Source organism: Desulfitibacter sp. BRH_c19 (assembly GCA_001515945.1).
Lineage (GTDB): Bacteria > Bacillota > DSM-16504 > Desulfitibacterales > Desulfitibacteraceae > Desulfitibacter.
In genome coordinates this window covers 1-57,671 of sequence record LOER01000030.1, presented here as the reverse complement: position 1 = coordinate 57,671, position 57,671 = coordinate 1, and the positions used below count along the sequence as shown (strand labels likewise).

54 protein-coding genes, 2 pseudogenes and 1 CRISPR repeat array (1 of these 57 running past the window's edge) are annotated in these 57,671 nt (G+C 35.0%); of the genes and pseudogenes, 44 read left to right on the top strand and 12 right to left on the bottom strand.

The annotated features are described in order from the left end of the window. Positions 1-842: direct repeats of the CRISPR family, unit length 36 nt; unit sequence CTACAGAAGAAGTTCCAATAAAACAAGGATTGAAAC; it reaches 3,063 nt to the left of the window's first position. A 677-nt stretch (positions 843-1,519) separates the two neighbouring features. The 7 genes from APF76_01425 to APF76_01395 all read left to right on the top strand — a co-directional run bounded on the left by APF76_01425 (position 1,520) and on the right by APF76_01395 (position 7,621). Then, the gene (locus tag APF76_01425; protein ID KUO50869.1) at positions 1,520-2,173 is read left to right on the top strand and encodes a branched-chain amino acid ABC transporter permease; all 654 of its coding nucleotides are present in this window, start codon (positions 1,520-1,522) and stop codon (positions 2,171-2,173) included. Next, the gene (locus APF76_01420; GenBank protein ID KUO50867.1) at positions 2,166-2,483 is read left to right on the top strand and encodes a branched-chain amino acid transport; all 318 of its coding nucleotides are present in this window, start codon (positions 2,166-2,168) and stop codon (positions 2,481-2,483) included. The genes APF76_01425 and APF76_01420 overlap by 8 nt, the downstream gene beginning before the upstream one ends. A 100-nt stretch (positions 2,484-2,583) precedes the next feature. Beyond that, the gene (locus APF76_01415; protein KUO50866.1) at positions 2,584-3,015 is read left to right on the top strand and encodes a hypothetical protein; all 432 of its coding nucleotides are present in this window, start codon (positions 2,584-2,586) and stop codon (positions 3,013-3,015) included. Between the two features lie 217 nt (positions 3,016-3,232). Next, positions 3,233-3,694, top strand: a complete 462-nt coding sequence (locus tag APF76_01410) for a thioredoxin peroxidase (GenBank protein ID KUO50865.1) — start codon at positions 3,233-3,235, stop codon at positions 3,692-3,694. Between the two features lie 469 nt (positions 3,695-4,163). Next, on the top strand, positions 4,164-5,501 hold the full coding sequence (locus tag APF76_01405) for an ATP synthase subunit J (GenBank protein KUO50864.1): 1,338 nt from the start codon (positions 4,164-4,166) through the stop codon (positions 5,499-5,501). 10 nt (positions 5,502-5,511) lie between these two features. Continuing rightward, positions 5,512-6,156, top strand: a complete 645-nt coding sequence (locus tag APF76_01400; GenBank protein KUO50863.1) for a potassium uptake system protein — start codon at positions 5,512-5,514, stop codon at positions 6,154-6,156. Positions 6,157-6,175: 19 nt separating this feature from the next. Then, positions 6,176-7,621 (top strand): potassium transporter, encoded by a 1,446-nt coding sequence (locus APF76_01395; protein KUO50862.1) that lies wholly within the window; start codon positions 6,176-6,178, stop codon positions 7,619-7,621. 126 nt (positions 7,622-7,747) lie between these two features. Here the strand turns inward: APF76_01395 and APF76_01390 are convergent, their stop codons facing one another. The 3 genes from APF76_01390 to APF76_01380 are packed head-to-tail and all read right to left on the bottom strand — an operon-like array spanning position 7,748 to position 10,100. Then, on the bottom strand, positions 7,748-8,836 hold the full coding sequence (locus tag APF76_01390; GenBank protein ID KUO50861.1) for a hypothetical protein: 1,089 nt from the start codon (positions 8,834-8,836) through the stop codon (positions 7,748-7,750). Between the two features lie 5 nt (positions 8,837-8,841). Then, a complete protein-coding gene (locus APF76_01385; GenBank protein ID KUO50860.1) occupies positions 8,842-9,726 on the bottom strand; it encodes a hypothetical protein in 885 nt (294 codons plus the stop codon). After that, positions 9,726-10,100, bottom strand: coding sequence for a GntR family transcriptional regulator (locus APF76_01380; GenBank protein KUO50859.1), 375 nt, complete (start codon positions 10,098-10,100; stop codon positions 9,726-9,728). The genes APF76_01385 and APF76_01380 overlap by 1 nt, the downstream gene beginning before the upstream one ends. Before the next feature lie 385 nt (positions 10,101-10,485). On the opposite strand from APF76_01380, the gene APF76_01375 reads away from it, so the two are divergent. Further along, positions 10,486-12,006, top strand: coding sequence for a hypothetical protein (locus APF76_01375; GenBank protein ID KUO50858.1), 1,521 nt, complete (start codon positions 10,486-10,488; stop codon positions 12,004-12,006). 17 nt (positions 12,007-12,023) lie between these two features. Here APF76_01375 and APF76_01370 read toward each other — a convergent pair whose 3' ends face one another. Then, complete coding sequence (locus tag APF76_01370; protein ID KUO50857.1) at positions 12,024-12,743, bottom strand: phosphate propanoyltransferase; 720 nt, start codon at positions 12,741-12,743, stop codon at positions 12,024-12,026. Positions 12,744-13,014: 271 nt separating this feature from the next. On the opposite strand from APF76_01370, the gene APF76_01365 reads away from it, so the two are divergent. The 9 genes and pseudogenes from APF76_01365 (at position 13,015) to APF76_01325 (ending at position 18,168) form a co-directional block, all read left to right on the top strand. Beyond that, a complete protein-coding gene (locus APF76_01365; GenBank protein ID KUO50856.1) occupies positions 13,015-13,533 on the top strand; it encodes an NAD(P)H nitroreductase in 519 nt (172 codons plus the stop codon). A 75-nt stretch (positions 13,534-13,608) separates the two neighbouring features. Then, positions 13,609-14,010 carry an ArsC family transcriptional regulator gene (locus APF76_01360; GenBank protein ID KUO50855.1) on the top strand — a complete coding sequence of 134 codons (402 nt, stop codon included), beginning with the start codon at positions 13,609-13,611 and terminating at the stop codon, positions 14,008-14,010. 104 nt (positions 14,011-14,114) lie between these two features. Beyond that, positions 14,115-14,402, top strand: coding sequence for a hypothetical protein (locus APF76_01355; protein ID KUO50854.1), 288 nt, complete (start codon positions 14,115-14,117; stop codon positions 14,400-14,402). A 28-nt stretch (positions 14,403-14,430) separates the two neighbouring features. Beyond that, on the top strand, positions 14,431-15,501 hold the full coding sequence (locus APF76_01350; protein ID KUO50853.1) for an arsenic transporter: 1,071 nt from the start codon (positions 14,431-14,433) through the stop codon (positions 15,499-15,501). A 24-nt stretch (positions 15,502-15,525) separates the two neighbouring features. Next, entirely contained in the window at positions 15,526-15,903 is a 378-nt protein-coding gene (locus tag APF76_01345) for an ArsR family transcriptional regulator (GenBank protein ID KUO50852.1), read from the top strand. Between the two features lie 116 nt (positions 15,904-16,019). After that, a pseudogene (locus APF76_01340) lies at positions 16,020-16,151 on the top strand. Positions 16,152-16,216: 65 nt separating this feature from the next. Continuing rightward, on the top strand, positions 16,217-16,783 hold the full coding sequence (locus APF76_01335) for an RNA polymerase subunit sigma (GenBank protein ID KUO50851.1): 567 nt from the start codon (positions 16,217-16,219) through the stop codon (positions 16,781-16,783). A gap of 79 nt (positions 16,784-16,862) precedes the next feature. Next, entirely contained in the window at positions 16,863-17,297 is a 435-nt protein-coding gene (locus APF76_01330; GenBank protein KUO50850.1) for a hypothetical protein, read from the top strand. Positions 17,298-17,562: 265 nt separating this feature from the next. Beyond that, positions 17,563-18,168 (top strand): hypothetical protein, encoded by a 606-nt coding sequence (locus tag APF76_01325; protein KUO50849.1) that lies wholly within the window; start codon positions 17,563-17,565, stop codon positions 18,166-18,168. Between the two features lie 234 nt (positions 18,169-18,402). On the opposite strand, the gene APF76_01320 is transcribed toward APF76_01325, so the two are convergent. Beyond that, positions 18,403-18,894, bottom strand: a complete 492-nt coding sequence (locus tag APF76_01320) for a GCN5 family acetyltransferase (protein KUO50868.1) — start codon at positions 18,892-18,894, stop codon at positions 18,403-18,405. Positions 18,895-19,043: 149 nt separating this feature from the next. Here APF76_01320 and APF76_01315 point away from each other — a divergent pair, with 149 nt between their 5' ends. The 4 genes from APF76_01315 (at position 19,044) to APF76_01300 (ending at position 23,801) form a co-directional block, all read left to right on the top strand. After that, positions 19,044-19,946, top strand: coding sequence for a hypothetical protein (locus APF76_01315; protein KUO50848.1), 903 nt, complete (start codon positions 19,044-19,046; stop codon positions 19,944-19,946). Positions 19,947-20,062: 116 nt separating this feature from the next. Then, positions 20,063-21,952: a hypothetical protein gene (locus APF76_01310; GenBank protein ID KUO50847.1), complete on the top strand. Its 1,890-nt coding sequence runs from the start codon at positions 20,063-20,065 to the stop codon at positions 21,950-21,952. A 221-nt stretch (positions 21,953-22,173) separates the two neighbouring features. Then, on the top strand, positions 22,174-22,518 hold the full coding sequence (locus tag APF76_01305; protein ID KUO50846.1) for a DNA-binding protein: 345 nt from the start codon (positions 22,174-22,176) through the stop codon (positions 22,516-22,518). Beyond that, positions 22,509-23,801, top strand: a complete 1,293-nt coding sequence (locus APF76_01300; protein ID KUO50845.1) for a cell division protein — start codon at positions 22,509-22,511, stop codon at positions 23,799-23,801. The genes APF76_01305 and APF76_01300 overlap by 10 nt, the downstream gene beginning before the upstream one ends. A 156-nt stretch (positions 23,802-23,957) precedes the next feature. Here APF76_01300 and APF76_01295 read toward each other — a convergent pair whose 3' ends face one another. Further along, positions 23,958-26,321 carry a hypothetical protein gene (locus APF76_01295; protein ID KUO50844.1) on the bottom strand — a complete coding sequence of 788 codons (2,364 nt, stop codon included), beginning with the start codon at positions 26,319-26,321 and terminating at the stop codon, positions 23,958-23,960. 186 nt (positions 26,322-26,507) lie between these two features. On the opposite strand from APF76_01295, the gene APF76_01290 reads away from it, so the two are divergent. Beyond that, positions 26,508-27,677, top strand: coding sequence for a hypothetical protein (locus APF76_01290; GenBank protein ID KUO50843.1), 1,170 nt, complete (start codon positions 26,508-26,510; stop codon positions 27,675-27,677). Between the two features lie 31 nt (positions 27,678-27,708). Here the strand turns inward: APF76_01290 and APF76_01285 are convergent, their stop codons facing one another. Next, on the bottom strand, positions 27,709-28,323 hold the full coding sequence (locus APF76_01285) for a hypothetical protein (protein ID KUO50842.1): 615 nt from the start codon (positions 28,321-28,323) through the stop codon (positions 27,709-27,711). Positions 28,324-28,535: 212 nt separating this feature from the next. On the opposite strand from APF76_01285, the gene APF76_01280 reads away from it, so the two are divergent. From APF76_01280 to APF76_01220, 13 genes are all read left to right on the top strand, one after another. After that, positions 28,536-29,267 carry a hypothetical protein gene (locus APF76_01280; protein KUO50841.1) on the top strand — a complete coding sequence of 244 codons (732 nt, stop codon included), beginning with the start codon at positions 28,536-28,538 and terminating at the stop codon, positions 29,265-29,267. Between the two features lie 155 nt (positions 29,268-29,422). Then, complete coding sequence (locus APF76_01275; protein ID KUO50840.1) at positions 29,423-30,346, top strand: hypothetical protein; 924 nt, start codon at positions 29,423-29,425, stop codon at positions 30,344-30,346. Further along, the gene (locus APF76_01270) at positions 30,339-31,139 is read left to right on the top strand and encodes a hypothetical protein (protein ID KUO50839.1); all 801 of its coding nucleotides are present in this window, start codon (positions 30,339-30,341) and stop codon (positions 31,137-31,139) included. Before APF76_01275 ends, APF76_01270 begins: the two co-directional genes overlap by 8 nt. A 91-nt stretch (positions 31,140-31,230) precedes the next feature. Beyond that, positions 31,231-31,920, top strand: coding sequence for a hypothetical protein (locus APF76_01265; GenBank protein ID KUO50838.1), 690 nt, complete (start codon positions 31,231-31,233; stop codon positions 31,918-31,920). Further along, complete coding sequence (locus APF76_01260) at positions 31,913-33,355, top strand: hypothetical protein (protein ID KUO50837.1); 1,443 nt, start codon at positions 31,913-31,915, stop codon at positions 33,353-33,355. The genes APF76_01265 and APF76_01260 overlap by 8 nt, the downstream gene beginning before the upstream one ends. A 58-nt stretch (positions 33,356-33,413) precedes the next feature. Further along, positions 33,414-34,046 (top strand): sugar ABC transporter substrate-binding protein, encoded by a 633-nt coding sequence (locus APF76_01255; protein ID KUO50836.1) that lies wholly within the window; start codon positions 33,414-33,416, stop codon positions 34,044-34,046. A gap of 16 nt (positions 34,047-34,062) precedes the next feature. Continuing rightward, on the top strand, positions 34,063-34,926 hold the full coding sequence (locus APF76_01250; protein KUO50835.1) for a bifunctional 5,10-methylene-tetrahydrofolate dehydrogenase/5,10-methylene-tetrahydrofolate cyclohydrolase: 864 nt from the start codon (positions 34,063-34,065) through the stop codon (positions 34,924-34,926). A gap of 86 nt (positions 34,927-35,012) precedes the next feature. After that, entirely contained in the window at positions 35,013-36,071 is a 1,059-nt protein-coding gene (locus tag APF76_01245) for a hypothetical protein (protein ID KUO50834.1), read from the top strand. A gap of 86 nt (positions 36,072-36,157) precedes the next feature. Beyond that, complete coding sequence (locus APF76_01240; protein KUO50833.1) at positions 36,158-37,588, top strand: multidrug MFS transporter; 1,431 nt, start codon at positions 36,158-36,160, stop codon at positions 37,586-37,588. Between the two features lie 319 nt (positions 37,589-37,907). After that, positions 37,908-38,750, top strand: coding sequence for a tungsten ABC transporter substrate-binding protein (locus APF76_01235; protein ID KUO50832.1), 843 nt, complete (start codon positions 37,908-37,910; stop codon positions 38,748-38,750). Between the two features lie 25 nt (positions 38,751-38,775). After that, the gene (locus APF76_01230; protein ID KUO50831.1) at positions 38,776-39,471 is read left to right on the top strand and encodes a tungstate transporter permease; all 696 of its coding nucleotides are present in this window, start codon (positions 38,776-38,778) and stop codon (positions 39,469-39,471) included. Continuing rightward, complete coding sequence (locus tag APF76_01225) at positions 39,471-40,550, top strand: hypothetical protein (protein ID KUO50830.1); 1,080 nt, start codon at positions 39,471-39,473, stop codon at positions 40,548-40,550. Before APF76_01230 ends, APF76_01225 begins: the two co-directional genes overlap by 1 nt. A gap of 303 nt (positions 40,551-40,853) precedes the next feature. Further along, entirely contained in the window at positions 40,854-42,008 is a 1,155-nt protein-coding gene (locus tag APF76_01220; protein ID KUO50829.1) for a hypothetical protein, read from the top strand. Positions 42,009-42,069: 61 nt separating this feature from the next. On the opposite strand, the gene APF76_01215 is transcribed toward APF76_01220, so the two are convergent. After that, the gene (locus APF76_01215; GenBank protein KUO50828.1) at positions 42,070-43,137 is read right to left on the bottom strand and encodes a hypothetical protein; all 1,068 of its coding nucleotides are present in this window, start codon (positions 43,135-43,137) and stop codon (positions 42,070-42,072) included. Positions 43,138-43,327: 190 nt separating this feature from the next. On the opposite strand from APF76_01215, the gene APF76_01210 reads away from it, so the two are divergent. Together APF76_01210 and garR are read left to right on the top strand one after the other, a co-directional pair. Beyond that, positions 43,328-44,113: a hydroxypyruvate isomerase gene (locus tag APF76_01210; protein KUO50827.1), complete on the top strand. Its 786-nt coding sequence runs from the start codon at positions 43,328-43,330 to the stop codon at positions 44,111-44,113. 41 nt (positions 44,114-44,154) lie between these two features. Then, positions 44,155-45,042 carry a 2-hydroxy-3-oxopropionate reductase gene (gene garR / locus APF76_01205; GenBank protein ID KUO50826.1) on the top strand — a complete coding sequence of 296 codons (888 nt, stop codon included), beginning with the start codon at positions 44,155-44,157 and terminating at the stop codon, positions 45,040-45,042. A gap of 46 nt (positions 45,043-45,088) precedes the next feature. Here the strand turns inward: garR and APF76_01200 are convergent, their stop codons facing one another. Together APF76_01200 and APF76_01195 are read right to left on the bottom strand one after the other, a co-directional pair. Then, positions 45,089-46,243 (bottom strand): hypothetical protein, encoded by a 1,155-nt coding sequence (locus tag APF76_01200; GenBank protein ID KUO50825.1) that lies wholly within the window; start codon positions 46,241-46,243, stop codon positions 45,089-45,091. Positions 46,244-46,456: 213 nt separating this feature from the next. Further along, the gene (locus APF76_01195; protein ID KUO50824.1) at positions 46,457-47,218 is read right to left on the bottom strand and encodes a hypothetical protein; all 762 of its coding nucleotides are present in this window, start codon (positions 47,216-47,218) and stop codon (positions 46,457-46,459) included. Positions 47,219-47,389: 171 nt separating this feature from the next. Here APF76_01195 and APF76_01190 point away from each other — a divergent pair, with 171 nt between their 5' ends. Both APF76_01190 and APF76_01185 read left to right on the top strand, forming a co-directional pair. Next, positions 47,390-48,520, top strand: a complete 1,131-nt coding sequence (locus tag APF76_01190; GenBank protein ID KUO50823.1) for a hypothetical protein — start codon at positions 47,390-47,392, stop codon at positions 48,518-48,520. 93 nt (positions 48,521-48,613) lie between these two features. After that, complete coding sequence (locus APF76_01185; GenBank protein KUO50822.1) at positions 48,614-49,291, top strand: hypothetical protein; 678 nt, start codon at positions 48,614-48,616, stop codon at positions 49,289-49,291. A 97-nt stretch (positions 49,292-49,388) separates the two neighbouring features. On the opposite strand, the gene APF76_01180 is transcribed toward APF76_01185, so the two are convergent. Both APF76_01180 and APF76_01175 read right to left on the bottom strand, forming a co-directional pair. Continuing rightward, the gene (locus tag APF76_01180; GenBank protein ID KUO50821.1) at positions 49,389-50,336 is read right to left on the bottom strand and encodes a pyruvate formate lyase-activating protein; all 948 of its coding nucleotides are present in this window, start codon (positions 50,334-50,336) and stop codon (positions 49,389-49,391) included. 82 nt (positions 50,337-50,418) lie between these two features. Then, on the bottom strand, positions 50,419-52,896 hold the full coding sequence (locus APF76_01175) for a glycyl radical enzyme (GenBank protein ID KUO50820.1): 2,478 nt from the start codon (positions 52,894-52,896) through the stop codon (positions 50,419-50,421). A gap of 280 nt (positions 52,897-53,176) precedes the next feature. Here APF76_01175 and APF76_01170 point away from each other — a divergent pair, with 280 nt between their 5' ends. The 5 genes and pseudogenes from APF76_01170 (at position 53,177) to APF76_01150 (ending at position 57,671) form a co-directional block, all read left to right on the top strand. After that, positions 53,177-54,136, top strand: a complete 960-nt coding sequence (locus tag APF76_01170; GenBank protein KUO50819.1) for an amidohydrolase — start codon at positions 53,177-53,179, stop codon at positions 54,134-54,136. After that, on the top strand, positions 54,129-54,410 hold the full coding sequence (locus APF76_01165; GenBank protein ID KUO50818.1) for an ethanolamine utilization protein EutM: 282 nt from the start codon (positions 54,129-54,131) through the stop codon (positions 54,408-54,410). Before APF76_01170 ends, APF76_01165 begins: the two co-directional genes overlap by 8 nt. A gap of 34 nt (positions 54,411-54,444) precedes the next feature. Further along, positions 54,445-54,732, top strand: coding sequence for an ethanolamine utilization protein EutM (locus tag APF76_01160; protein KUO50817.1), 288 nt, complete (start codon positions 54,445-54,447; stop codon positions 54,730-54,732). Positions 54,733-55,239: 507 nt separating this feature from the next. After that, entirely contained in the window at positions 55,240-56,859 is a 1,620-nt protein-coding gene (locus APF76_01155; GenBank protein ID KUO50816.1) for a choline/carnitine/betaine transporter, read from the top strand. Between the two features lie 237 nt (positions 56,860-57,096). Continuing rightward, positions 57,097-57,671, top strand: a pseudogene (locus tag APF76_01150).

Here is a 57,671-nt window from a genome sequence, read left to right as displayed (position 1 = left end):
TAGGCTACAGAAGAAGTTCCAATAAAACAAGGATTGAAACAATAAGGTAGCCGAGGCCATAGCTAGGGGGGTTATGGCTACAGAAGAAGTTCCAATAAAACAAGGATTGAAACAAATTGCTTGCTTTTGATCTAGTAATTCATAAAATTCGCTACAGAAGAAGTTCCAATAAAACAAGGATTGAAACTGTACGTATTAAAGATTGCAAACTATTTTGATGTTGCTACAGAAGAAGTTCCAATAAAACAAGGATTGAAACTAAACAAATGGAACATTGAAATCTTTGAGTCCTCTGGCTACAGAAGAAGTTCCAATAAAACAAGGATTGAAACATTTTCAAAGAACAATCTATAAAATAATAGGGGCGGGCTACAGAAGAAGTTCCAATAAAACAAGGATTGAAACAATAAGGTAGCCGAGGCCATAGCTAGGGGGGTTATGGCTACAGAAGAAGTTCCAATAAAACAAGGATTGAAACTCCAAGGTATATCTGCTTCTTCCCAGGTTAAATTTGCTACAGAAGAAGTTCCAATAAAACAAGGATTGAAACTGACCTAAGAGATAAACGCTCAGAGGCTGGCAAGAAAGCTACAGAAGAAGTTCCAATAAAACAAGGATTGAAACTTCGCAACTCTCAGAGTGATAAAAAAGGCTAACCTAGCTACAGAAGAAGTTCCAATAAAACAAGGATTGAAACATTAAAGAGCTAGGTAGTACCAGTTTAAAGGGTATTGCTACAGAAGAAGTTCCAATAAAACAAGGATTGAAACTTTCTCTGGCATTTGGTAGACACTAACGCTGAGCAGCTACAGAAGAAGTTCCAATAAAACAAGGATTGAAACACTACAAGTCTATCAATCTTTGCTTGTGAGTACTATCCGAGAAGAGAATGTGCTAAGTTTGGGTAAATGTTACACTTCCTTCCATCCTCCCTGACTGGTGTAATTCCGAGCAATATTCCATGCTAGGTTGTAGGTAGGACAATGTACGATTAGCTTCCTCGTGTTCGTTTTAATCAATGTTCATTTGCTGAGCTTGATTTGTTTGGCCACAACGTCTACATGCTGATTTTTTTATTAATACAGATTTGCCTCAGGTTGGTGCCAATATGTTTTCCCCACATCTCCCTCTTTCCAAGATTTTTTCTATGTTCATTTTTTCCTACTTCGATTTAAAAATCTGACTACACCTTTTGGATAGTATAGTGTACAAAAGTTAATTTAAATATGCTAATGTGATGATTTTTATATTATAATAAACTATAAATTATACTCCATATTATGCTTATTTTACATTCCACAGATTAACTTTTTAGGGTTTCTATCAGAACATGTTATCGGTATGGTTTATATTGTTTAGGCTATTGATGTTTTGCGACATAGACAGATTTTTTAGCGTCGAGTGGAATTTTTCTAAATTCACTTTCGGGCCTCAGAAAATAGCGGTGGTTAGTTATCAAATGAAATAAGGGGTTGTTTTTAAGGTGGATGAAAATATAGAAACTATAAAAACTGGATTTATGGAAGCTTTGCCACTAGCAATCGCTATTGCGACATATGGTTTATCCTATGGCGTACTCGCGAATCAAGCCAATTTTAGCTTAGTGGGTGTAGTGGCAATGTCTTTGTTGGTGTTTTCCGGGTCTGTACAAATGGTAGCCGTCGCAATGTTGACTACGGGGGCAAGTGTGGCAAGTGTTCTTTTTACCTCTGTTTTATTAAATTTACGTAATTTGTTATACGGAGCTGCCCTTGCCGAAGGTCTTGCTCCTGCTAAAAAGTGGAGATGGTTGTTATCTTTTGGTGTGTCAGATGAGCCTTTTGTTTTGGGCAGTTCAAGGTTTAAAAAACATGGACCAGATCCTCTTTATTTTGGAATAGTTATTGGTACTTTCTATATTGCTTGGGCTTGTTCTTCGTTCATTGGAGCCCTAATTGGAAACCAAGTTGATCCGCAAAAATGGGGTTTAGACCTAGCATTTCCAATTACTTTTGTAGCCCTTCTTATCCCTAGTCTTAAAGGAAAACCAATAATTGCAACCGCGTTCGCTGGTGCGATGATAGCAATCTCGCTCGAATATTTAATGCCTGGTAATGAATTTACGATCATTATTACTGGTGTTTTAGCACCGCTTGTAGGTCTTTATTTAAAGAGGGGGGCTCAAGATGCTTAATCATTGGATTCTAATAGGATTACTTTCCGTTACTACTTATATATCACGCATCATCGGTGTCGAAGTAATGGCAGGACGAGAGATGAGCCCTACCTTGCGCTTATATTTTAATTACGTGCCAATTGGAATAATAGCGGCACTTATTATCAAACAAATCTTAGTTCCAACGGATGGACAACTAGTTATTTCAATTCCAGTTCTTATAGGCTGCCTTGCCACAGCAATAGTAATTAAGAAAGTAAAAATCTTTCTTCCTTCTGTTGTGATTGGAGCAATTATTGGATTGTTAGCTCGTTATCTTTTGAACTGAATTTCTGAGCTGATCTGCAGTATCTATAAGAAACTTTATTGATTAGATTAACGTCTATATAACCATAAATCAATGCTCCATATGTTAGGGAGAGGACAACTTGAATAAACGAAAGAAAAAATTATTTTTTTATATCCTAGTAATTTCGATGCTATACTTACTTTATTTAACAAGTCAGTGGCATATATTACCTTATAATATAAAACAAATAGATATATACAAGGCAACAAGTTTTGAAATTGATAATATTAATGATAATAATTTAGTAGTGTCTTTAAAAGGTAAATCAATAAAAACTGTAACATCATCAATTAACGCAGCAGGTAAAATGCAAGGGCAAATGGATGTAAGATTTCCTGATTATATTGTCAATGTTGTGTACAAGAATGGAACTGTAAAGACCTCATATCTCTGGTTAGACGATAGTGATGGGAAGGGTATGTGGATGAATAGTACTGATACTGGAACAGGATATAGTATCAGTAATACACAAAAGTTACAAAAAATTATTTTACAAACAAAGTATATGTAACTCAGTTGAAATGAATAGAGACAGCGTTCACTAAAGTGATGCTATTTTAAATACTTGTAATGAATCCTCAAAATGGAGGATTTTTTTATTTGGATGGTAATATAACTGTTATTATTAATTTCTGACTTTAAGTATATAGGCTAACAGATATACTTATAATATTAGAATAAATAGGGATCTAAATAAATTCAAAAAGAAGAAATGAGGGAGGACTTCTGTGAATCCAATTGCAGTAGGAGTTGACGCACCGGACTTTACTGTAAAAGATAATAAAAAGCAAAACATTACTTTGTCTGCATTTAAAGGGAAAAAAATACTTCTTTCCTGGCATCCTCTGGCATGGACGGCAGTTTGTACTGATCAAATGAGAGCCTTAGAAAATAATTGGCAAAATTTCCAAAATCTTAACACCGTTCCCCTGGGATTTAGTGTAGATTCCCAACCATGTAAGGAAGTATGGGCAACAGTACTTCTGATTAAAAATGTTAGTCTTCCTGCTGATTTTTGGCCCCACGGCAAAGTAGCCAGGGACTATGGGATATTTAACGAGACTAAAGGAGTATCTGAACGGGCTAATATCATCATAGATGAAAATGGAAAGGTGAAATGGGTCAAAGTTTATCCATCGGGACAGCTACCAAATATCAATGAAGTCCTACAAGTTTTATCTAGTGGTTGATCACAGATCCCTTGCACTTATGACATCAAGTGTTGTGCGTCTTTTTCCTTCTTGAGTCAAAAGGGACAGTTCTTTTTGACTCATTTTATTTTTTTTATATAACCAGTACTGCATATTCTCTGTAAACTGCTAAGTTAGTAAACAGACGTTGCTCCTATATGGGGCGTGGGCTGAATTCTACATGCTATGGTATAATGCAAGTTGAGAAATGAGTATTGACATACCAGATAATCTGCCGGTTGTACCATTTATTGCAGTTAAAGAGCAGTTAGCAGCACTTGAATTTATGGAAAAGGGTATATGTAACGCTAATCCATTACGATGATGGAGCAAGAAATCTTGGTGTAGAAAAGGATATTGAAAGATTTACATAAAGAAAGTTCTTCAATAGATAAAAAGTAAACATTTCCATTTTAAAGGTAATATGATAATCTAGGAATAATACTTTTATCAAGGATATGCTGTAGATATGAAAACCACTCATTTAGGTTCAAATTATATACAATTTAATCCAGCGAAAGTTTTAGCACTAAGCTTTATTGGTATAATTATTATAGGGTCGGTTTTATTAGCCTTACCCATTTCCACAAAGGATTTAGCTGGCATCCCTTATATAGATGCATTATTCACAGCTACTTCTGCAATATGTGTAACAGGTCTTGTTGTTGTAGATACTGCAGATGCATTTTCTATATTTGGACAGGTTGTTATTATGGTTTTAATACAAATAGGCGGACTTGGATTAATGACATTTGCAATACTTGTTGCCATGGTACTCGGCTTGAGAATATCCTTTACACAAAGGTTAATTTTACAGGAGACATTTAGCCGCAATTCAGTTCAAGGTGTTGTAAATCTGTTAAAGCATGTGTTAGTCATAACATTCATAATGGAATTACTTGGAACATTACTGCTGGCTTTTCATTGGTATCCTGAGATGGGACAAAAGGCTTTCTATTATGGCTTGTTTCATACTATATCAGCATTCAATAATGCTGGTTTTGATTTATTTGGAAATAGCTTGGCAGGGTTTAAAACTGATTTCATGACAAACAGTATAATAATGGTCCTGTTTATTTTTGGAGGATTAGGATTTTTTGTTATATCAGATTTATATACTCAACGATCTTTAAAAAAGATATCGTACCATAGTAAGTTAGCAATTATATTTTCTGGTGTTCTAATAATTACTGGTTTTTTAATTATTTTTCTATTAGAATATAATAACCCTGATACTTTAGGTGCTCTTAGTATAGGCGAAAAGGTGATGGTAGCATTATTCACCTCAACCACAACTAGAACAGCAGGCTTTAGTACCCTTGATATTGCAGCTTTAAATCAGGCTAGTCTACTATTAATTCTATTATTAATGTTTATTGGTGCATCTCCTGGTTCAACTGGTGGTGGTGTAAAAACAACTACTTTTGGTGTAATAGTGTCATCAACCTTGGCCGGTATCTCTAACAAAAAACAATCAATACTGTTTCATAGAGCCATCTCTAATGAAATTATTGTTAAGTCGCAAACAATAATTTTTCTATCAGTCTTTCTGATATTTCTTGCTACTTTCATCATGAGTATTTATGAATCAAATCCATTTATGGAAATCTTATTTGAAGTAGTATCCGCCTTTGGTACTGTAGGACTGTCGACGGGGCTTACACCCGAATTGTCGCTTCAGGGAAAATTGGTTATTATTTTTACAATGTATACTGGAAGAATTGGACCGTTAGCTCTGTTTTATGTTTTGAGCAGAAACTCTAAGGAACTGGTGAAATATCCTACTGGTAATATAATGATAGGTTAGGGGGGTAAACATGGGAAGTTTTGCAGTTATAGGATTGGGTAGATTCGGAGAGAGTGTTGCAAAAACACTAGTTTCTCTTGGACATGAGGTTCTTGGGATAGATATAGCTGAGGAAAAAGTTCAGGAATTGTCTGAACATTTAACACAAGTAGTAATTGCTGATACAAGGCATGAAGATGTACTGAAAAAATTAGGTATAAGAAACTTTGATGGAGTTGTAATTGCGATTGGACAGAACATAGAAGCAAATATACTAACTACTATTATTGTAAGTCAACTGGGCACCAAAAATATTATTGCTAAAGCTCAATCTGATATTCATGGAGAGGTACTTAAAAGAGTGGGTGCAAATAAGGTTGTCTTCCCTGAAAAGGACATGGGGCAAAAAGTAGCACATAGTATAGTATCTGGAAATATACTGGACTTTATAGAGCTTTCTTCCAAGCATTCCATAGCTGAGTGTACTGCTCCAATTAACTTTATTGGAAAAAGCCTTGGAGCTTTAGATTTAAGGGCAAAACATGGCATAAGTGTTCTGGCCATCAAGAAAGGTGACAAAATAATTGTGTCTCCCGGGGCCGGTAACTTAATAGAAGAGAATGACTTGCTAGTTATTCTAGGTTGTAATGAAGATATTGATGTATATATTGGATAAACATTAGGAGTTGAATTAAATGAGATGGAAAGTAGTTTTAGCTTCATTGTCTAGGCTCTTGATAGTTGTTGGCCTGTCAATGACAATTCCACTAATCTGGTCGATATATTTTAATGATGGAGCATGGATGTCCATTATATATTCAATGGTTATTACCATTGGAAGCGGACTTATTGTATATGTTTTATTCCCACTAGAGGATATACGTTTACGATACATAGAAGGCTATTTAATTGTAACATGCGGGTGGTTAGCAGTAGTGCTATTTGGAACGTTACCCTATCTACTTTCAGGAACCATGAATTTCACTAATGCAATTTTTGAAACAATGTCTGGCTTTACAACTACTGGAGCTAGTATTCTAACTGACATTGAATCTATGCCCGAAGGGATACTTATGTGGCGTTCTTTAACTCAGTGGTTGGGTGGCATGGGAATAATAGTCTTGTTTGTTGCTTTGGTAGCCCACTTTGGACAAGGTGCAAACAAAATTTTTGTTGCTGAGGCTCCGGGACCTGTGGTGGAAAAGCTAACACCGAGGATAAGTGATACTGCCAAGAACCTTTGGAAGTTTTATATGATTTTTACGTTAATACAAATAATACTATTAGTACTAGCAGGGATGACCTTTTTTGATTCAATGGCCCACACATTTACTACCATTGCTACTGGTGGTTTTTCTACCAAAAATGCTAGTATTGGGTTTTATTTAGATAATGCACTAATCCAGCTTATAATTACTGTGTTTATGTTTTTAGGAGGTGCAAACTTTGCTCTATATTATCTAGTATGGAAAAATAAAACTCTCAAGATTTTCGTGAGGAATGAGGAATTCAGGCTATATTGTAAGATTGTAATTATAGCCACATTGCTTGTAACTATTAGTCTGTATCTAGCAAGGCCTGGGGAGCATGGGATACTCCCAATTACAGCCTTGTTTCAGGTCGTATCTATTTTAACTACAACGGGATTCGCAACAGTAAATTATGATACCTGGCCAAACTTTGCCAGAAATGTAATGTTTATTCTGTTATTCATTGGAGGTAGTCTAGGGTCAACCGGAGGCGGGATAAAAATAGGTCGTTTTCTAATATTGATCAAGTATACAATATCAGAGCTAGTACGTTCTATTCATCCCAGGTTGGTGAGAAGTATAAAAATAAATGGGGTCTCAGTTGACGATAAAATCGTAATTAATACTTTTATTTTCTTTTTTGTATATCTTAGTATCGTAGGCATTAGTACCATAATAATGTCGAGCTTCGATTTGGATATTGAAAGTGCCAGCACCTCTGTATTAGCCTGTATAGGGGTAATTGGACCAGGATTTGGATTTGTTGGTCCAGCCACGAATTATGCTGAGATACCTATTCTAGGTAAATACTTTCTTACATTTCTGATGCTAGTGGGTCGTCTGGAAATATTTACAGTACTAGTTTTATTCTATCCTAGGAACTGGTCTTAATATTATGAAGTATATCCACCACTACTGATATCTTTAATAGTCAAAAACCAGGCTTCGATTACCTGAGATGGACCAAGTAGCCTGTAATAATAGGCTACTTGGTTATATTTTTTAGAGTGAATTCATTTAGTCACGTACATAAGCGAGTAGTGAATAATTGCTATTAGTGGCATCATCAAAGGTGAGGGAGTAGCTCCACATACCTGGGGTTAATGGAATGGTAACTAGGTCGTTGGTCGTGCCAGATGCTGCATACACAATCTCCCCAGAGGGGGATGTTAATGTAAATGTTAGGTCACCTTCGCTGACTTGAGATCGCCACAGCAAAACCAAATCCTGATTTCCCTTACTTATAATATTTTTCTCCTTTTCTCCATCTTCAAAATAAGCAAAGCGTCCATGGTCATTAACTCTAATGATATCTGAAGCATTAGTTAGCCTATTAATGCCAGTATAAAAAGCCAATGACAAAATGGTCAGGCAGCAGACCAAGAATACAAAACCTTTAAAATGCAGAATAGGTCGAGAATGGTGTATTTCTGCTTTTGATAATATCTTGATGCTTAAGAATGTTGAGGTAACAATAATTGTCATCATTAGAATATTAATAAAAGTGTATGATCCACCCCATATATAAAAGTGGTAGATTTCATTTATCAATAAGATTGGAACAGAAATAACTAGAGAAATGAATCCCAAACCCCATAATACACCCCATCGATAGAAAACAGCACTTATTAAAAAAGTAATACTAGAAATCATTAAGAGTAAAAACAGGTTCAAAACGGTGATTGGAACTAAACTACCCCAGGAAGTTATAATTGTTCCCATGTAAACTTGGGGCAGCTCTTTACTTATAATTCCTGTGATGCCAATTAGAAAAGAAAATATGATTGAAAGAAATATGACATATAAAATATTATTTGCTGTAGCTGTATATACAATGTCTTTTCTTCTACTACCAAAGGTCAACAAATATGGAAAAGAGCTTATACCCATAGCAGGAATAGCAATGAGCATTCCTAATAAAAAACCAACTATTGGCGGTAATATAGAAATAATGGAGACAAACTCAATGGAGCCGTTTACAAAAATAGAGACCCCGAGTTGGATCGTTAGGTTAACAAATAGTATAGTAAAGAAAAAAAGGAAAAGGATACGTTGGGTTTTCCAATACACCCAGAAATGAGATTTATATAAGTTAGTATTTATCATTGGGGTTACCTCCCTGAATTAGCTGTTAGATGAACGAACAGCTGTTGTAAAGTGAGACTACGCAACTCAAGACCAGCATGAGTCCATGCTGTTTTTTCTTGCTCTGAAATCTTATCAAATAGAGCATATGATGCTCTGTGGCCAAATAACTCTCTATGAATAACCCGTTTATTTCCCAACCTTGATTCCAGTTCATCTTTATCACCGAATACTATTAGAGATGATTCCTCTAAGGTTTCCATAGGTTCGTGTAATACAATTTTACCTTGATGTAGTATAATCACATCTTCAAAGAGGTTGCTCGCTTCATCTATTAGATGAGTTGAAAAGACAATTGTCCTAGGATGACGGCCGAAATCCTCAGCAAGAACATCATAAAATTCCTGCCTAGCTGAAGCATCTAAACCACTATAAGGCTCATCAAGCAAGGTGATAGGTGCGCGACTTGCCAGACTAATGATTATAGAAACCATGGACAGCATACCTGTAGATAGATTTCTATAAGGTTTTTTTATGTCTAAAGAAAAAAGCTCTGTAAGCTGCTTTGCAAGTTTCTCGTCCCAGTTAGGAAAAAACATTGCTGCAGATTTTAGAAAATCCTTAACCTTAAAGGTTTTAATATACTTGTTATTGTTTAGAAATAGGCCGATATAGCATATTTGACTTAAAGCATTGTTGTTTTCATATAAACTTTCTCCCCTTATACTTATAGAACCATTTGAAGGAAGTAACTGAGCAGCTAGTAGGTGCAACAGGGTTGTTTTGCCAGCACCATTACGCCCCAAAAGACCATAAATCTTATTTCCGTCAAAGGATAAATTAATATTTGCTAAAGCAGTTGTTGTACCAAATTTTTTTGTTAAATTATTTACCTCTATTGCTGATTTCATTATAACTTACTCCTTTCGTAATTTTCGATCATCAATATTACATCATCAGGCGAGATACTCAACTTTTTTGCCTCCAGTAAAGTTTTTATAACGTAGTCATTAAAAAATGATTCTCTTCGTTTTTGCCGTATGCTTTGCACAGCACCTTCGGCAACAAACATTCCAAGCCCTCTACGCTTAAATAGTATTCCTTCATCAACCAAAAGATTGATTCCTTTACCAGCTGTTGCTGGGTTGATGTGGTATATTTTTGCAATCTGATTTGTAGAGTAAGCCTGATCACCCTCTGCAAGTCTACCTGTCAGGATATCATCTTCAATACCTTCTGCTATCTGCAAATATATCGGTTTTGGATTTTCATTTGATAAGAGCACTTTCTCACCCCTGACGTCATTGGTTAGTTACTTATGTAATTAACTATACAACAGATTAAGTTATAAAGCAAGACCTATTATTGAAGTAAGATCTTAATTCAGGGGGAGATTATACTCCCCCTGAATTTTAGAGCTACGAATGAATGACTTAGTTGGCGTTGTACTCCCACTTACGCCAGTATAAGTTAATTCTTGGAATGGAATTTTACTTATACCAGTGCAACGCTAGAAGATGGGAGACTTACGCCAAGTTAGTCAGTTAAAAATATATTAAGCACTCGCTGATTTTACAGTTGGCAACAAGTGGTGCACTAATACAGGAATATGAGTACTAAATGTCGAAAGGTTTTTCGTTGAAAAAGTCTTTAAAACAAAGGTGAGATTCATGAAAAGAAGTCGTGGCCTACTAATAGCAAGTATACTAATGGTAGTTTTCATTATTCTGGTATCTGTTTTTTATGGTAATTACCGGAATACTATAAAAATAATTGAATCTGAATATGATTCAAAACACACTTTAGTTGAAGAAAGTATTTATAATACTATTAAACATGCGGACATGGTTGGTCAAATTATAGATGACGCATTAAATGAGCAAATGAAGGGTTATTCCTTGATAATGCTGGATAAATACAACCAAGACACAGACATATTAAACTGGGATTTAAAAGAATTAAAAAACCAGTTTAATGGTTTTGAAATATACATTATTAATCAGGACCTGACAGTAGTTAAGACAACTTTTGAGGTAGACCTTGGACTTGATTTTAAAGAGTTTCCTAGTTTTAGTAGATTACTTGATAATCGCTTGCAGGGTAATTCTTTTATAGCAGATGGACTAGATATATCTACAAATACTGGGGAATTAATGAAGTATAGCTACATGCCCACTCCTGATCATAAATACCTTTTACAGTTGAGCGTAAATATAAATAGAAGGTTTCCTGTAATGAATGATGTTGATATTTTTTCTGTCGCAAATGGTTTGCAGAATCAGTATCCATCTGTAGAGGAAGTATCTATCTTCAAAATGAATGTTTCTGGGAATGGTATCTTAAAAATATCAAAAAACAAGCCATTTTATAGTACTGTTAGAGATGAGCAGAAAGAGATCCTTATTCAAAAAGCATTGGATTCTAGAGAAATTCAGAAGAATACTCTTTCAAGTGAAGGTTCAGAAATAAAATATACTGAAAAATATATACCTTATATTAATCATCAGCAGGATGGAAAATCTAGTTGGTGGAATTCTCATGTAATTGAAATTAAATACAATGGTGGCATAATGCTTAACTATATTAGCAAGGAGAGGAACTTCTTTTTGCGAAGTATATGGGCAATTTCAATAGTTTATTTTGTACTTGCCTTTACTGTATTATATTTGATTTATAAGTTGGAATATATGGCTTATTACGATCATCTCACAAACTTACCAAACAGAAAGCTATTTGAAGAGTATATTAAGCAAAAGGTATTGGATACAAAAAGAAGCAAGACAAAATTAGTGGTTCTATATCTTGATCTTAATAACTTTAAAAAAATAAATGATCAACATGGTCACAATGTTGGGGATAAATTACTTCAAGAAGTTGCTCGTGGTCTCAAAAACAATTTAAGAGAATCGGATATCATTTCAAGGTTAGGCGGAGATGAATTTACTATTTTGTTATCAGGTATACAAACCTCAGATGATGCTTTAAGAGTTGTCCAAAAAGTTAGTGATTTTTTTAGTGGTCCAATATATGTAGATGGGCATGAACTTAATATAAAATCAAGCATTGGAGTTAGTATTTACCCAGATGACAGTAGCAAACCTGAAATACTAATGCAAAAAGCTGACCTAGCAATGTATCAGGCTAAGAATCAGGGTCTTGATTACATGGTTTATACCAACGAGATTGAATAGAAGGGCTAAAGAAAAAATTAGCCCTTTAACCCCTTAAGCATTTCCTCCATCAATGATATCCTTTGCTTTTCATCTTCAATGATTGTTGCGACAGATTGCTCTAGTACTCTTAATTGGCGTTCGTCAAAGGCGTTAATTATTTGTTCAAGCCTTAGCTTTTTATCATTTACATGGAAAAGGGTTACTTCATCACCAGTTTTTATGTCTGCGGTATTAGCTTCATCTGTGTCCAGGTGAATTTCTGTATGGGTATTTTCAGGAGCTATTCTAACCACAACAAAGTCAAAAACCAAGCTGCGTTTACCTTGAACAACAACCATTGCATAGTCTTTATGCTTAAACCCAAACTCCTCAGCATCTCTCTCGGTCATATGTATATGCCTTTGAGCTACTATTAATCCATCTTTTAATATCACACTTCCGTTAGGACCTATTAAGGTTGCACTTCCAGAACCTTCTAAATCCCCCGACAATCTGGTGGGTGGGTTTAACCCAAGTTTAATGGCATCTGTTTTCGACAGCTCTACCTGGGTATGCTCCCTAGGAGGGCCAATGATTGCTATATTTTCCACCTTTCCCTTTGGGCCCTCCACCGTTATGCGTTCTTTACAAATATACTGGGTAGCAATGGACAAGTAGCGCACAGGAGTCAATTCGTACCCTACGCCAAATAAGAGCTCCATATCCTCTATTGATAAATGTATGTGTCTGGCTGAAACACCAACTGTAATTTTCATCGTTACCTCCTTGATTTCTCTACTTTAATATATTTTAACCTATCCGTAGCGATAGTAAATACTGGATTATTAGTATTCGATAATATTATGGTTTATATCTATAGTTAAAGGCGTAATCTTTTATTCTAGGAATAAAAATGAAGGTATTAGATAGCAAAAAACGAAATAAAAATTATTGTTAAAAAAATAATGGACAGGGGGATGATAACTATAGTTGCACAATTTCGAGTATAAGTCAAATATTTATAATACTGAGAAAGGAATGGTATAAATGCTTGAATTATTAAAAACACGAAGAAGCATAAGAAAATATCAAAAGAGAGAGGTTGAAAGAGAAAAGCTTGATATCATATTAAAAAGTGCTCTATTATCCCCATCTTCTAGAGGAAGGAAACCTTGGGAGTTTATTGTGGTAAGTAACCCCGAGGTCTTAGGCAAATTATCTCAATGCAGAGAGCATAGTTCTCGTTTCTTAGCAGGGGCTCCCCTGGGGATAGTTGTTGTAGCTGATCCTACAGAATGTGATGTTTGGATTGAGGATACTTCCATTGCGGCCATTATCATTCAGCTTACCTCCCACTCAATTGGCCTTGGTTCTTGTTGGATACAGGTTAGAGAAAGAATGCATTCTGAAATTAAAAAAGCCGAAGATTTTATCAAGGAGGTTTTAGAAATACCAGAAAAATACAGCGTGGAGTGTATTATTGGCATTGGCTATATTGGGGAAGATAAAGAATCCCACTATATGGATACTTTACCAAGTCATAAAATTCATTATGATAAATATTAAGATCTTGTATTTATAGGGAAATTGAATATCAAATATTGTTGATCAGACCAACAATACTACTAAAGAGGTGAGTTAATTATGAAAAAAGTAGCTTTTGTGTGTATTCACAATTCTTGTCGTTCTCAAATGGCTGAAGGATGGGGCAAGAAGTTGGGAGAAGGATTGATAGAAGCATATTCTGCTGGTACTGAAAACTATCCTGAAGTAAAGCCTCTTGCTGTGGAGGTTATGGAAGAAGCCGGAGTTGATATGAGTGGACATTATCCCAAACTATTAGCTGACATTCCAAAAAAAATTGATGTTCTAATAACGATGGGCTGTAACGTTGAATGTCCGTATATACCTTGTAGGTACAGAGAAGACTGGGGTTTAACTGACCCTTCTGGTGGCCCAATTGAAGATTATAGAAACACTCGAGATATTATTGAGGAAAAGGTTAAGTATTTATTAGAACGAATAGAAAAAGATATTTTATAGTCCTAATAATCATAGATTTCTTGGTTGACAAAAGGCGTATAGCATAATATCATACTATATATGAGTATAAACGAATATATACATGTTCACTTAAGGTGGTAAAGATGAAAATTTCTATTGAGCCTGCAGCAATGGAGTATATTAAGAAAAATGGAGGTGCTGTTTATTTAGCGTATCGTACTGCCGGGGGTGGATGCTGCGGTGGCAAGGGTATTTTAATTCCGGATATTTTTTTAGGAATTCCCAAGGGAGAGCCAAGCCATTATGAAATTAAATGTATCTTTGATATATCAGTATATTACAGTAATGACATAAAAGCTTTAAAAGAACTAAGAATTAATTTGGAATCATTTTTAGGGCTTAAGAAATTATCAATAATAGGAATTGAATAAAAAATATGGTATAGGGAGGATAAAGACTATGAGTACTGAATCAGCGGCAGAAAAAGCTAGGGATTTAGGGTTTTTTGAAAGGTATTTAACAGTCTGGGTCTTGCTGTGCATGGGCATAGGAATAGGTTTAGGTGCTCTATTTCCAGAAGCAGCTGAAGTTATTAATAGCTTAGCAATAGAACAGGTTAACATACCAATTGCAATACTTTTATTTTTTATGATGTACCCAATTATGGTACAAATTGATTTTAGACAGGTTGTAGAGGCTGGGAAAACTCCTAAACCTGTCGCATTAACTTTAATAGTTAACTGGGCAATCAAACCATTTACGATGGTGTTTTTTGCGTGGCTATTCATGAGGGTTATCTTTGCACCATTTATTCCTGAAAATATGGCCGATGAATATATGGCAGGGATGATTTTGCTTGGTATTGCACCATGTACTGCAATGGTTCTAGTTTGGAGTTACTTAGCTCGGGCTAATATGGGGCATACCCTTGTTATGGTGGCAGTAAATTCATTAGCAATGTTATTTCTATTTGCTCCCCTTGGAAGCTTCTTATTAGGTATAAGTGATATTGTAATTCCATTTGCGACGTTAGCATTATCTATCCTATTTTATGTAGGTATTGCGTTAGTAGCAGGATATTTTACAAGGACTCAATTAATAAAATCTAGAGGTATAGAATGGTATGAAAGTGTATTTCTAAAATATACTGGAAAGATATCTATGACAGCTTTACTTCTTACATTGGTCACCTTATTTATGTTGCAAGGTTCTGTAATATTGAGCCAACCCCTAGTTATATTAATGATTGCTGTCCCACTTACAATTCAAACCTTCTTTATATTTTTTATAACCTACGGAGCAGCTAAAGCATTAAAGCTAACCTATGAAGATGCAGCACCATCCGCAATGATTGGTGCCAGCAATCACTTTGAAGTAGCTATTGCAACAGCAGCAACTCTCTTTGGAATTGCATCTGGTGCATCCTTGGCGACAGTTGTAGGTGTATTGATTGAGGTCCCTGTTATGCTTATCCTAGTTAGAATTTGCTTAAGGACAAAGCATTGGTTCCCAAGAAAATGGGCAAAGTAAAAAGGTAAGTGGAGGTGGATTATCTTGGAACTGGTACAAATAATAAAGGCATTAGCTGATGAAACAAGGCTAAGAATATTAAATCTATTAAATCAAGAGAAACTATGTGTATGTGAGATAGAGTACCTTCTAGAAATAAATCAATCAAATGCCTCAAGACATTTGAATAAACTATGGATGTTAAAGCTCATAACCAATGAAAAAAAAGCCCAATGGGTGTATTACAAGATAAATCAAGACATATTAAAAAAACATGCTTTTATTAAGGAAATATTAGGCAAGGACTTTAATAAAGAAGTGCAATTCATAAAAGACAATGAAAAGCTTAAAGACTACAAAAAAAGTGGCTTAAACTGTGAAAGCATTAAAGAAATGATGTGTTCAAAGAGTGCTACTCAATAAAATGAAACTTCATAAATATATATATAACATAACAGATAATAAAAAATAAAAAAATGACTCTAATTGACCCTTTCATGAGTAGAAATTACTTGTTTAAAATGGAGGAATTAAAGATAATGAAACTAGAATTTTTTGAACCACCAATGTGCTGTTCCACAGGTATTTGTGGTCCTAGTGTAGATGAGACTCTTGTAAAATTAAAAGAGAATATAGATTATTTAAAGAAGAAATATAACGGGCTTGGGATATCTAATGAATAGATTTAGCGGTTTTGGTGCATACCTAAATAATAATATTTCAGAAGGTGATATATATGTGCCCAGAAGAATTATGGAACACTTATAGTTCAAAGCTTAAGGCCTATATAATGAGACATATTTCAGATAATTATGAAGCAGAAGATATACTTCAGGAAGTAGGCATTCGCGTACAAAAAAATGCAAGTAAAATTAAGAATATAACGAATATCGAAGCCTGGTTATATCGAATAACAAAAAATCTTATAATAGACCATTTTAGGGGAGCAAATAAGTACTCATTGATTGAGAATGTTGATGAAGTATTTATCCCAGTTGCCTTAGAACACGAGAATTACAATAAAGAAACTGCAGATTGCTTGCTAAAGCTTGTTGAATATTTACCTGCAATATATAAAGAAGCAATAATAGAATGCGACTATAAGGGTAAGAAGCAAAGCATATTAGGTCAAAAATGGGGTTTAAGCAATTCGGGAAGTAAAGCTAGAGTTCAGCGAGCCCGAAAGAATTTAAAAGCTGTGCTTCTTAGTTGCTGTGAAGTAAAATCAGACAATGCAGGAAATATAATAGAGTTTCATAATAAAGACAATGTCAAAACTGAATTTTCATGTATAAAATGTTAAAAAAGTGAGTCCTTTTGCTAAAGCCTCCGTCTTACTATATAGAAACACTTTTAAATAATATAAATATGGGGGTATGAAAATGAAAACACTTAAAATTGAATGGAAGCACCTTGATATGGAAGGGGAGACTTGCAACCGTTGTTATGATACGGGTGAAAATCTTAATCAGGAAGTAAAAAGATTAAACAGATCCTTGCAACCACAGGGTATTGAGGTAGAATGGTTCGAGACCAAACTTGATGATACCCTAATTACTCAATCAAATACTATCCTCTTGAATGGAGTTCCCATAGAAGATATTTTGGATATAGAGGTATCAGAAAATTACTGTGATTCCTGTACAACTCTGCTTGGAAGTGAAACCTACTGTCGAACAGTAAAGTATGATGGTAATGAATATGAAGATATCCCTGCAAAGGCTATCCGTGAGGCGGTACTTAAGGTATTAAATTTAGAAGAAGTAAAGGCACCAGTAGAAAATTCTGGTTGCGGGTGTAACAAGGGTTGTTGTTAATGCAAAATAAATAGGGTAATGATTAAATTGGGCAGGTAGAGTATACCTGCCTATTTTTTTTATCATAGCAACATTATCAGGTGTGCTATTTTCAGTTTTGAATTCCTAACGACCTATCAGAATAGATATTTACTTTTTTAGCTCCAGAGGCATATACATATTTATTAAGAAATAATTCTAATTAGACAAATATAAGAAAATCCAGGTAAGGATGATTGCTAGACAAACATAGAATTTTGAAACATTGATATATGGGGGTAAATACGTGTTCATAAAAAATGAAATAGAACTACAATCTATAATAAAAGATGGCAGGTCAATTGAAGTTGAGTTAAAAACTAAGGTGCCTCCTATTGAAGAGTTAGCGCGAACTGTTGCTGCCTTTGCTAATACACAAGGTGGTGTTATATTATTTGGAGTGGGTGAAAATGGGCACATATATGACACTCCCAATGGTAGTGTAGGAAAAGTTGTTGAAGGAGCGAAAAGGCTCTTATCACCTGTTCCTCCCCTAGAACTTACTGAGATATATTATGATGGTAAAAGGATATCTGAACTCTTTGTTAAACCAACTGTCCAAGGTCCTGTCTTAATAAAAGGAGCAGCATTAAAGCGTGTTGGTTCACAAATTCAGCCAGCTGATAAGGAAAGAATAATATCATTGCTTTCACTAAAAGGTTTACCCCAAGAAGAATTGATGACAATACTTGAAACATTGGCTGAAGCAGTTTCTAAACAAACCATTGAGATTGAAAGACTGCGTAAGCAACAAGAACTTGAGAACAAATGGACAGCGAGATTAGGTGCATGGATCTGGAGTGGCATAATAGGGGCAATCATTGGATATATCTTTGGATTATTTTTCATATAATGTAAATTTAACTAAACAGCTACAAATATGGAGAATGAAGGAAAATGTAGAATATTGACTACTTTAAACCAGCACTTATGTTACTGTTAGCCTTGGTGTAACAAGCATTATCTCTAATAAAAACTCCTTGCCAAAAGACTTAATTCTGGCGGCAGATAAAGCCTTATATTTCGCAAAATCTGCAGGAAAAAACCAGGTAAAGCTGTATGGTACTGAAATATAAATTCCTGTTTTTTATTCTAGTTCAAGGTACATTTCATACCATACAGAACCCCCGTGTTGAGATATGGATATTCCCTTATCTATAAACCCAAATTGCTCATAATATTTTCTTAATGGTTCCTTGCAGGTAAGCAAAATAGTATTTCTACGATCCTTTCTTGCTACTTCGATAAAATGCTTCATTAATTCTTTAGCGTAACCTTTCCTTTGATATTTGGGATGTACATCCAGGCCAAAGATAACTAATTTTTTACCGGTAGGCATATGAAGATCCATGGTCTTGAAAAAGTCATCCTCTACATGGTTGCTATTGGTTAATCCCCCATTAATAAACCCTATGACTTCATTATCTAATTCAGCTACAAAAAAGCCTTTTGGAAAAATTGCAATTCTTTTTTTTAATACGCTCCTTGGTGCTGCTTCTGTAGCTGGAAAACAAGTGGCTTCTATATGGGCAATTGAATCCAGATCCTCTGGCAAAGCATTTCTTATTTTTAGGTTAATCAATTTAAGCACCCCCCCTCTAAAACCATTATAATATAAAATAGATTATGATCAGCTAAGACCCTACTGCAAGCAATGTGAAATACATTGCGTTATGATATAATTATTTTGCTATAATTTCAGTATTTTTGTAAGGAGGTAGATTGCTAATGACAATTGATGTGAAGCTTGCCTCGATACGAAAATTAAAGTTTATGGATAATATTGATCTATTTAAGTGCCCAGTATGTGGACAGGAAATGAAGTTTCATAATTATAACACATTAACCTGTATAGACAACCATTCCTTTGATTTGGCAAAAAAAGGATATGTAAACCTGTTATTAAATTCTGTTAAAACGGAATATGGCAAGCAGATGTTTGAATCAAGAAAAGTGGTATCTGATAAGGGATTCTTTGATACCATGATTGATAGGGTAAGTAATATGCTTGCGGAAGAAATATCTAAAATGCTTTTTACCGATGTCAAGATCTTAGATGCTGGATGCGGAGAAGGAACTCATTTGGCGCAAGTCTTAAAAAACCTTAAGAAGCGAACCTGTGTTAATTTACAAGGTATTGGTCTTGATATTTCCAAAGAAGGGATACAGATTGCTGCTAAGAACTATCATGAAATTATCTGGTGTGTTGCAGATTTAGCTAGAATTCCTGTTAGGGATAGACAATTTAACATTGTTCTAAATATTCTTTCTCCTGCTAATTATAAAGAGTTTAATAGGATTTTGCGTGATGATGGTATACTCGTTAAAGTAGTACCTGGAAGCAGTTATCTTAAAGAATTACGAAACATTTTTTACGAGGATGATAAAAAAGCATATTCAAATGAGGAAGTCATAAACCACCTTGCTAATAACTTTAACATTTTAGACATTCATGATGTATCATATGAGTTTGAAATTAACAAAGAAGAGGAACTAGAAAGTATTATTAAAATGACCCCGTTATCATGGGGGGTCACAAAGGAAAGGATTTTAAAAGCCTTCAATGAAATAAATAAAATAACTGTAGATTTGCAAATTGTTTTTGGTTCCAGAGTTGCCACTAAACCTTAAGGCACTTACCTGCTCAACAGTTTGATTTGTGTCATATGGAACTTATTTGTATATCTATGATATAATAATATGGCTTAATGTTGTATTTTAATAAGACATCGAGGAGGGGGGAGACGATGCTAAATCAATTATTTTCCTGGAGAAATATGTACAGGGATATAGGATTGTTTTCTATAGGCATATTCATTAAGCTTTTAATAATACACAATTTAATGGGCATTAGTGATGGTTTTTGGTTAATTAATGCTAAAAACTTCTTGGCAGTAATTGCAATCTATTGTTTAGCAAGTTTAGCTAGTAATAGAATGCGTATGTTTTTAGCAATAAATATGATTTTATCTTCTATAATTTGCATTGATATTATATATTATAATTATTTCTTTACATTAGCACCTGCACATAGTGTATTTCAGGTAGGGCAGTTGGGAACTGTGTCTGCAAGTATTTTTTCCCAACTACGACTACAGTATTTATTGTTTTTTACAGATACTATCTTATTGTGGAGATATTACAAAAGCTACAGTAAGGAAAAAGGTAAAGAGGTAATTATTCCTAATCAAAAGGCAAAACTAATAATTGTATTGGTATTTTTCATATTGACCCTCTCAACACTAGGATTGAATTACAAAACAGCTAAGGATACTGAAGGTAACTACACCCCACATAATTTAGGGGTTATAAATTATCATTTATATGATATTGTAAACCTATTTACCAAAAGTACTTTAGATAATGATAATGCAGAGGCACTAGCTGAAGTAATTACAAGTGATAGTGTACCTAAAACAGGATTTAGAATAGCAGAAGATAAAAACGTTATAGTAATTCAAGCAGAATCGGTGCAGAGCTTTGTGATTAATCGAGAAATCGACGGGCAAATGATAACGCCTGTGTTAAATGAGCTTATTAAGAATGATAGTACGTATTTTAGCCGATTTTATGAGCAGGCAGGTTGGGGCAACACCTCTGATGCTGAATTTGTATCACATAATGGATTTTATCCATCCACCAAAAACTTTAGCTATAAATTGTATGAGGAAAATGATTTTATCACATTACCAATGTTATTAAAAGAAAGGGACTATAGCACTATAGCTTTTCATGGTAATGTGCCAGATTTTTGGAATCGGAGCACTATATATCCATCACAAGGCTTAGATAAGTTCATTAGTTTGGAAGACTTTGAACAAGATGAATTGATCGGTATTGGTTTAAGCGATGGATCACTTTTTAGACAATCTATTCACTATTTACAAGAGCTTACAAATCCATTCTATGCATTTTATATAACTTTAACTTCTCACCATCCATTTACTATGGAAGAGCAATATAAAGGTTTAAATATAAGTGGACCCTATAAAGATACAGTATTAGAGGACTATTTACAGACAATACATTATTTAGACAAAGAAATAGGTAATTTCATTGAAATGTTAAAAGAGGAAGGCCTGTATGAAGATTCAATTATTGTTATCTATGGGGACCATCAAGGATTAGACATGCGAAATGAAGAAATTAATGATCTTTTGTCTTCTTTCTTAGGAAAAAGCTATCAAGAAGATGAAATGTTTCGTGTACCATTAATTATCCATATGGAGAATAGTACTCTGCCAAAAGAGATAAGTACTGCTGGCGGGCAAATTGACTTTACCCCAACCATAGGGAATTTGTTGGGAGTAAAGATAGAACCGGATAAAATATTAGGTAAAGATTTATTAAATATAGAGCAGGGCTTTGTAGCAAAGCAGGTACATGTAGCGAGAGGTTCTTTTATTGATGATGAAAAAATATTTATTATGTCCAATGATGGTATTTTTGAAAATAGCATAGCATGGAATATACAAACGCGCGAAGCTGTTGACATAGAAGAATGTAGAGCAGGATATGAAAGAGCTTTAGCAGAGGTTAACTTATCAGAGTATATCTTGGAAAATAATTTAATATCTATGGTAAAAGAAAAAGGTTTAGAATATATTATTGATAATCGTAACCAGAATAAAGAGTAACCTTTATACCTCAGTCAGAACAGCTTTGATAGACTTTTAGGCTGTTCTGATTTTAGTTAGCCAACAATTACTTCAAAGACTTCCTAATAAGGAGGTTTTTTTATACAAAAGGTATTGTAAAAAGGTTAAATATGAATTAAAATGGATACATAGATTATCTATGCATAGGGTAACAATATATAGATTAACAATGCATATATTAAACTTGAGGGGGTTATAAGGTGAAAGTCAGCAAGGAAATGTTAAAAGGAAGCACCGTAATATTAGTGCTAAGCTTATTAGAGCAAGAAGCTATGTACGGGTATCAGATGACAAAGGAAATTGAAAAGAAATCTAGTGGAGTATTTACCTTTAAAGAAGGAACTCTTTATCCTATTTTACACTCACTAGAAGCAGATGGTATCATTGAGTCTTATTGGTCAGGAAGTGAAGGCAGTCGTCAAAGGAAATATTATCAGATTACTAGTACAGGAAAAAAGCATCTTAAAGAAAAACAGAAGGAATGGGTAACTTTTCGTTCAGCAGTTGATAAGGTTATAACTGGGGAGGCTTATGTATTATGCTAAAGGATAATGAAAAGGTTCAATCATATCTCAATAGTGTATGCTCAGAAATAAGGCTCCGTGAGGCGCATGAGGAAATAAGACTAGAGCTTTTATGCCATATTCAAGAAGTAGTTGAAGAGTATATTTCTCAAGGCTTGTCTAAAGATGATGCAGTTAACAAGGCAATTGCTGTTATGGGGGATTCATCTATTGTAGGACAACAACTAGATGAGGTACATAAGCCTAAGCCAGAATGGAGTGTTCTAATATTGAGCAGCTTGTTTGTATCCTTAGGGTTAATGGTAATGTATTTTATGGATAGGCAGGGGTTATCTGGTTTTTCCCTATTTGAAAGGACTTTAAGCTACACTATACTTGGAACAGTTATAGTAGTGGGTATTTATTTCTTCGACTATAGAAAGCTAGAGAACTATTCTAAGCATATTTATATAGGTGCTACTCTACTGTTACTCTTCACATTTTTTACAAATCCACTAATTAACGGCAATCGTTGGTTTATTATAGGAGGAATAAGTCTAGACGTCGTAAGTATAATGCCAGTAATATTTGTAATAGCTTTAGCAGGGCTTTTAAATAATAGGAATTGGCGAGACTACAAGAAGTTCATACACGGAATATTATTATGTGCAATACCATTGGTTTTGATAGTGTTTAATGGATCATCATTAGTTTCTGCAGCCATTTATTCCTTAGCATGCATTGTACTCTTAATTGTTTCTGGAGTTGGATATAGGGTCACTATATTCCTGTTTAGCGCTATGATAGCTATAATTGCCTTGCCCATCATAAACAATCCATATATGTTTCAAAGACTGTTTGCATTTATCAACCCTCATGCAGATCCACATGGAAGTGGTTATTTGAATATACAGTTGAGCAATTTAATTGATTCTGCGGGTTTTTATGGACAGGGATTCACATTAGAGCCGAGAATTATACCTGAGCTGCATACAGATTTTATTTTTGCTTATATGACTTTCACTTTTGGTTGGATTGTTGCGATAGTAATTGTAGCTATGATTGTAGCGTTTCTAGTAAGAATCGCTCGTATAGCAACTATTGTTAAATATAGTTATGCTAAGCTATTAGTAAGTGGATTTATTGCAATCTTTTCTATGCAGTTTTTATGGTATATATCCATGAATCTAGGACTTGCTCCAATAACTGACGTCAGTCTACCTTTAATAAGCTATGGGGGCTCACAGTTAATCATTAATGCATTAGCAGTTGGTGCAATTCTTAGCATATATAGAAGAAGAAACTTATCCAAAGTCCCTAATTAACTATTTTGAACCCTTGTGAAATTACAGGGGTCTTTCTTAATTCCTCACATCTACATGGCAATCCCAACAGAATAGTATTCTCCAAAGAAGAGAATCTATAAATAAATAACCCTTTATCCATTTCTAGGATAAAGGGTTTGAGATGATGTACGGCACCTATTCTGTTGGTGTTTCTACTTTGCTGTCAGGGTTCATCTGTTCAAGCTCATCTATAGGATAGGTAGTGTCTCTAATGGGAGCTACTTCTGGAATTTCCAGAGTGTTTTTATGATCTATTTTATCTAACCCATGGGCCTTCCATAATTTGTTTGAGAGAGTGTATAAAGTATCGCCTATATAGAGAATTCTGGCAATATTCTTGTTGCTGTCATACCAATATCGACCTGCTTTTAGATAATCGTCATTAGATAAATGAGTAACTTTACCCTTAAGCTTAAATCCTGTTTCAGTATCAATGTGGTACACATAGGCTCCCTGGAAAGCAAACTCTCCATATGGCGGTACCTCTTTATAGCTAGTATCTTTGCTTTGGGTTACTTCCATAACCGTGACAGGAAAGGCAAGGAGGTTTTTGTCTCTAGAGAAAAGCAATGCCTTATGGTTTCTAAGAAGTTCTGATTCAGTTCCCCTGTCTCCAATCATTTCTACAAACTTTTCTTTAGGATTATTAACATCAGTTACATCAAATATTGCCATTTTCATACCCAGATAATAGGCCATATTGTCTACTTCTACGGCGTCTTTGCCAAAACCAATTATGTGGTTTTCATCGTAGGGATGCAAGTAGTCACTATAGCCAGGGATTTTTAAGGCACCTAATATTGATGGTTTCTCAGGATCCTTTAAATCTATCACAAATAACGGGTCAACAGTTTTAAAGGTAACCATATAACCCCTGTCACCCATGAAACGAACGGAATAGATGGTTTCTCCTGGAGCTATATCTTCAACTTGGCCTACTACATTTAGAGCATCATCCAATATATATATGTTATTTTTTGAGGTCTGCTCATCTGTACGCCATATATCCCCTACTGTTGTAGCCATACGGAAGTAACCATTATGCTCATCCATGGAAAACTGATTCAAAAGGGAACCTGGTACCTTACCTTTTCCATTATAATCAACACTACCTTGATTTAATGCAAAGTTATAAACCAGAGTGCTTCTGTTATCTATTCGAGTTTTATTATCGAAGCCATACTGAGTGACTGCCACATAGAGGTTACGTAGTGATGCGTAAATGTTTTGCCCCGAGCCTAAGAAAGTTGAAACTTCAGCCTGCTTATTAGGTTGATCTAGATCAAGGCCCGCAACTAACAAATAATTGGGCTCAACTGAACCGGGAAAATAGCGGATATTTTCATAATCAATATCTATATATTCATCATTTTTAGCTGTATCTCTATACATTGGCTTTTCAAGCTCTTGACCCTGTTCAAGTATATAATAGTTAATATGTTTATTAGCAACTAAATAAAGAGCTGTGCCAATTTTTCTAGAAGATACGTACTGCCCATCTAATTCAACCTCTCTAACAAGCTTAATGTCTTTTTTATCTGAAATATTATAAATCATGGCCTTTACAGTATTTCGGTAACCATGGCCTGGCATAATATCTGGTGCGATTCTTTTCTCCATGGTGGCCCTGGGCATTGGATAATAATGGTCAGACGCCCCGATAACCACCAAAAATCTTTCATCAAGGTACAGTTCCATTGGGGTAAAGGGCTGACTAGTCAAGTCTATAGTATGTACAAGCTTCATGTCCTGCGCAGGAAAGGCTTTAGCAATGACAATACGCTGATTGTTTACCTGGTAAATATATTCTCCGTCAGTTTTTACCATATCTCCTTCATCCACACCTTGAACCTGGACGTTAGTTGCAGAGTAGTCAGCATTATCCATAGCTGATTCAGCACCATCTGCTGTTTTCATTGCTTGTGCTTCCTCCATTGGAGCAGATCCAGTCAATGCTATGCGAAGTCCAGAGTATATCCCATTGTTTACCTCTACCTGCTTTAGAAGCTCCTCTAGCATTTCTTTAGACCCTAGTACAGGGAGGTCACTTATTTGCATGTTAATGTAGACAGAGGAGCTTTCCTTTTGCCACTTCACATCTGCTCCAAAGGCTTCACCTATGAACCTTAAGGGGACAAGGGTACTGCTTCCAACAATTTGGGATGCCACATCAAGGTTAATAGCTTTACCATTTTTACTAGCAGATTTTGTACCAATGTGCAGAGTTACTATATCATCACCTCTAGTTGCTGTAACTACTTGTTGCTTTTCATCCCATACTACAACTGCATCCATTGACTCAAAGATTTCTCTTAGTGGAACAAGGGTTCTCTCGTCAATAATTTCTGGTGAATTCTTGAAGGCTAACTGCTTACCATCTAAGTAAACATTAATTTCTTCTCCCGAAGCCTTTCCAGTACCTGTAAAAACAGTTGGTATCAAGAAAAAGGCTAAGATGAATGATAGAATGGCAATAAAGCAAATATTCTTATTTTTCATAAGTAACACCCCGATTTTTTATTTTTTTACCAAAGTTAGTTACTTCATTAGACGACCATTAGTTGGTGATTGTTCCAGCGTAATTTATAACAAAATTTTTGATAAGAATTGGATTGAAGGGTGCTTCTATTTGGTATAATAGGGGATATAAATTAATCTGGAAAATTTACCCTAGGGGGATTCAAAATGAGGTCCGGAATTATTGCGCTAATAATTAGCATATTGATGCTATTTTATATATTTTTGAATTATTATATAGGACTAAGGGGATGGCAGTTTTTAGGCAGGCATATAAATTTTATAAGTGGTAAATTCTATTGGTCTATCTTTTGGATAATAGCAATGTCATATTTTGTAGGTAGACTAGGTGATTCCTTTTTGCCTGTCCATAGTTCGAAGGTATTAAAAATCATTGGCTCCTATTGGTTGGCTGCCATGTTTTATTTTCTAATAGTGTTCTTAATTATTGATGTGCTACGTATTTTGAGTGGGTGGCTAAAGATTTCTATTCAGATGCCTTATTTAGGTAGCTTACCCCCGATAGTTGGTGGGATCATTATTCTGTTTCTAGTATCTGGTATAGTGTTATATGGTTCTTGGAATGCTCGTAATCCACGGATTGTAAAGTATGATATTACAATATCCAAAGAAGCTGGGAGGTATAATAGTTTAAGTGCTGTATTAATCTCAGACATTCATTTAGGAACTATAGTTGACAATAGCAGGTTGCAAAAGATGATTAAAATGGTAAATGAGTTGGAGCCTGACCTTATACTGCTGCCAGGAGATATTATAGATGAGGATGTGGAAGTTTTTGTGGAGCAACAGATGGTTGAGACGTTTTGCAGACTCAATTCTAGTCTTGGTACATATGCCGTATTAGGCAACCATGAGTATATTGGCGGTAATGCTGAGGATGCCGTTCGCTATATTCAAGAGGCTGGCATAGTTGTGCTTAGGGATAGCTACATTGAGTTAGATGGAAGTTTATACATCGTAGGCAGAGACGACAGAGCAGGTGCAAGATTTACAGGTCAGGGGCGTAAGGATCTTTCCGATATTTTAGAAGGAATAGATAAATCAAAGCCCATAATACTTCTAGACCACCAGCCTTTTAATCTAGAGGAAGCAAGGGAAGCAGGAGTAGATCTACAGGTGTCAGGACATACCCATCGAGGCCAATTATTTCCTAACCATCTTATAACACGAAAGCTTTTTGAAAATGATTGGGGATATTTGAAAAAGGACGACCTGCAAGTAATAGTATCAAGTGGGTATGGTACCTGGGGGCCTCCCATTAGAGTAGGAAATAAACCTGAGCTTGTTCATATAGAGATTACGTTTAAACAAAATTAAACCCATTTATTTTTGGCTGAATGAGTTCACTTTAGTTGGTTTTATTTGTTCTTAACTTATGTTGATATGATGCAAAAATGTATCCAATTACAAGACCTGAAAAATGACCTACAAAACTAATTTGGGGAACTAGAACCGTAAATACCATATTCATTAATACTAAGGGCAAAATTAAGCTGTTTGTCTGTCGACCCTGTTTTCGGGCCATTAGATCAAAATACAGTATAAACCCTAGTAGAGCAAAAATAGCTCCAGAAGCCCCAACTGAGAGGGTATTGGTAAATAATCCAGAAGAGACTGAAACCAATAGACCCGAGAGAAAGTAAAACAGTACAAAGGTTCTTTGTCCCAGTAATTGTTCTAGATATCCCCCAGCATGGAGAAGAATAACCATATTAAAGATAACATGCATTATTCCACTATGAATAAACATAGATGTCAAAAGGCGCCAGTATTCACCTGTTGCTAAAATATATGCAATTGGAGGCATACCTCCAAATATTATTAACTGGTTTTCAAATCTTAAAATAAAGCTTAAGACAAATATAGTTAGATTAATCCCAATGATAATCAATGTTACAGGTGCATTCTTTTTTAAATGATCTATAGAAACATTCCCACCAAAAACACCTGGATAGTATCCCACCTTAAAAAACACCCCTTCTTAAATGCTATATTTGGCAATAATATATTATGGATTTAATTTTATCAAACAATTCCTTTTTTATATAGTTTAAATAGGAATTTTATTTATTTACTTTAAAAAGCCTATCTTTAGGGAAAGATATATAACAAGAAGAGAGATGTAAATTACCAACTATTTAAGAAGAAAGATATTTCCATAAGGAAGTGCTTAATATGTTTTTTTGGGAAGGACAAGAAATTTTATCACTATTGCAATGGATACTAAGGGCAGGAGTTATCTCCTTGTGGTTACTTTTAATTGTAAAGGTCATGGGTCAGAGGTTAATAGGTAGATTAAACTTATTTGATTTTATAATAGCTATTACAATAGGTAGTGTTGCTGCAGGTCCGTTGAGTGATTCCCAAAGCGGTTTAATTGGTCCAATTCTAACAATGACTTTTCTTGGAGTATTCCATGTCTTAACAGCATATTTAGCGCTAAAGAATTCTAAAATTCGTCGTGTGGTTCAAGATGAACCAATTGTTCTTATCCAGAATGGTCGTTTGATTAGAGAAAAGATGTATAAAGCTCGATTCAACTTAGATGATGTTTTGTTTGCCCTTCGAGAGAAGAATATGCATAATCTTCATGATGTAGAATTTGCTATATTAGAATCAAATGGTCAATTAAGTGTTATTCCTAAATCTCAGATTAGACCTTTACAACCTAGAGATCTTGGTATTCCTACAAGCTATGAAGGAATGGCTACTGTCCTCATTGAAGATGGAAATATAATTCAAGATAACCTAAAAAGAAAAAATTTAGATGAAAATTGGTTAATTGCTGAATTAGAAAAACAAGACATACATAACCCTAATGATGTTATGGTAGCAATGCTAGATACACTTGGGAGACTGTACGTGAGCAAAAAAAATGAGGAATACATAGATAGTAGTTCACTATAAGGATGGCGTAATTCTATAAGGTACATATAAATTTGGTGTCCATATAACATGGATGCCTTTTATTATTTAATAATTTCTTAATATATTACTAAGTGTCATTTAATGTTTTCAGGCGAAAATGATATTAGTAATTAAGTTCTTAGGAGGAAAATAGAATGAAACAAAAATTTGTGCTTGAGGTCTCTAACCTTTGCAAGTCCTTTAGTGGAAAAAGGGTAATTGATGATCTTAGTTTTAAAGTAGAAACAGGGGATATTTATGGTTTTCTGGGACCTAATGGAGCTGGAAAAACAACCACTATTAGAATGATACTTAGCTTGATACATTTGGATAGGGGATATGTAAAAATTAATGGATATGACATTAAAAAGGATTTTAAGAATGCATACAAGAGTATAGGAGCGGTTGTAGAAACACCTAGGTTTTATGATTACCTTTCGGCATATGATAACCTAGTGCAAATCGCTAATTTACACTCTGAAATATCTAATAAAAGAATTACTCAGGTGCTTGAGATTGTTGGTTTAAAGGAAAGGTCCAAGGATAAAGTAAAGACTTTTTCCTTAGGTATGAAGCAGCGCTTAGGACTTGCCAGGGCTTTAATTAACAATCCCAAATTAGTCTTTCTAGATGAGCCAACAAATGGGTTAGACCCTCAAGGAATGATAGAAATTAGAAACATGATTAGTCAATTAGCTATAGAGCAAGGAATTACATTTTTTATAACTACTCATATGCTTCATGAAGTTGAACAAATTTGTAACAAGGTAGCCATTTTACAAAAAGGCAAGTTAATTACAGAGAGTTCGGTTAAGGAATTATTAAGCAAAGATACTGAATATCTGCAAATTCACACTAAGGAGATAGATAAAGCCTTACTGGTTTTAAAACAGGTTAGTTTTATAAATAGAATTGATAATGCTCCTTTTGGATTAAATGTAGAGGTAGATAAAGGCTTCTCTACTGAACTTAACAAACTATTAATTGAGAATAATATCGCAGTCCAGTATCTAATTCCTCAAAAGCAAACCTTAGAACAACTGTTTATAGAAGTTACAGGAGGTAAGAGCCATGTTTAATTTAATTAAAAATGAGATCTATAAGATATTTAAGACAAAGAAAATCTATGTGTTTATGCTGGTGATTTTTATCTATAATTTCCTTCCTGTATTAGAACAAGTTACAGGAGCTATAGAGGAAGCAGATGTAGTGATAAATGGTCAAAATATTGCTTTTTATATGTTAAACTTTATGATAACAAATATCATGCCAATTTTTATTATAGTATCTATCTCAGACATGATCACAGGTGAATATGTAAATGGAACTTTAATTTTGCCTTTAACACATTCTGTGTCTAGAATAAAATTACTGACAGCAAAAATAATAGCATTGTTTATACCATTAGCAATTTTGCTGCTATTTTCTCTAGTGTTGTCATATGCCTTGGGAACAGCAATATTTGGTTGGGGAGACCAGTTTATTTTTCAAGAAGTAGATCAGCCACTTCAATCAGCAGTAGTTTACTCGACCCAAGAAGGAATAATAGTTACCTTTGCTTCATATATGCTATCTATTTTTCCACTATTAGCCTTTGGAATGATGATAATGTTATTAGCATTACACTTTAACAGTAGTGGAGTAACGGTAGGTATATCAATAGGTTTACTAATATTTTTAAGTATCCTTGGGTCAGCGGTAGAAAGGTTGATGCCCTACCTAATTACTAATGGTTTTAGTTTGTTTAAAATTCTATATATCTCCCGGGATATGGGTGAGTTTATTGCAACTTCTATTGTAACGGCCGTTTATGCTATTGCGTTTTTCTTAGCTAGTGTTTATATTTTCAATAAAAAGGACTTAACATATTAATTCAGTAATATTTAATATAATCAAAAGAGTTTAATGAATAATTAGAGCATATTTGCTATAATTTAAAAAATGCTAATTATGAGGTATAAATGTGCAAGAGAAAATTTTAGTAGTTGAAGATGAAAAGGAAATTGCTGAGTTAATCAGAGATTATCTAAAACAAGAAGGTTTTGAAGTAGCCCTTGCTTATGATGGAAAGCAAGGGCTAGAAGTATATAAAAATACTAAGCCCACTTTGGCCATCTTAGATATAATGCTTCCCAAAATGGATGGACTAGAATTATGCAGGCTGATTAGGAATGAGTCTAGTATACCTATTTTAATCTTAAGTGCCAAGAAAACTGATATTGATAAGATCCTCGGATTAGGATTGGGAGCTGACGATTATGTAACTAAACCATTTAGTCCTGGTGAATTAGTTGCAAGGGTTAAGGCTCATATACGGCGATACACATTATTATCCTCACCTGCAGAGAATAAAAAAATCATTAAATATGATGATTTAGAAATAGACAGCGGTGGTTATAATGTCTATTTAAAAGGTAGCAAAGTTGAATTATCTGCTAAGGAATTTGAAGTTTTACATTATCTAGCTGTCAATCCTCAACAAGTTCTTACAAGAGAGCAAATCTTTGATCGTATATGGGGCTTTAACTCTTATGGAGATATAAATACAGTTACAGTTCATATTAGAAAAATAAGAGAAAAAATCGAGAAAGACCCATCAGAACCTCAATATCTTAAAACAGTATGGGGAGTAGGTTATAAGTTTAATGGGTAAAAAAACTATGAAACTAGGTATTCGTTCTAGATTGCTAATTACTTTTATACTTATTACAGTTCTTCCTATAGTAATTACCTTGGGAGGACTTGGGCTTGCATTAAAGTATTATTCTACACAAATAGAAATGAGTGCTGTGGATAATCTGATAGAGGCTAATGAAATAATTAAGAATGAAATTCAAGAAAGTTTTGCAGAAATAAATTATTATGATACTTTCCACAAGGAAATTCAACCTTCCTTGGAAAAGTACAATTTAAACCTTCAAGTTGTGGATCTTTCGGGGAAGCTACTTTATGATTCTACAGATAGGGCATCTTCGCTAAAGAGGGTAGAGATAGATGAAATAAAAGATATCCAATATCTTAGTAGCCAACTTTTTATCTTAAATACGCCAATTTTTTATAACAATGAAAAAGTTGCAGATGCTATAATAAGGGGTGACCCAGATCAACCACCATTTAATAACCTCTCAAAAGTTATTCAAATAATCATTATTAGTATAGTTTTAGGGATACTATCATTTATAGGTATTGTTATTTTGTCCACCTGGTACATAGCGGGAAGCATTCTCAAACCTTTAAGAGAGTTGAACTTAGCAACTGAGAATATTGCAAAGGGAAATTTGGATTATGAAATTAAACATATGAGTGAAGATGAATTAGGTAAGTTCTGTAGTACATTTGATTTAATGCGAAAAAAGCTTAAAGAATCTTTAATTAGACAAACCGCCCATGAAAAATCTCGACAGGAAATGATAGCAAGCATTTCCCATGATCTTCGTACTCCTATTTCCTCTGTTAAGGGTTATGTTGAAGGACTTCTAGATGGAGTTGCTAATGATGAAGAAATGTTTAAGCGTTATTTATCAGTAATTAAGAACAAGACAGATCAACTAGATCGACTAATAGATGACCTAGCTCAGTTTTCCAAGCTTGAATTAGATAATCTTGATATCAATGCTGTTCAAGTAGATAGCCAGGAGTTTTTTGAAAGTCTCTTGAGTATTTATAGGGTGGATTTTGAAAACTCTCCTGGAGTATTTTATAGTGAAAATCAAATTCCATCTGCAGCAATTATGGCTGATAAACTTAGGATAGAACAGGTATTGAATAACCTCATTGAAAATGCTAAAAGATACATACCAGTAGATGATGGGTATATAAAGGTTAAGATAGAGGAAAAAGAAAACAATATAATAGTGGCAATAAGAGACAATGGTACAGGTATATCTAGCGAAAACCTTCCATATATTTTTGATCGGTTTTATCGTGGTGAAAAATCCCGTTCTAGAGAATATGGAGGCTCAGGGCTTGGCCTAGCTATATGCAAATACATTATTGAAGCCCATGGTGGGCAGATATGGGCAGAGAGTACTTTAGGTAAGGGGAGTGTTTTCTACTTCTCATTACCAATAGCTGAGTTTAGAGTATAACAGGGTTATGTAAGCAATTAAGAACATATAAATAATTATTTTAAAGGAGGATATTTTCATGTCTATGCTAGAAAAAAGTTGTAATGAGTTTTTGGAAGAATTAGCTTCTAAAGCTGCCGTACCAGGCGGTGGCGGTGCAGCAGCCTGTGGTGGGGCCATTGGGATGGCATTATCTAATATGGTTGGGAATCTAACAGTTGGCAAAAAGAAATATGCAGATGTACAAGAAGAAGTAATTAATCTAATAGAAAAAGGTGGCAAAGTAATTGAGGAGTTAAAGGCTCTAGTAGATAAGGATGCAGAGGTTTTCGAGCCATTGTCAAAGGCATATGGTTTACCCAAGGACACACCTGAACAAGTTAAAATTAAGGAAGAAACTTTAGAGGAATGCTCAAAAGTTGCTTGCTCTGTACCAATGGAAATCATGCGTAAGTCTTACGAGGGTATTAAGATTCATGAAAGAATGGGACAAATAGGGACTATGATTGCAATTTCTGATGTTGGTTGTGGTGTTGCATTTCTTAAAGCAGCCTTAATCAGCGGCTCGCTAAATGTAATTATTAATATCAACTCCATAAGGGATCAGGAATATGTTAAGGCAACAGCAGAAGAAATGAACCAACTGTTAGCAGATGGAAGTAGAATAGCAGATGAAACACTAGAACTAGTAATTAATAAAATAAAGAAGTAAACAGGAGGTAAGTTAAATGGCAGAATTATTATTGGGAAAACCAGTTGCAGATGCTATGAAAGCTGATCTAACTAAAAAGGTTGAAGAGCTAAAAAGCAAAGGCATTACTCCTAAATTGGGAATTATTAGAGTAGGGGCTCGTCCAGATGATCTGTTTTATGAAGGCGGCGCAAAGAGAAATTGTGAAGCCGTTGGAATGGCATATGAAGTATTTGAATACCCAGAGGATATTGGACAAGATTCATTTGAAAAGGCTGTTGCCCAGGTGGGTGATAATAAAGAAGTGCACGGAATCCTTATGTTTGCGCCTCTACCAAAGCACTTGAATGAAAAGAAAATCAGAACATTTATTCCTGTTGAGAAAGATGTAGATTGCATGACTCTAGGAAGTGCAGCAAAAGTGTTTGCAGACGATCTTACAGGGTTTCCACCTTGTACCCCTACTGCTTGTATGGATATGTTAGAGTTCTTCGACATTCCATTAAAAGGTAAGAAAGCAGTAGTGCTTGGTCGCTCTTTGGTGGTAGGTAAGCCTTTGGCAATGCTATTACTTCGTCAGCATGCTACTGTTACAATATGTCACTCTAGAACAGAAAATCTACCCGAGGTATGTGCTGGTGCAGATATATTAATAGCTGCTGTTGGAAGAGCAAAAATGGTTAAGGCAGATTATGTAAAAGCTGGACAAATTGTTATTGATGTTGGTATTAATGAAGATCCAGATAATCCAGGTAAATATTGCGGAGACGTTGATTTTGATTCAGTTGAACCAATAGTAGATAAAATAACTCCGGTGCCCCGTGGAGTTGGTTCTGTAACTACAGCAGTTTTGTGCAAACAAACTATTATGGCTTGTGAAATGCTAAACGGGCTTGCGTAGTCCTAACTTTATACTTAAAAGGTCTTCTCGTTACGGGAGGCCTTTTTGGTATAAAAAAGGAAATCAAGGATGTCAGGAGGATTTAATTGATCATTGGTGCTAGAACTGCAAAGACTGGTATTGCTATTATGGTTTCCATAGGGATTTGTAACTTACTTGCGATAGGTCCTACTATTCTTGCTGCTATTGCAGCAATGGTTAATATGCAACCATCAGTATATCAATCAACTAAAAATGCAGTAGATCAGGTATTTGTAACTGGAATTGGGATAGTGGTTGGAATTTTCTTTGGGCTAGTTTTTGGTAGCGGTGCAGTAGTGATTGGTATCGCTAGTATAATTGTCATATATTTTACTCTAAAGCTTAAAATGAATGAATTTATTAATATAGGTGTGATATCTACAATTTTTGTATTAGATGCTTCTTCTGCTGATTTTTTAAACCAAGCTTTTATACGTGTCCAATTAATAGGGGTAGGATTAGTTACTGCGTTAGTAATAAATAACCTTATTTTTCCTCCAAAGTATTTTAACCAAGTGCAAATGAAGTTAAAAGAAATCCATAATGAAACTATGGCAATTTTTGAAGTTGAAGTCACTAATTTTATCGAGAACATAGGCATAGACAATAAACTTAATAAATTAGATGATGTGCAAAAACAAGCATTAGAGCTAGATGATGATCTTGATGTATTACAGCATGAGGTGCAAAATAAAACAGGTCAAGTCAAAAGAAAGTATAATATGATACATGACCTTCATCACCTAAACAGTCAAATTTTAAGTAAGGTTGGTATCTTGGAGGACATTCATCCCAATAGATTAAGAAGAAGAGCAAAAAGAGGGAATTTACCGTACACCCCTGAGTTTCAAGAGATAGTAACACGCATACAAAATGCTAATAATGTGATAAAAGAAAATTCTATTCTTCTACAAAAGGCTATTATTGATGGAGAAAGTATTGAAGGTTTAAAGCCTGTTATTTCCTTGAGGGAACCATTACATTCACGGCTAGAAAAGTGGCATCAACTTCATCAAGGGGATAATTATCATGTGAGAGCGTTAATGGAAGTAAGCATTGTAATTTATGAATTGACATGGATAAATAAAGAACAAAAAAGATTATTTGAAAAGTATTTCAAGTAAAGGAACTCACCTTTTTATGCAGGATTTGTGCTTACCTATGGCGAAATGAAAAGCCAAGTTGATGGACTTATTTTGGAGGATTAAATATGGGCACAGATATGGTAAATGGAAAGCCTGGCCTTCTATGTGAAAGGCTATCTGCTAGACAAAGAAGGCTTATATTACTGGCTATTGGGATAGGTACTTTTATGGGGCCCTTGGATGGTAGTGTTGTAAATATTGCATTGCCAAGTATAAGTGGGCATTATGATGTATCTCTGGCAATCGTAGAATGGGTTGTAATGTCCTATTTATTAGTGATCAGCAGTCTTTTATTGACATATGGACGAATGGGAGATTTGTATGGTTATAAAAAAATATATATTTTAGGGTTTATAATTTTTGCGATTGGCTCCCTGCTTTGTGGACTATCACCTACTATTTTCTTGCTTATTGTTTTTAGGGCGGTACAAGCAATAGGTGCTGGCATGATGATGTCCATGGGTCCAGCAATTATCACACATATTACTCATCCTAAAGAGCGAGGCAAATCATTAGGTATGATTGCTATATCAGTATCCATAGCCCTAACTACCGGTCCAATACTTGGCGGTTTTTTAACGAGTCACTTTGGCTGGCAAAGTGTATTTTTTATTAATATTCCCATTGCTATTATAGCGATAATAATGGCAGTTAAACTAATACCTACTATAGAGTCCCAAGAAAGGCAACCTTTTGATATAATTGGGTCATTTATATTATTCTTTGCTCTTATTAGCATTTTGTTCCCGTTAAGTTATGCGGAAAAAATCGGCTGGGGAAACCCTCTAATATCTACTTTAATAATTACTGGAATATTGTTGCTGATAGCATTTTTAATTTTGGAAAAGCGTATAGCTTACCCAATGCTTGACTTGTCTTTATTTAAAAACAAATTGTATTCTATGGGTAACTTGTCAGCTATGATTAACTATATGGCCATGTATTCGGTAATTTTGATTATGCCCTTTTATTTGCAGCAATTATTGGAGATGTCTCCATCTCAAGCAGGACTAATGTTAATTCCAATGCCTTTGGTTACCATGGTTGTGGCACCTATTAGCGGTACAATTTCTGATAAGGTTGATACTAGATATGTTAGCTCTACAGGTATGGCAGTAACAGCCTTTGGGTTATGGCTTTTAAGTACCCTAGATGTAAACTCCAGTCTTTTATTTATAGGAACTGCATTTGCCGTCATAGGGTTAGGTACTGGAATGTTTCAGACTCCAAATAATAGTGCGGTCTTGGGGTCCGTTCCACCTAATAGGAGAGGAATTGCATCAAGCATGCTGGCGATAATGCGTAATATAGGAATGGTTTTAGGAGTAGCAATTGCTGGTGCAATATTTAGCAGTCGACTCAATCTTTTGATGGAGGAGCAAGGAATGGTACAAGCGTACGCAGGTGCAATGAATGCAACATTTCTTGTAGCAGCGGGGTTGGCTTTAATTGCGGTTTTAACCTCCCTGGTCCGTGGCTCATTGAAATCGAGATAAATTTTTTATAAAAAAGAAGGAAATTTAAAATCCTTGCCGAATATGTATTATAATGCATAACGGCATTAACTTGCATAACGGTATAAAAAAAAGCATAGAGGTCTCCGAATCGGTCATTCTAAACCATCTGGCACTGGATTACCGATCGTAGGGTAAGTGGGGAAACCTGCTTGCCTCCCATGGTGGAAAGGAGATGAGTTACTTTATTTTGTGTAGGACTCCTTTCATCTAAGAATACTATGAAAGGGGGTTTTTTATTTTTTTGTTATAACCTGATATACACAAGGTAGAAGTTAAATTAATGGAGGTTATATGAAACATGAAAAAATTTGTGATATGTTTATTGATAGTTTTATTAATGGTGTCTATAATAGGCTGTAATCAACAAGCTGAAGAAATAATAGTAGCTACTACAACCAGCACACAGGATAGCGGTCTCTTGGATGTATTAGTTCCTATTTTTGAAAAGAAGTATGGTTATATTGTTAAAACAATTGCAGTAGGAACAGGACAAGCACTAGAAATGGGTAAGATGGGAGAGGCTGACGTTCTACTAACACATGCACCAGCCTCTGAACTGGAGCTGTTAGAAGCAGGAGATATACTTAATTATAAAATGGTTATGCATAATGATTTTGTTATAGTCGGTCCTCAAGATGATCCCGCTGGTGTAAATGAACTCACCACGGCTGCTGAAGCATTCAGAAATATAGCAGAAGAACAGCTTTTGTTCGTTTCAAGAGGTGACGATTCAGGAACTCATAAAAAGGAACTAGCTATCTGGCAAAAAAGTGACGTGGAGCCAGGTGGAGATTGGTATATAGAAACAGGTAGTGGAATGGGGCAAGCCCTTAATGTAGCTTCAGAGAAAGACGGTTATTGTCTAACTGACAGGGGTACTTATCTAGCATTAAAGCATAATATGCATATAGAAATTTTATTTGAGGGAGAACCAGATTTATTAAATATTTATCATGTGGCCCAGGTTAATCCTGATAAATCAGACTTAATTAATCCTGAAGGAGCAGCAGCCTTTGTGGAATTTATGATAGCAGAGGATACACAAGCAATCATTGGTGAATTTGGAGTGGACAAGTTTGGTTCGCCTTTATTTTTCCCAGATGCACATAAAGATCCAAGTGAGTATGGTTTGAATTATTAATATATTGTACAAGGTGGTTTCTTAATTGGAATTAATTTTAGATGGCATAAAAGAAGCAGTTTGGTTGTTCTTGAACCTTGATGTAGAAGTTTTGGGAATAACATTTAGAACGCTCCAGGTTTCAACTATTGCAACACTACTTGCTCTACTGTTTGGTTTACCCATAGGGCTTCTTTTAGCATTATCTAATTTTCCCGGCAGAAGACTTTTAATAAGTTTAGTTAATACAGGAATGGCTCTTCCACCTGTGGCAGTTGGTCTTTGGGTTGCCATATTTATATGGCGTATTGGTCCCCTTGGACATTTGAAACTAATCTACACACCTCAAGCTCTGATAATTGCCCAGTTTGTAATTGCCTTTCCTATGGTTACAGGTTTTACAATTGCTGGAGTTCAGCAGTTAAACCCAAAGTTACATTTACAGATTTGGGCCTTGGGTGCATCAAAGCTTCAGTATCTGTGGGCGATTTTGCGGGAGACACGCCTTCCACTATTAGCAGCAGTTATTGCTGGTTTTGGGGCAGCTATTTCAGAGGTAGGGGCATCCATGATGGTAGGTGGAAATATTCAGGGTTCAACACGAGTTCTCACTACCGCAACCATGCTGGAAGTTGCTAAAGGTAATTTTGGGAAGGCAATAGCATTGACTATTATCCTAATGACGTTAGCATTTTTGGTGACACTAGCCTTAACACTAATACAGCAGCAGGAGAGAAGATAATGACTATACCATTGATTCAAGCAAAGAACTTGATATGGGAAATAAAGGGAAATACCATAATTGATGTTGAAAGCTTTAGGATACACGAGGGAGAGCATGCTGCATTAATTGGTCCTAATGGTTCAGGTAAAAGTAGTTTATTTAAGCTGCTTGCTTATCTTCAAAAGCCTACAAAAGGTGAAATTAATTTTAATGCCCTTAGCCGGAACAAATCATTGATTGATAAAAGAAGAGAAATGGCAGTTGTATTTCAAGAACCCCTTCTCCTAAACATGACAGTTTATGATAATGTTGCTTATGGTTTAAAATTGCGTAAAGTGAAGAATATTAAGGGTGAGGTTGAGAATTGGCTTGAAAGGTTAAAGATTTTACATCTTAAAAGCCGCTATCCCAAAAATCTCTCAGGGGGAGAGGCTCAAAGGGTGAGCATCGCAAGGGCGATGGCATTAAAGCCCAAAATCTTGTTTTTGGATGAGCCTTTTACTGCTTTGGATGCTCCTACTAAAGCACAGCTTTTAGAAGAAATGAATATCCTCATCAAGCAGACAAGCATGACCAGTCTTTTTATAACTCATGAATTTTCTGAAATTCCTTTCTTGGCAGACAAGGTGTATGCCATGTCAAAAGGCAGAATTGTTCAGCAGGGATCCTTGGAGGATATTTTTTATCGTCCTATCAATGAAGAAGTAGCAGATCTAGTGGGGGCAGATAATCAGTATGAAGTGGAGATTGCAGAAAAAGTATCCCAAGACAATTATATAGTGATGGAAAAAAACAGCTTACTTAAGATAAGGGTTAGTATTAAAAACACCATCTTACTTCCAGGACCAAGGGTTAAAGCACTTATCCGGTCAGAAGATGTTGAACTTGGATCTGGTGATGTTAATAGTTTTCAGGGTTATATTAAAAGGATAATGCCCTTTGGATTGCACTATAAGTTAACTTTAGATGCAGGAATTGAAATCAGTTTAATTATAAGCAAACAGCAATTCTTGGAAATTAATCCAAAAACCAAGGATAGAATATCTATTAATATTAAACCAAATAGAATTCACCTTATCGAAAGTAAGGATATGTAGGGTAAAAATTTGCTTTAAATAAGTTGGCATAGCCAGCTAAATCAAATACTCTTAGAGGCAGCATTTATTTGTTGCCTTCTTTTTATACTATCAGAAAATATAACTTCAACAAGGTAGATAGTATTCACAAAGACTAAGGCTTCCACCTACGTCTAAGGACTTGGCGCACTATAGTACTGGTATTTCTACGCATCGGATTCCCAATGCTAGAACTACTGGCGCAAGCCAAGTTTTGTTTTATTTTCAATAAAGACTGTTTATTGCTATAATATCCTTAGAACTTCTTGTTAGGAGAGGGTATATTTGAAGAAGAAAACAGAAACTAATATAAGAGTGTCTGTTGAGCTAGGGATAGACCAATCATTATCAGGTAATAATCTATTTCTATTATTAGAAAATATAATGCTTTATGGCTCCATAAGCAAAGCTGCTTCACACATGGAGGTTTCATATAGATATGCCTGGGGGTTGATTAAGGCTTCTGAAAAATCTATGGGTGTAAAACTACTTGATAAAAAGATAGGTGGACATTCTGGCGGAGGTGCTATTGTCACAGAAGAGGGTAAAGCTCTTCTTTCAAAATACAAGACTTTTAAGAATGAGGTAGATGGTCATTTACAGCAATTTCTTGAGAGCTCTAAAAGTATTGATTTAAGGTCTAATAATACAATGGAAATCCATGAATTTCTTAATAAACATCTGCTACTTGCAAGTACTATTGAGCCAGTTGAAACAGGTCTTTTGGATATTCTTGAGCAAGCTTTCTATAAGTATTCAGGCATTCTTGTAAGGCATATACCTTTAGGAAGTGGACGTGCCTTAGAAATTGCAAAAACTGGGAGAGTTGACATGGTGTTAAGCCACGCACCTGAGCTGGAGGATAGGTTTATCGAGGATGGATGGGGTAAGTCAAAAATACCTGTTATGACTAATAACTATATAGTTGTTGGACCTAAAGATGACCCGGCAGATATTAAAGGACTTAGCCCTAATGCCACCACGGCACAGGTTTTTGAAAGGATCGCACAGTCTAAAAATCTATTCGTCAGTAGAGGAGATAATTCTGGCACACATTTACAGGAGTTAAAAATCTGGAGATGTACAGGAACTGTACTAGAACGAGACTGGTATATCACTTGCCCAGGGGTTGTGGGAAATCTTGGCACATTAAAATATGCAATTGAAAATAATGCATACACACTAATTGATTATGCAACCTATGTTTTTTCTAAACCTGACAAGAATGTTTCCATAGTTTATGGAGCTAGCAACGAAGGAGCACCCCAGGAATTAATAAACCAATTCTCATTAACGATAGTAAACCCTGATAAGGTTCCAGGGGTCGCTTGTAAAGAAGCCATGGTCTTTAGTAATTGGCTTCGTACTGCAGAATGTAAGGAAATAATTAAAAGCTTTAGCTGTTTGGATCATGGAAGGCCAATATTTGAAGTAGAATAAGGCAGCTTATTTTTGCAGCCGGCACGTCTTATAATTAGCATTTTTATAACCCCTCAAAACACTACCTGACTTCAATAAGTTTATAATTTTTGCTGCCAAGACCAATTTTCTCTGCATAGTCAAGCTGAACGTTGTAATCATTGTTTGGCCATAGTTTATGGAGCAGATCTTCATTGGCACTTTTAGTTAACATGTCTATTGAGGCTTTATCTATAGCAACAGGATCATAGGATGCCAAGATTCCAATATCATTGGATATCTTATCCTGAGCTTTATCCATACAGTCACATTCCTTAGTTATATGAATTAAGAAATTAAAATAGCAAATTTTGTTTTCTTTGTTAGATACAGCACCTAAAGCATATTCAGCCATTTTCTCCTGTAGTGGTTTTGAAGCATTTCCAAAGCTATGACCAATGGCGTCATGACGGCATGTGGCTATACATTCAGCACATCCATAGCAACTTTCTACATCTATCCTAGCTACACCATCGTATACTTCAATGGCATTCTTAGGGCACCACTGTGTGCAGATACTGCAGCCTGTGCATTTTTCTGGATTTACCTTTGGCTTAACATCAGCATGCTGGACTTGTTTACCGCTCCTAGGAGCGGTCCCCATAGCAAGGTTTTTAATGGCGGCACCAAAACCACTCAAAATGTGGCCTGTTAGGTGGCTCAATACTACCATAGAATTACTATGTAGAATATCATTTGCTATTTTAACAGATTCAAAATGGTTACCAGGAATTTTGACTTCAGAGTAATTCTTGGAAAGAAGTCCATCTGAGATAATAATTGGTATACCAAGGTTTTCTATACAAAATCCATGCATATATGCCTGCATAAGGTGGTCTATCGTATTATCTCTTTGGCCTTTATAGAGGGTATTTGTATCAGTCAAAAAGGGTTTACAGCCAGTTTCCTTGAGTAAATCAATATAGGGTTTTAGCCAATCAGGTTTAATATGTCCTGTATTATTTTTTTCTCCGAAATGTATTTTTAGAGCAGTAAAATCATCCACAGAAAATATCTCATGAAACCTAGCTTCCTTATGTAGTTTAATTATCAAATCAGACATTATTTCATTATTAGCTTCCTGAATAGGAGCATACCATACTTTATTCATAGCTACCTCCAACAAGTTTTTTTATTTATTTCTACTTTTACAAGTATAACTTATAATTAGAATTTTTTCCAAAACAACTACTTTGTTTCGCTGGAAATAATTGAATATAACTAGTAATACTGTAGAATATACATAAGTAATGCTTTTCGTATGATTTGTGTTAATAAAATTTTCAAAAAGGAGGAATACAATGCTTAGATTTACTGCAAACTTAACTTTTTTGTTTACAGAATTACCTTTTATGGAGCGTTTTGGGGCAGCTCGAAAGGCAGGATTTAATTATGTAGAATTTATGTTTCCATATGATTTTAATCTAGATGAAATTGAGAAACAGCTTAAACAACATAGCCTAAAGCTAGTACTGTTTAATTTGTCTGCGGGAAACTGGGAGGAAGGTGATCGAGGAATAGCATTTAACCCAGAACGAAAAAGTGAATTTAGGGGCGGAGTTGAGAAGGGTATTGCGGCTGCTCAAAAGTTTGGTGTCAATAGAGTAAATTGTTTAGTAGGAAAGGTAGATGAGCAAAGCTCCAATAGTAGTATCTGGGAAAACTTGGTTGAAAATATTTGCTATGCAGCTGATGAGTTTGCTAAATATGATATAAATTTAATGGTTGAACCTATCAATCACTATGATATTCCTGGGTTTTATCTCAATACGACTGATGCAGTATTGAAACTAATTTCAGAGGTTAACCGCCCTAATGTTTATCTTCAATATGATATTTATCACGCTGAACGTGAAACTGAAAATCACAAGAGTATTCTAAATAATTACTTTGATAAAATAGGTCATATACAAATTGCAGATAACCCAGGTAGACATCAACCAGGCACAGGTGATATTGATTTTACGTTCTTATTCGATGAAATAGAAAGGCTAGGATACAATGGATATATAGGTCTGGAGTATAAACCAGAGCCCAATACATTTGAATCATTAGGATGGGTTAAGGAGTACGGGTACAAGCTTTAAATTTATAGATGCAAAAAATAATAAGGAGGGTAAAACCTAGTATGAAAAAAGTTGGTTTTATAGGGTTGGGCATTATGGGCAAGCCAATGAGTTTAAACCTATTAAAGGCAGGATATGAGCTTGTTGTCTACGATATTTTTCCTAAACCAATAGAGGAACTTGTTAAAGCAGGAGCAGAGGCTGGCTCTTCGCCTAAAGAAGTTGCATCACGGACAGATGTTATTATAACAATGCTACCGAATTCTCCCGAAGTTAAAGAAGTTATTCTTGGGGAAAGTGGAGTTATTGAAGGGGCAAAAAATGGCTCTATTGTTATAGATATGAGTTCAATTGCACCATTAGTAAGTAGAGAGATAGAGCAAGCGTTGGCAAAGAAACAAGTACGAATGTTAGATGCTCCAGTAAGCGGAGGAGAGCCAAAAGCTATTGATGGTACGCTATCAATTATGGTTGGTGGATTACAATCTGATTTTGATGAGTGTTTGCCAATTTTAAAGGAAGTAGGTGCATCTGCAGTATTATGTGGTGATATAGGAGCAGGTAATGTGACAAAGCTTGCTAACCAGATTATAGTTGCAGGAAATATAGCTGCTATGAGTGAAGCGCTTGTGCTTGCAACTAAGTCAGGAGTAGACCCAGACAAGGTGTATCAAGCCATTAGGGGAGGTTTGGCAGGCAGTACAGTCTTAGATGCTAAGGCTCCGCTAGTAATGGATCGGAAGTTTGATCCTGGTTTTAAGATTAAGCTACATATAAAGGATCTTGGTAATGTTCTTGATACGGGACATGAGATTGGTGTTCCGTTGCCTTTGACGGCCTCCATAATGGAGATGCTGCAGGCATTGAAAACAGATGGGTTAGGAGAAGCTGACCATGGGGCATTAATCAGGTATTTTGAAAGGCTTTCAAATATAGAAGTTAAACGATAATGGTCAAATCTAGTATTACTGACCAGGTTGTTAATGCAACCTGGTTTTATAATTGATCTAATATGGGGAATTTTACCATGATATTTGTTTTGCCAGGGATTGAATCTATTTCTATAATGGCATTGTGTCTGCGGGCAATACTATAGCAAATTGACAGTCCAAGACCAGTACCCTTATCCTTTGTAGTAAAGAATGGATTACCCAGATTATCTAAGGCTTCCTTTGAAAAACCTGGACCTTCATCGATAATACTAAGAACTACATAACTATTTTCAGCATATGTATTTACAGTTAAAGTGCCTCCTTTATTCATAGCCTCTAAACCGTTTCTTACAAGATTTAATACTAATTGACGAACTTCGCTCTGATCCAAGAGGATATTAGGTACATCAAGTAACTTGGAATTAATATCTTTACCATCCTGTGTGGAATTAGCATATAACAAGGGTAAAAGGTTTTCAATAATGTTTTTTAAATTACCCTTGGAGGATGGTTTGTTCTTATTACCAGCAAAGGATAGGAATTCACTAATAATTAAGTTAGCTCTATCGATTTCATCTATCATAATTTTAAAATAGTCCATATAAGGGGAACAATCTTCCTTTTTTTGTAAAAGTTGCAAAAAACCCCTCACAGTCGTTAACGGGTTTCGAACCTCATGGGCGATACTGGCAGCCATTTTACCAACTATACTTAGCCGATCTAAATGTTCCATTTCTTGATTAAATTTGTTTTTCCCTGTTATATCAACAATTTCTTGTAAAACATAGATATTCCCATTAATATCTATGTTTTCAACGGTTAGTATGCCTTTTTTTATTTCACCTGCTTTCGTTTGAAATGTTACCCATTTATTGCCTGTTTTCCCGTCATCTGACACACTTTGTGTGTGACTATCTTCTTTTACTATACAAAAATTCTTTTGAATATCAGACATTTTCAAGAATTCATCCCGAGTATAACCTGTTGAATTAATAGCGGCTTTATTTACGTCAATAAGCTTACCATCTATATTGGATATGAATAGCAAGTTAGGATTATTGTGAAAAGTCTTAGAGAAAAGAGCCTTTGAGAGAATAAGGTTTTCTTGATTGCTTTGTTTATCTAATTGTGGTTCACTCATGCCTTTAGATTTTTGTATTTTTATTGAGCATGATTTCCTTTGTAGACCTAATGAACTATACCACTTTACAGTTGGCATTAAGTTACACCACCTCAGAAATATTCATTTAAAAATTTCCACTTTATTGGTAACAATTCCTTCAGAGTATTTGTCGAATTATGGAAGATATACATATTGATTCTCACTTCAAGTATATAAAAAGCAATAATAAGTTAATATCACCCAAATGTATGATATTTGGTAACTTTTGTTCACATGAAAAGAAGGCTGTAATAAACAGCCTTTAGCATTTTAATTAAAAGTTTTTCTTATTACTTGATTTTCTTCTCCTAGTGGTCCTAGAAATTGTCCATTATATGTAACATCCACAGCAGCTGCATTACCGAAGAGTATGTTTATTTCACTATTAGCTTCAAATATGAGATCTTCTCCTTTGGGAACAAGACGATACATTACCACTTCTTCATCTACTTGGACTTCCAACCAACAGTCACTTCTAGCAACTAGAACTTTGAGTTCTATACTATCTGCTTCTGGCTCTACTACTTCAGGCTCTATTGCTTCTGGAGTTTCTTCCTTAGTAGTTTCTATAGTACCCAAATCATGATTATCAATAGGAGATGTTTGCTGTTCTTCTAAAGCAACTATGGGGGGACTAGGATCTGGTACTTGTTCTTTTTGAAAACCAACAAAGAAGATAAGAATTAAAACAACTAAAAGTCCAGCTATAGCTATTTTTTTTCTCGAAATTGGATTTGTGGATCCACGTCCTGGTGGTTTAGTGTATGTTTCTTTAATATATTCCTTTGCGGTATTTGCATCCATCCAAATGGTGTTAAATTCTACTAGCAGTTTGGAATAGTTTAGCCCAAGATAAGAGCCATAGGTTTTTATGACTTCTTCTATAAAGGCTTTATCAGGTAGGTTAACAAATCTCTCTTCCTCTAATGCTAATAGGTATTTACTATTGATACTTGTTGCATTTTCAACTTGTATAATAGATAATCCTTTTTTCTCCCTTGCTTTTATAAACTTCTCACCTAGACCTGCCATTTATATTCCTCCTCATAAAAGCTGTACTAGTTTTTATTTTCTATATATTCTAGATAATTCCTGCAAAATTTGGCAATTTGAGAAATAAAAGGTTGAAATATGAAGGAAAACATTACATTATGTGGAATATTCAAAATTAACAACAAGCTAATAAGTGGAGGGTATACTTTTATGAATAAAAATGAATTAGTATCAAGGGTGTCCGCAGAATCAGAAATTCCTATTAAAAAATCACAGTTAGTTGTTTCGTCCATATTTGATAATATTGAAGAAACATTAGCAAATGGAGACAAGGTACGTGTTTTGGGGTTTGGTTCTTTTGAAGCTAAAGAGAGAGCAGCTAGAGTAGGAAGAAATCCTAGAACTGGTGAGATATTGGAAATATCATCTACTACAGTTCCGGTTTTTAGACCAGGAAAAAAGCTGAAGGCATCTATTATGAAATACCAACGGAGAAAATCTGGTCTTCCAAAAATTGTAGCTGTTACAAGCGGTAAAGGTGGAGTTGGCAAAACAAATTATGTAATTAATACAGCAATTGCCTTTGCCCAACAAGGATTAAAGACATACATTATTGATGCGGATCTTGGTACTGCTAATGTTGATGTTTTATTAGGAATAAAAGCAAAATATACCATTGAGCACTTAGTGAATAAAACTAATACTAATATAATGGACGTGGTAGTTGATGGTCCAGGGGGTATTAAAATAATTGCAGGGGGATCGGGAATCCAATCTCTGACCGAACTATCTGAATCTGAACTCAATAGGGTTTTTGATTTATTTGAACCTTTAGAGAACGATGCAGATGTAATTATTATTGATACGGGTTCTGGTATATCTCGTAATGTAATTAACTTTCTGCTTCCCGCAGATGAAATTGTAGTAGTAGTAACTCCTGAGCCTAGTTCAATTACTGATGCATACGCACTTATTAAGGTATTAAATGAAAAGAAAGTTAAGAAGCCGGTAAAAATGGTTTTTAATATGGTGGATGACCTAGAAGAGGCAAGAAACGTAGCTAAGAGGATGTTAGAAGTTATAGGGCGCTTTCTTGAAATTAAACCATACCCATTAGGATATATTTTGAGAGATAATAATGTAAATAAAGCAGTAAAAATAATGGAACCATTTATTCTTGCTTTCCCAGGATCTCCTGCATCAAAAAACTTATATGCCATCTCAGAAAAATTAAATCCTAAAGTCCATAATTTAAAGGATGGTTCAACTAAAAGCTTTATTGACGAAGAAGACAAACCACTGGGATTTGTGGCAAAGCTTAAACAATTTTTCCGTAAATAATACATAGCAATTCAAACTAATTTTATATATGGAACTTAATAGCAAACTAATCGTCTATATGGATAAATACAAAATTTTATAGGAGTGAGTTTTATGGCTAAAAGGACTATATTAGTAGTTGCTATTTTTATGCTAATATTATTTGCTGTAGGCTGTAATGCAAATAAGCAGGAGGAAAAAGAACCTAAGATGGGAAAGATAGATTATGAAATAGTTATTACTGATGCAATTCCAAAGGAATTAGAACAATGGTATGAGGAGAATTATCAAGTTGAGGGTCTTCATCAACATGAAATCGGAGAGAACAGATATTTATTATTATCTGCGGGAGAAAAGCCTACAGGTGGTTATAGTATTGAAAATTTAGAGTTATTAGGCTATGAAAATGAGATTGAGCTCAAGGCAGAGCTTAACCAACCATCTGGAGACAGTATAGTTACCCAAGTACTAACCTACCCACACATTCTTGTAAAAATTGAAAGGGATAATAGGCAGTTAAGGTATGGTGGAATTACAGAGACTATAAATCATCAAGCTTCAGAAATTTTACAGGACTCTGGGACTTATATAGGGCAAATCGATAATAATTCAATTGAAGTAAGAATTAGTGGGGTTCAGCCTGATGATTTTGCAATAAAAGTTTTTCGTATTAGTGAAGAAGCAAGAGAAGAATTTAGTACCTTTTCTGATGGTGATGAAGTTCTAATAAGCTATTATCTTGATGAAAATCAACAACCTATAATGACAAGTATCAAAAGTATCTCAAATTAAGGCTCAGATTAAAATGATTTTCTATAATTCAATCCCCAATAAGTAGAAACTATTCACTACCTACTCATTGGGGATTATTAATTCTAACCATTAGGCATTAACTTAGCTTATCTGTAAAGAAAAATTGGTTTTTCACAAGGGTTATTAATGTTTGCATTTTATTATCATCCAATTTTACATTTCCCATCACATATTTTCTACCCATATATTCATATTTTGGTTGGCCTAATCGGTGATAGGGTAGCAACTCATATTGTACATTTGCTAATCCATCTATGAAGTTAATAATTTCTATTATGTCCTCGTTAGTATCATTAAAGCCTGGAACTATTGCTGTTCTTACAATCTTTACAATGTTTGGAAAGGCTTCACACATTTTCTTAAAGTTGTCTAATACTTTTTCATTAGATACTCCAGTAAATTTTTTGTGTTTACCTGAATCAATACACTTTATGTCATACAAAATAGTATCCAGGTATTGGCATAAAGTTTCAAGATTTGTCCAATTTGTGTAACCTGTGGTTTCGATTGCGGTATTAATTCTTCTTTTTTTTGCTTCTTTTAAAAGCTCTAGAGCAAAATTCATTTGAAAAAATGGCTCCCCGCCACTAAGAGTAATTCCACCCTCAGATCTCGAATAGAATACACTATCAGCTTCTACAGCGTCAATTACTTCTTTTACACTCATTAGTTTTCCATATGGAGTTAACGCATTAGAGGGACAGACCTCTGAACATTTTAAACAATTATCACAGACCTGCCAGCTAATCTTGATTTTGTTATCCTCCTCATTTCTTTCTATGGCACTCACAGGACACACTTTAAGGCAATAGCCACATTCATCTATACCTATACATTTATTATTGTTGTATGCTAGGGTAGGAGTCAATTGGTGAGATTCGGGATTACTGCACCATTGGCAGCGTAATGGACAACCCTTTAAAAAGACAATTGTTCTAATACCTGGTCCATCATGAACCGAATAATGCTGAATATTAAAGACATAACCATACTTTTTTGTATCAAAATTCGTTACAGGATTCATAAATAGCTAGCCTCCAAGTAATAAGTGAGGTAAGTCCTGTAAAGTTTGCAGGACTTATCTTAGTTTCATATTATACTATTTGTCATAGTGAACTATGTTCAGTTCTAGCTATAATGTCACTTTGGAGATCTGGAGATAAATCAACAAAGTACGCACTATATCCTGCAACCCTTACTAATAAACCACGATATTTGTCAGGGTCCTTTTGTGCTGAAAGTAATGTTTCCCTATTTATTATATTAAACTGCAGATGCCACAGTTTTAGATCTGCCCAGGTCTTGATAAAAGACACAAGCTTTTTAGTTCCCAAGTCACCAGCAACAGTCGCAGGGCTTAATTTAATATTAAGTAGTCTTGCTGCTCTTTCTCTATAATCATAGTTTTTGGTATTGAAGTTTGACAATAATATAGCTGTTGGCCCCTTAGCATCAGCACCATGGGATGCGGATGAACCGTCAGCAAGTGGTGTGAATGCTTTTCTACCATTTGGAGTAGCACTTACTGCTTTACCAAACGGAACATGTGATGTAAATGGAACTAGCCTTAAATCTAGGTGTACTCCCAGTTCCTTAGAATATTTACTGGTGAATTTGACGGCTTCTCTATCAATGGCCTTGCCGATTGTATCTGCATACACATCGTTATTTCCATACTTAGGTGCATTTATCAGCATCTGTCTAATCGCTTCTTTACCTTCAAAGTTATTTTCAAGGGTGTCAATAAGTTCTCCCATGGTTAATCTTTTCTCTTCGAAAACAAGCTTTTTAATTGCTGCTAAAGAGTCTATTACGGTACCATAACCTATTAATTCAAAGTATCCTAAATCAATTCCACCTTCAATCTTAGGATAGTGGAGGTCCTTACAATTCTTCATACACAGGTCATGTAGTGATGATAAAAGGGGTGCTGCAAAATGTCTAGATCTTAGATTAATAATGATGTGTTGCTGAATAAAAGCATGCTTGATAAAGTTAGTTTGCTGTGCAACATAAGCGTTCCAAAATTCTTCCCAGGTCTTAAAGCATTGTGGATCTCCAGTTTCAAGGCCAATTACCTCATCACCAGTAGCCTTAGTCTTACCGTTATATAATGTCATTTCAACAGCTGAAGCAAAGTTGATGTAAGCACAACCACTTGTATAAGTATCCCTGTTTGGCATTCTAACTTCAGAACATCCTGATATTGCATGATCATAAGCTTCTTCAAAGGTTGCACCTTTTGCTAGTAATAGAGGTATTGTTTCTTCATCATTAATTAGCTTTGGAAATCCTGAGCCTTCTTTAATAGTTTCTGCTACTTCGTAAATATATCTTTCTGGTGAACGGGCATGAATTCTTGCTGCTAAATCAGGATAATTTAATGGAAATTCTTTCTTGGACTCTAAGAATAAATATGTTAGCTCATTAGTAGCATCTCTTCCATCTGGCGTTTGGCCACCAATTGTTACCGCTTCCCAATGTGCATAACCTTCATTTATTGCTCCACCAGCTGGTGAGATATATAGGTCAATAAATTGGGCCATTGCCACCCACATACATTCCAATAATTCTACAATTTCTTTATCGGTAATCCGACCTTCTTCAATATCCTTTTGGTAATAGGGATAGAAGTACTGATCCATTCTACCATTAGAAATAATAGTACCGGTTTTTTGCTCAATACGTGAAAACATCTGGGTAAACCATTGTGCTTGAATAGCTTCACGGAAGTTTCTTGCAGGGTTTTCAGGAACCCATGCACATATTTGAGCAATTTCTTCAAGCTCTTGCTTTCTCTTGGCATCAACTTCTATAGTAGCCATTTCAGCCGCTAATTGAGAGTGTCTTTTTGCCCAAACTACAATAGCATCGCATAAAATAACTATTGATTCTAAATAAGGACCTTTTTCTACATTATCAACAGGACTAAGGCCATCAAGTACTTCCATTTGTTTTAATGCATCTTCCTTAAGTCCTTTGAAGCCTTTTTTGAGTACCTTCTCAAAATCAGCTACCCACTGAAGCGAGGATCTAAAGGATGCAGTTTCATTTACTATAAACCTTGACTTTAATACATCTTTTGGATCATATGTAAGCTTTAAAGTCTCTTCTGGTAAAGCTTTTGCCAAGGCTTCATGGAAGGTTTTCCCCTTCCAGTAGGGTGAGATTTCCTCAATAACTACTTTTGCATCTTCTGCTGAGATATTAAAGGGTGATTGAATTCTTTCTGGCAATTGTTCAATAGCTAAATCAAGAAAATCCCCATCTAATTCGGGATATAAAATTCCATATCTTCCTTGGTTTCCAGATCTACCAACAAGTAATTGATGGTCATCGATATAAACAGTAATATTTTCTGCAATATGCTTTAAAGCTTTTGCCCATCTCAGAATAAGTGGTTGACCTTCTGTTTGTTTGAAGGATTCAGTAAAATACTTTGATCTTTCAATATCAATTATTGGTTTCTTGTTTTTAAAAGAGTTTAATATTTCGTAAACCCTTTCTCTACCGTGATAGTTCTGCTTTCCATGGAGCTCTTCTTGTATCTTTTGCTCATGTGGAGATAATGTACAACATTCCATAATTATTTGTCCTCCTTCATTTAGTAAGTAATTAGACCTAAAACTAGTATTTTATTTAACACTTTTATGAGGAAATACTGTTTTGATTTCCTAGGTATATTACTAGCAAAAATGATACCAAAGCTAATAAAAAATTGCCTTACTCGGCTACTTTTTTGTGTAGATATACTTGTAAATGGCTTTAGTATGTTTGGCATAGGTTTTGCAAATAGATGTTAAGAAGAGAATGCTTGGCCTTAATATTTCTATAATGTTTATGGTCACATAAGGAGGAAAGAATGTGAAAATAATTGATTTTAGGTTTAGGCCTAATACTCCTGAAACAGTTTCGGGGATAGCAAGTAGTAAAATGTTTAAGGGACTGTGTGCTAGCATCAATTTTGCAGAAAAAATGAAGGGACAACCCTTAGAGGAAGTTGTTAATGATTTAGAAACGTATGGTGTAGATCTTGCAGTAATAACAGGTAGAGATTGTGAAACTACTTATCATGCAAAGCCAAACAACGATAGTGTAATTGAATTTGTAAATAAATACCCTAATAAGTTCATTGGATTTCTTGGTCTTGATCCTCATAAGGGCATGAAAGCAATTGAACAGCTTAAGCATGCAGCAAATGTTTTTGGTTTAAAAGGAGCTGCTATTGATCCATATCTAGCTCAGATTTATGTTCATGATGCTAAATATTACCCCATATATTCAAAATGTTGTGAATTAGATATACCTATAGTTATTACTACCGGACCTGCAACATTAGTACCCAATGCAATAATAGACCATGTAGCACCAAGATACATTGATTTTGTTGCAAAGGATTTTCCGGAATTGAGAATAGTTGTAAGTCATGGAGGTTATCCATGGGTTAATGAAATGATAACTATTGCTCAACGTAATGCCAATGTTTACGTTGAATTATCTGAGTATGAGCATTTTCCACAATCCGAAGCTTATATAGAAGCTGCTAACACAATTATCAGCGATAAGGTGTTGTATGCAAGTGCCCATCCATTTGTTAATTTTAAGGATGCACTAAAGATGTATGAAAATCTTCCATTTACTGATGAGGTACGCAAAAAGGTTATGTATAAAAATGCTGCAACAGTACTAAAGCTAGAGGACAGATTTAGTGATGATGTAGAACCTACTTCTAAGAGTTTGGAAAAGATGATTATTGAAAGTGTTCTTAAAGAACTAGCTAAAAGAGGTATAAAGGAGTATAAGGAGGTTAGGTTTGATGAATAACGCTTTAGGTCTGATTGAAACCAAAGGGCTGATAGGAGCCATTGAAGCATCCGATGCAATGGTAAAGGCTGCTAATGTAGAACTTATGGGAAAGGTGCTCGTAGGTGGGGGATTAGTAACAGTAATGGTAAGGGGAGATGTAGGAGCAGTAAAAGCTGCAACTGACGCAGGTGCAGCAGCTGCCAAACGTGTCGGGGAATTGATATCTGTTCATGTAATACCTAGACCACACGATGATGTAGAAATGATACTTCCAAAGGTTAACGAAGAATAATACTAGAATATAAAATTTCAGGGAGGTTTTATCAATGCAACAAGAGGCATTAGGGATGATAGAAACCAAAGGTTTAATAGGAGCTATTGAGGCGGCTGACGCCATGGTAAAGGCTGCGAATGTGCAATTAATGGGTAAAGAGCTTGTAGGTGGGGGATTAGTAACAGTAACTGTAAGAGGAGATGTTGGAGCAGTTAAAGCTGCAACAGATGCAGGAGCAGCAGCTGCCCAGCGTGTGGGAGAACTTATTTCTGTACACGTAATTCCAAGACCCCATGCAGACGTGGAAATGATTCTTCCATCTAATAGAAATAAATCTTAAGAAAATTATGTAAACCTGCCTACTTTTTGAAGGTAGGTTTAATGTGTGTGAGGGGGAGTAATCGTCTAAATACAATTCATTTTTGAAAATTGTTAATTCATTATTAAAAAAATTATTTTAAATAATCCTTGAAAGGTCAAATTGAACTATTTTTTTGATGTATAAATACAATTAATAAAGAATAATTCATTTTTAAAAATCCAGTTTGCTATTTAGGCCTAGTAATTTATCACAGTTTATCATTATTCAGAAGTTTAAAAGAATTTAAAGTCTTGAAAACGCAAAGTATTGGCAAAAATTGTTTTTTATTAAATAAAACTGGCATGCATATTGCTTAAATATAAATTGACAAGCTTGTTGCCTTATTCATAATGCGAAAAAATACAGAACAATATGATTAATAGTGGGAGGTGGTTATTATAGGATATAAAAATTATTAAGTCATAAATGATATTTAGAAATTCCAGAATAGTCGCACTATAAAAACTACTATTAAGGAGGTCAATAATGGACAATTCTAAAAACCTTAAGCCAGAAATTGCTAAGATAAATCCAACAGTATTTTGGGGAAGTGTAATAGTATGTTTGATCTTTTATGTACCAATGGCCATATTTCAAACAGAAGCACAGTCTATAGTAAATAAACTGATGTCAGGTATTACTCATAATCTTGATTGGATGTGGTTAATGACATGTACTGCAGCTTTTATTTTCATTGTGTGGTTAGCTATTAGCCGCTATGGGAATGTAAAACTAGGCGGCACAGATGATAAACCTGAATTTTCAATGTTTACTTGGTTGGCTATGTTGTTTTTTGGTGGGGTAGGTTCTTCACTTGTTTACTGGGCTTGCCTTGAACCCATCTGGTATCTTTGGTATCCACCATTTGGGCTAGAAGCTTTTTCTGCAGAAGCTGCCGGATGGTCCTTAGCATATGGAATATTTCACTGGGGATTTACTCCATATGCACTTTATACATTAGCTGCGATAGCATTTTCATACTCATATCATGTAAGAAAAAAACCATATCTCTATCCCAGTTATGCTTGCAGGGCTGTTTTAGGAAAAGCTGTTGATGGCTGGGTAGGCAAAGCAATAGATATTTTTGTTGTAGTTGGTTTGGTTGGAGGCGTTGGAACTGCTCTAGGTGTTAATATCCCAATGTATTCAGCAATTGCTGCCGACTACTTGAATGTCACGGACACTATGAGTCTCAAAATAATTTTTGCAGTAGGTCTTACTAGTATATTCGGATATAGTGCTTATAGGGGCCTATATGGAGGGATAGCTAAATTATCTGAGATATGTGCAAAAGGCATTTTCTTGCTTATTGTTTATGTTTTATTGGTAGGACCCACATTCTTTAGTCTATCATTATTTACAGAAAACCTTGGAAATTTATTTAATAACGTATTTAAAATGAATCTGTATACAGATCCCATTGCTAAGTCAGGCTTCCCACAGGATTGGACAGTTTTTTACTGGGCATGGTGGATTGCTTGGGCTATTTATATGGGGCTGTTTATTGCAAGGGTTTCTAAAGGTCGTACTATTAGGCAGGTGATTTCAGCAGTAATGCTAGTAGGAACTGCAGCATGTTCAATTTTTTACTTAACTTTTGGATCATATATAGTTGACTTAACTCTTAATAAAGGTGTTGCTATGAACGAGATTTTGTCGGAGATGGGAGGACCAGCTGTGGTGGTTGAAGTACTTAATAGGCTACCATTATCGGTTGTTGTAATACCAGTCTTTTTAGTATTAATGTTAATTTTCCAGGCTACTAGTTTTGACTCTAATGCCTATACAATGGCTATGATAGGATGTTACAGAATTCAAGGCAAGCAGGAACCACCAAAGTGGTCAAGATTTTTCTGGGCAGGAATGCTTTTATTTGTTGCTGTGGCATTGATGCTTGTAGGTGGATTACAGGTTGTACAGTTGTCTTCTGTCTTAACTAGTGTTCCGGTACTTTTCATACTAATAATTCTGGCAATCTCATTAGTAAAGTCGCTTAAGGAAGATTTTGGGGGAACTCCAGAAGATAAAATGTTGGTATTAGATTACAAGGTAGAAGATGATGAACCAATAGTAGCTTATGATGAAAATACTAGTATAAAATCTTAAATTTCCTGTAAATGGTTTGACTCTAGCCTCAAGAAGTACTTTCCACCTTACGTTCAATAGTTGAGGATGCTGAAAAAGAATATACAGAAAAGAAAAAGAAGTAGATTGAACTATTATAATAAAGGGGCATCCCTCCTAGACTAGAAGTAGGAGGGTGCCCTCAAAATCAAAATAAAGCTGCTATTTGATTTTAGCTGGATATTCTATAAGGATTGCTTACAGAAGGGAATGAATAATTTGAGGAGACTTGATTCCGTTTTTAGAGTACTTTCTAGAAATGATTTATATAAAGTTCATGAATCATCAATTAGAATTCTTGAAGAAACTGGCGTTATATTTCAATCAGAAGAAGTTTTGAAAATCTTTAAGAAACATGGTGCAAAAGTTGAAGGCGAAACTGTATATATTCCTACCAAAATGGTGGAAGATTCCTTAGCATCTTGTCCAAAAAGCTACACATGGTTAGCAAGAAATAAAAAACGAAGCGTTCGTGTTGGTTCAGGACAAGATGAATTGGTTATATCCCCAAGCCAGGGTCCAGTTTATGTACAGGATATAGATGCTGGAAGAAGAAAAGGGACAATGCATGATTACATTAATTTACTAAGGCTGTGCCAAGAAAGTAGTGTTGTAAATAGTGTAGGAGCAATTCCAGTTGAGCCTAATGATATTGATGAAAAAGAAAAATACCTTAAGATGACCTATGAGTTGCTAAAAAATACAGATAAACCCATGATTGGGATGATATTAACTGAAAAGGAACAGCGTAATGTATTTGATATGATTGAAATAGCAGTAGGACAAAAAGGCTT

Coding starts and splice junctions, on each gene's coding strand:
- APF76_01260 (KUO50837.1), top strand. CDS start 31,913: ATGGGTAAAAAAACTATGAAACTAGGTATTCGTTCTAGATTGCTAATT.
- APF76_01180 (KUO50821.1), bottom strand. CDS start 50,336: ATGAATCCTGTAACGAATTTTGATACAAAAAAGTATGGTTATGTCTTT.
- APF76_01390 (KUO50861.1), bottom strand. CDS start 8,836: ATGATAAATACTAACTTATATAAATCTCATTTCTGGGTGTATTGGAAA.
- APF76_01200 (KUO50825.1), bottom strand. CDS start 46,243: ATGCCAACTGTAAAGTGGTATAGTTCATTAGGTCTACAAAGGAAATCA.
- APF76_01395 (KUO50862.1), top strand. CDS start 6,176: ATGAGATGGAAAGTAGTTTTAGCTTCATTGTCTAGGCTCTTGATAGTT.
- APF76_01215 (KUO50828.1), bottom strand. CDS start 43,137: ATGAATAAAGTATGGTATGCTCCTATTCAGGAAGCTAATAATGAAATA.
- APF76_01405 (KUO50864.1), top strand. CDS start 4,164: ATGAAAACCACTCATTTAGGTTCAAATTATATACAATTTAATCCAGCG.
- APF76_01235 (KUO50832.1), top strand. CDS start 37,908: ATGAAAAAATTTGTGATATGTTTATTGATAGTTTTATTAATGGTGTCT.
- APF76_01290 (KUO50843.1), top strand. CDS start 26,508: ATGAGGTCCGGAATTATTGCGCTAATAATTAGCATATTGATGCTATTT.
- APF76_01155 (KUO50816.1), top strand. CDS start 55,240: ATGGACAATTCTAAAAACCTTAAGCCAGAAATTGCTAAGATAAATCCA.
- APF76_01385 (KUO50860.1), bottom strand. CDS start 9,726: ATGAAATCAGCAATAGAGGTAAATAATTTAACAAAAAAATTTGGTACA.
- APF76_01250 (KUO50835.1), top strand. CDS start 34,063: ATGGCAGAATTATTATTGGGAAAACCAGTTGCAGATGCTATGAAAGCT.
- APF76_01165 (KUO50818.1), top strand. CDS start 54,129: ATGAATAACGCTTTAGGTCTGATTGAAACCAAAGGGCTGATAGGAGCC.
- APF76_01295 (KUO50844.1), bottom strand. CDS start 26,321: ATGAAAAATAAGAATATTTGCTTTATTGCCATTCTATCATTCATCTTA.
- APF76_01355 (KUO50854.1), top strand. CDS start 14,115: ATGAAAATTTCTATTGAGCCTGCAGCAATGGAGTATATTAAGAAAAAT.
- APF76_01425 (KUO50869.1), top strand. CDS start 1,520: ATGGAAGCTTTGCCACTAGCAATCGCTATTGCGACATATGGTTTATCC.
- APF76_01310 (KUO50847.1), top strand. CDS start 20,063: ATGCTAAATCAATTATTTTCCTGGAGAAATATGTACAGGGATATAGGA.
- APF76_01175 (KUO50820.1), bottom strand. CDS start 52,896: ATGGAATGTTGTACATTATCTCCACATGAGCAAAAGATACAAGAAGAG.
- APF76_01370 (KUO50857.1), bottom strand. CDS start 12,743: ATGAAAATTACAGTTGGTGTTTCAGCCAGACACATACATTTATCAATA.
- APF76_01275 (KUO50840.1), top strand. CDS start 29,423: ATGAAACAAAAATTTGTGCTTGAGGTCTCTAACCTTTGCAAGTCCTTT.
- APF76_01255 (KUO50836.1), top strand. CDS start 33,414: ATGTCTATGCTAGAAAAAAGTTGTAATGAGTTTTTGGAAGAATTAGCT.
- APF76_01280 (KUO50841.1), top strand. CDS start 28,536: ATGTTTTTTTGGGAAGGACAAGAAATTTTATCACTATTGCAATGGATA.
- garR (KUO50826.1), top strand. CDS start 44,155: ATGAAAAAAGTTGGTTTTATAGGGTTGGGCATTATGGGCAAGCCAATG.
- APF76_01420 (KUO50867.1), top strand. CDS start 2,166: ATGCTTAATCATTGGATTCTAATAGGATTACTTTCCGTTACTACTTAT.
- APF76_01330 (KUO50850.1), top strand. CDS start 16,863: ATGAAAACACTTAAAATTGAATGGAAGCACCTTGATATGGAAGGGGAG.
- APF76_01195 (KUO50824.1), bottom strand. CDS start 47,218: ATGGCAGGTCTAGGTGAGAAGTTTATAAAAGCAAGGGAGAAAAAAGGA.
- APF76_01190 (KUO50823.1), top strand. CDS start 47,390: ATGAATAAAAATGAATTAGTATCAAGGGTGTCCGCAGAATCAGAAATT.
- APF76_01365 (KUO50856.1), top strand. CDS start 13,015: ATGCTTGAATTATTAAAAACACGAAGAAGCATAAGAAAATATCAAAAG.
- APF76_01160 (KUO50817.1), top strand. CDS start 54,445: ATGCAACAAGAGGCATTAGGGATGATAGAAACCAAAGGTTTAATAGGA.
- APF76_01400 (KUO50863.1), top strand. CDS start 5,512: ATGGGAAGTTTTGCAGTTATAGGATTGGGTAGATTCGGAGAGAGTGTT.
- APF76_01315 (KUO50848.1), top strand. CDS start 19,044: ATGACAATTGATGTGAAGCTTGCCTCGATACGAAAATTAAAGTTTATG.
- APF76_01270 (KUO50839.1), top strand. CDS start 30,339: ATGTTTAATTTAATTAAAAATGAGATCTATAAGATATTTAAGACAAAG.
- APF76_01185 (KUO50822.1), top strand. CDS start 48,614: ATGGCTAAAAGGACTATATTAGTAGTTGCTATTTTTATGCTAATATTA.
- APF76_01240 (KUO50833.1), top strand. CDS start 36,158: ATGGGCACAGATATGGTAAATGGAAAGCCTGGCCTTCTATGTGAAAGG.
- APF76_01350 (KUO50853.1), top strand. CDS start 14,431: ATGAGTACTGAATCAGCGGCAGAAAAAGCTAGGGATTTAGGGTTTTTT.
- APF76_01210 (KUO50827.1), top strand. CDS start 43,328: ATGCTTAGATTTACTGCAAACTTAACTTTTTTGTTTACAGAATTACCT.
- APF76_01225 (KUO50830.1), top strand. CDS start 39,471: ATGACTATACCATTGATTCAAGCAAAGAACTTGATATGGGAAATAAAG.
- APF76_01375 (KUO50858.1), top strand. CDS start 10,486: ATGAAAAGAAGTCGTGGCCTACTAATAGCAAGTATACTAATGGTAGTT.
- APF76_01335 (KUO50851.1), top strand. CDS start 16,217: ATGTGCCCAGAAGAATTATGGAACACTTATAGTTCAAAGCTTAAGGCC.